At 49.5% G+C, this 48724-nt stretch carries 47 protein-coding genes; 5 read left to right on the plus strand and 42 right to left on the minus strand.

Going from position 1 to position 48724, the window contains the following annotated elements; translation table 11 throughout:
• Window positions 1–650: 650 nt before the first annotated feature.
• The 9 genes from EKM99_RS11550 to EKM99_RS11590 form a co-directional block, all read right to left on the minus strand.
• Window positions 651–959, minus strand: a complete 309-nt coding sequence (locus tag EKM99_RS11550) for a HesB/YadR/YfhF family protein (protein WP_125583578.1) — start codon at window positions 957–959, stop codon at window positions 651–653.
• Between the two features lie 222 nt (window positions 960–1181).
• Entirely contained in the window at window positions 1182–1658 is a 477-nt protein-coding gene (gene greA / locus EKM99_RS11555) for a transcription elongation factor GreA (protein ID WP_125583579.1), read from the minus strand.
• Between the two features lie 101 nt (window positions 1659–1759).
• A complete protein-coding gene (udk, locus tag EKM99_RS11560; protein WP_164511593.1) occupies window positions 1760–2443 on the minus strand; it encodes a uridine kinase in 684 nt (227 codons plus the stop codon).
• A gap of 3 nt (window positions 2444–2446) precedes the next feature.
• Window positions 2447–3580, minus strand: a complete 1134-nt coding sequence (gene mltG, locus EKM99_RS11565; protein WP_125583580.1) for an endolytic transglycosylase MltG — start codon at window positions 3578–3580, stop codon at window positions 2447–2449.
• Between the two features lie 634 nt (window positions 3581–4214).
• Window positions 4215–6623 (minus strand): phenylalanine--tRNA ligase subunit beta, encoded by a 2409-nt coding sequence (gene pheT, locus EKM99_RS11570; RefSeq protein ID WP_125583581.1) that lies wholly within the window; start codon window positions 6621–6623, stop codon window positions 4215–4217.
• 9 nt (window positions 6624–6632) lie between these two features.
• Complete coding sequence (gene pheS, locus EKM99_RS11575) at window positions 6633–7679, minus strand: phenylalanine--tRNA ligase subunit alpha (protein ID WP_125583582.1); 1047 nt, start codon at window positions 7677–7679, stop codon at window positions 6633–6635.
• 341 nt (window positions 7680–8020) lie between these two features.
• Window positions 8021–8389, minus strand: coding sequence for a winged helix-turn-helix transcriptional regulator (locus tag EKM99_RS11580; RefSeq protein WP_125583583.1), 369 nt, complete (start codon window positions 8387–8389; stop codon window positions 8021–8023).
• Window positions 8390–8421: 32 nt separating this feature from the next.
• Window positions 8422–8919 (minus strand): HD domain-containing protein, encoded by a 498-nt coding sequence (locus EKM99_RS11585; RefSeq protein WP_125583584.1) that lies wholly within the window; start codon window positions 8917–8919, stop codon window positions 8422–8424.
• Between the two features lie 123 nt (window positions 8920–9042).
• A complete protein-coding gene (locus EKM99_RS11590; protein WP_125583585.1) occupies window positions 9043–9813 on the minus strand; it encodes a TrmH family RNA methyltransferase in 771 nt (256 codons plus the stop codon).
• Between the two features lie 117 nt (window positions 9814–9930).
• On the opposite strand from EKM99_RS11590, the gene EKM99_RS11595 reads away from it, so the two are divergent.
• Both EKM99_RS11595 and yidC read left to right on the plus strand, forming a co-directional pair.
• A complete protein-coding gene (locus tag EKM99_RS11595) occupies window positions 9931–10203 on the plus strand; it encodes an acylphosphatase (RefSeq protein ID WP_125583586.1) in 273 nt (90 codons plus the stop codon).
• A 102-nt stretch (window positions 10204–10305) separates the two neighbouring features.
• Complete coding sequence (gene yidC, locus EKM99_RS11600) at window positions 10306–11223, plus strand: membrane protein insertase YidC (RefSeq protein ID WP_125583587.1); 918 nt, start codon at window positions 10306–10308, stop codon at window positions 11221–11223.
• Between the two features lie 232 nt (window positions 11224–11455).
• Here yidC and EKM99_RS11605 read toward each other — a convergent pair whose 3' ends face one another.
• From EKM99_RS11605 to EKM99_RS11615, 3 genes are all read right to left on the minus strand, one after another.
• Window positions 11456–11860: a YxeA family protein gene (locus EKM99_RS11605; protein ID WP_125583588.1), complete on the minus strand. Its 405-nt coding sequence runs from the start codon at window positions 11858–11860 to the stop codon at window positions 11456–11458.
• A 222-nt stretch (window positions 11861–12082) separates the two neighbouring features.
• Complete coding sequence (locus tag EKM99_RS11610; RefSeq protein ID WP_404819782.1) at window positions 12083–13726, minus strand: HAMP domain-containing sensor histidine kinase; 1644 nt, start codon at window positions 13724–13726, stop codon at window positions 12083–12085.
• Complete coding sequence (locus EKM99_RS11615) at window positions 13723–14409, minus strand: response regulator transcription factor (protein ID WP_125583589.1); 687 nt, start codon at window positions 14407–14409, stop codon at window positions 13723–13725. Before EKM99_RS11615 ends, EKM99_RS11610 begins: the two co-directional genes overlap by 4 nt.
• A gap of 415 nt (window positions 14410–14824) precedes the next feature.
• Here EKM99_RS11615 and adhP point away from each other — a divergent pair, with 415 nt between their 5' ends.
• Window positions 14825–15841, plus strand: coding sequence for an alcohol dehydrogenase AdhP (gene adhP, locus EKM99_RS11620; RefSeq protein WP_125583590.1), 1017 nt, complete (start codon window positions 14825–14827; stop codon window positions 15839–15841).
• Window positions 15842–15914: 73 nt separating this feature from the next.
• On the opposite strand, the gene EKM99_RS11625 is transcribed toward adhP, so the two are convergent.
• From EKM99_RS11625 to EKM99_RS11770, 30 genes are all read right to left on the minus strand, one after another.
• Window positions 15915–16553, minus strand: coding sequence for a matrixin family metalloprotease (locus EKM99_RS11625; protein WP_125583591.1), 639 nt, complete (start codon window positions 16551–16553; stop codon window positions 15915–15917).
• A 202-nt stretch (window positions 16554–16755) separates the two neighbouring features.
• Complete coding sequence (locus EKM99_RS11630; protein ID WP_125583592.1) at window positions 16756–17421, minus strand: matrixin family metalloprotease; 666 nt, start codon at window positions 17419–17421, stop codon at window positions 16756–16758.
• 243 nt (window positions 17422–17664) lie between these two features.
• A complete protein-coding gene (locus tag EKM99_RS11635) occupies window positions 17665–18429 on the minus strand; it encodes an FAD:protein FMN transferase (RefSeq protein WP_125583593.1) in 765 nt (254 codons plus the stop codon).
• 1274 nt (window positions 18430–19703) lie between these two features.
• Window positions 19704–20519 (minus strand): Cof-type HAD-IIB family hydrolase, encoded by an 816-nt coding sequence (locus EKM99_RS11640; protein WP_125583594.1) that lies wholly within the window; start codon window positions 20517–20519, stop codon window positions 19704–19706.
• Between the two features lie 119 nt (window positions 20520–20638).
• Complete coding sequence (rpmF, locus tag EKM99_RS11645) at window positions 20639–20827, minus strand: 50S ribosomal protein L32 (protein WP_125583595.1); 189 nt, start codon at window positions 20825–20827, stop codon at window positions 20639–20641.
• 66 nt (window positions 20828–20893) lie between these two features.
• Complete coding sequence (locus EKM99_RS11650; protein ID WP_125583596.1) at window positions 20894–21445, minus strand: YceD family protein; 552 nt, start codon at window positions 21443–21445, stop codon at window positions 20894–20896.
• Between the two features lie 73 nt (window positions 21446–21518).
• Window positions 21519–22667, minus strand: a complete 1149-nt coding sequence (locus EKM99_RS11655; RefSeq protein ID WP_125583597.1) for a nucleotidyltransferase — start codon at window positions 22665–22667, stop codon at window positions 21519–21521.
• A gap of 2 nt (window positions 22668–22669) precedes the next feature.
• Complete coding sequence (locus EKM99_RS11660; protein WP_125583598.1) at window positions 22670–23413, minus strand: class I SAM-dependent DNA methyltransferase; 744 nt, start codon at window positions 23411–23413, stop codon at window positions 22670–22672.
• A complete protein-coding gene (gene rsfS / locus EKM99_RS11665) occupies window positions 23410–23766 on the minus strand; it encodes a ribosome silencing factor (RefSeq protein ID WP_125583599.1) in 357 nt (118 codons plus the stop codon). The genes EKM99_RS11660 and rsfS overlap by 4 nt, the downstream gene beginning before the upstream one ends.
• Before the next feature lie 14 nt (window positions 23767–23780).
• Window positions 23781–24389, minus strand: coding sequence for a bis(5'-nucleosyl)-tetraphosphatase (symmetrical) YqeK (gene yqeK, locus EKM99_RS11670; RefSeq protein WP_164511595.1), 609 nt, complete (start codon window positions 24387–24389; stop codon window positions 23781–23783).
• Window positions 24379–25011, minus strand: coding sequence for a nicotinate-nucleotide adenylyltransferase (locus tag EKM99_RS11675; RefSeq protein WP_125583601.1), 633 nt, complete (start codon window positions 25009–25011; stop codon window positions 24379–24381). Before EKM99_RS11675 ends, yqeK begins: the two co-directional genes overlap by 11 nt.
• Before the next feature lie 15 nt (window positions 25012–25026).
• Window positions 25027–25350: a YhbY family RNA-binding protein gene (locus tag EKM99_RS11680; RefSeq protein WP_125583602.1), complete on the minus strand. Its 324-nt coding sequence runs from the start codon at window positions 25348–25350 to the stop codon at window positions 25027–25029.
• A 4-nt stretch (window positions 25351–25354) separates the two neighbouring features.
• Window positions 25355–26497, minus strand: coding sequence for a ribosome biogenesis GTPase YqeH (yqeH, locus tag EKM99_RS11685; protein WP_125583603.1), 1143 nt, complete (start codon window positions 26495–26497; stop codon window positions 25355–25357).
• Entirely contained in the window at window positions 26478–27020 is a 543-nt protein-coding gene (locus tag EKM99_RS11690; protein ID WP_125583604.1) for a YqeG family HAD IIIA-type phosphatase, read from the minus strand. Before EKM99_RS11690 ends, yqeH begins: the two co-directional genes overlap by 20 nt.
• Window positions 27021–27334: 314 nt before the next feature.
• Complete coding sequence (gene rplT, locus EKM99_RS11695) at window positions 27335–27694, minus strand: 50S ribosomal protein L20 (RefSeq protein ID WP_125583605.1); 360 nt, start codon at window positions 27692–27694, stop codon at window positions 27335–27337.
• A 70-nt stretch (window positions 27695–27764) separates the two neighbouring features.
• Window positions 27765–27959: a 50S ribosomal protein L35 gene (gene rpmI, locus EKM99_RS11700; protein WP_045806761.1), complete on the minus strand. Its 195-nt coding sequence runs from the start codon at window positions 27957–27959 to the stop codon at window positions 27765–27767.
• Between the two features lie 46 nt (window positions 27960–28005).
• Window positions 28006–28530 (minus strand): translation initiation factor IF-3, encoded by a 525-nt coding sequence (gene infC / locus EKM99_RS11705; RefSeq protein WP_225419852.1) that lies wholly within the window; start codon window positions 28528–28530, stop codon window positions 28006–28008.
• Between the two features lie 677 nt (window positions 28531–29207).
• A complete protein-coding gene (gene thrS, locus EKM99_RS11710) occupies window positions 29208–31151 on the minus strand; it encodes a threonine--tRNA ligase (protein WP_125583606.1) in 1944 nt (647 codons plus the stop codon).
• Between the two features lie 428 nt (window positions 31152–31579).
• Window positions 31580–32506 carry a primosomal protein DnaI gene (gene dnaI / locus EKM99_RS11715; protein WP_125583607.1) on the minus strand — a complete coding sequence of 309 codons (927 nt, stop codon included), beginning with the start codon at window positions 32504–32506 and terminating at the stop codon, window positions 31580–31582.
• 3 nt (window positions 32507–32509) lie between these two features.
• Window positions 32510–33892: a replication initiation and membrane attachment family protein gene (locus EKM99_RS11720; RefSeq protein WP_125583608.1), complete on the minus strand. Its 1383-nt coding sequence runs from the start codon at window positions 33890–33892 to the stop codon at window positions 32510–32512.
• A gap of 3 nt (window positions 33893–33895) precedes the next feature.
• Window positions 33896–34420 (minus strand): transcriptional regulator NrdR, encoded by a 525-nt coding sequence (nrdR, locus tag EKM99_RS11725; protein WP_125583609.1) that lies wholly within the window; start codon window positions 34418–34420, stop codon window positions 33896–33898.
• The gene (gene coaE / locus EKM99_RS11730; RefSeq protein WP_125583610.1) at window positions 34420–35049 is read right to left on the minus strand and encodes a dephospho-CoA kinase; all 630 of its coding nucleotides are present in this window, start codon (window positions 35047–35049) and stop codon (window positions 34420–34422) included. The genes nrdR and coaE overlap by 1 nt, the downstream gene beginning before the upstream one ends.
• Window positions 35042–35902: a bifunctional DNA-formamidopyrimidine glycosylase/DNA-(apurinic or apyrimidinic site) lyase gene (mutM, locus tag EKM99_RS11735; RefSeq protein WP_125583611.1), complete on the minus strand. Its 861-nt coding sequence runs from the start codon at window positions 35900–35902 to the stop codon at window positions 35042–35044. Before mutM ends, coaE begins: the two co-directional genes overlap by 8 nt.
• Window positions 35903–35923: 21 nt before the next feature.
• Window positions 35924–38584, minus strand: a complete 2661-nt coding sequence (gene polA / locus EKM99_RS11740) for a DNA polymerase I (protein WP_125583612.1) — start codon at window positions 38582–38584, stop codon at window positions 35924–35926.
• 171 nt (window positions 38585–38755) lie between these two features.
• The gene (locus EKM99_RS11745; RefSeq protein WP_125583613.1) at window positions 38756–39460 is read right to left on the minus strand and encodes a Bax inhibitor-1/YccA family protein; all 705 of its coding nucleotides are present in this window, start codon (window positions 39458–39460) and stop codon (window positions 38756–38758) included.
• A 151-nt stretch (window positions 39461–39611) separates the two neighbouring features.
• Window positions 39612–40283: a nicotinamide riboside transporter PnuC gene (gene pnuC, locus EKM99_RS11750; protein WP_225419853.1), complete on the minus strand. Its 672-nt coding sequence runs from the start codon at window positions 40281–40283 to the stop codon at window positions 39612–39614.
• 663 nt (window positions 40284–40946) lie between these two features.
• Entirely contained in the window at window positions 40947–42278 is a 1332-nt protein-coding gene (gene murC, locus EKM99_RS11755; RefSeq protein ID WP_125583615.1) for a UDP-N-acetylmuramate--L-alanine ligase, read from the minus strand.
• 136 nt (window positions 42279–42414) lie between these two features.
• Window positions 42415–45393, minus strand: coding sequence for a DNA translocase FtsK (locus tag EKM99_RS11760; protein ID WP_125583616.1), 2979 nt, complete (start codon window positions 45391–45393; stop codon window positions 42415–42417).
• A 215-nt stretch (window positions 45394–45608) separates the two neighbouring features.
• Window positions 45609–46247 carry a YtpR family tRNA-binding protein gene (ytpR, locus tag EKM99_RS11765; RefSeq protein WP_125583617.1) on the minus strand — a complete coding sequence of 213 codons (639 nt, stop codon included), beginning with the start codon at window positions 46245–46247 and terminating at the stop codon, window positions 45609–45611.
• A 22-nt stretch (window positions 46248–46269) separates the two neighbouring features.
• On the minus strand, window positions 46270–46602 hold the full coding sequence (locus tag EKM99_RS11770) for a thioredoxin family protein (protein ID WP_125583618.1): 333 nt from the start codon (window positions 46600–46602) through the stop codon (window positions 46270–46272).
• 393 nt (window positions 46603–46995) lie between these two features.
• Here EKM99_RS11770 and EKM99_RS11775 point away from each other — a divergent pair, with 393 nt between their 5' ends.
• Together EKM99_RS11775 and EKM99_RS11780 are read left to right on the plus strand one after the other, a co-directional pair.
• On the plus strand, window positions 46996–47319 hold the full coding sequence (locus EKM99_RS11775) for a PepSY domain-containing protein (protein ID WP_125583619.1): 324 nt from the start codon (window positions 46996–46998) through the stop codon (window positions 47317–47319).
• A 192-nt stretch (window positions 47320–47511) separates the two neighbouring features.
• The gene (locus EKM99_RS11780; RefSeq protein ID WP_125583620.1) at window positions 47512–48456 is read left to right on the plus strand and encodes a nucleoside hydrolase; all 945 of its coding nucleotides are present in this window, start codon (window positions 47512–47514) and stop codon (window positions 48454–48456) included.
• Window positions 48457–48724: the final 268 nt, after the last annotated feature.

The following is a 48724-nucleotide window of genomic DNA, read 5'->3' on the forward strand; positions in this document are numbered from 1 at the left end:
CTCAAAAAAAATTGCCTAATCTCAAAGGATTAGACAATTTTATAAATGGAATTACCAACAACAGTTGACATAGAACCACAATTAAGGCACTCACGACCCTACTACTTGGGATTGTGAGTGCCTTTTTGGCAAACAAATTAACAGTTAGTCATAGTCAGTTAGTCATAGCGCGGTGAGCACGGTGATACTACCAGCCTACCGTTCGCCAAATTTAGGCGGAACACTGTGGGTAGGACGGTCAAAACCACGGAACGGTCTTTAATCTCGATTTAAACCGCCAAGTACGTGTTTCAAAGTCGCCATTTTCCAAGAAGTCCCCACCAATGAAAAATCCCACTAGATTGTGTAAGTCAATTATCAGCGGTAACCATTACCGCAACCCGCGTAACGTTTGAAATCCACACTTAGCCGGAGGAAGATGGAGATGTAGGTAGCTGTGACGACGGCGTTGGCTGAGCGATTTACTCGGCCTACACCGTGGGACGCGTTTGGGGACTGATGGTTTTTATCAGGCTTCAAACCGAGCCGGAGGACCGCTTCTCAGGCCGCAGGTGGTCCCCACAGACACCGGAATCTCCATCAGCCGCAGGCGGCAATAAGCCACCATTCAAAAAAAGCGCTCAACCCTGTCAGGTCAAGCGCAAGTGGTGTTATTTGTCTAATTCACCGTTATCATCGTAAATGTAAGTTGGACCATCAGTTGCGGCGTCGTAGTCAATCGTTAAGTCATACCCCACGAAGAACCATTGGTCGCCTTCAGTAATGTAGTACGTCACGTTGTCTTTCTTTTCAGCAACGATCGGATCACGTGGATTGTCGTCTGGCGTCATCCCCAATGAAAAGCCTTCGTGGACGGGTGTCTTGCCATAAACCTTACCAAAGAAACGTACACCGCGACCAGTCATGCCCATCTCGTCGCGAAACCATTTACTTGCTGAATCGGTAACTGTAATTTTCATAATTATAAGACTCCTTTTTGACAGACTGTGAATCCGTTTTCATAACCATTTATACCACGCCAAGCGGGTTCTTGGCAAGTATCGTTTCACTAACTGTATTATACACAATTAAATTGTGAGCTTCAATTCAACTGCTCAAAAGTAAGTAAAAAGGCGCCCTGACCGCAATCAGGATGCCTTCGGTGACGCAAATTAACTTGTCTTATCGACTGGAATTTTTTTCTATTCGACAGCTAAAATTTTAACGCTCATGCTGCCACCTGGTGTGTTAAAGGTGACTTCTTCACCATTCCGGTGACCTAAGAGGCCCTTCGCGATGGCTGAATCGTTGGAAATTTTGCCAGACATTGGGTCGGCTTCTGCAGCACCCACGATGGTGTATTCTTCAGGCTCTTCATCGGGAAGTTCCTTAAAGGTTACCTTTTTCCCTACGGTGATTTCGTCCTTGTCACTACCATCGTTATCGATGATCTGCGCGTATTGGAGCATCCGTTCAACGGTGCTGACCCGCGTTTCGAGCATACTCTGTTCGTCCTTGGCTGACTCATACTCAGAATTTTCTGAAAGGTCCCCGTAGGAACGCGCAATCTTAATCCGGTCAATAACCTTTGGTCGTTGAACCATCTTTAAATCTTCGAGTTCTGCCTCGAGCTTCTCTTTACCTTCTTCAGTCATTGGATACATCTTATCTTGTGCCACACTGGCCACCCCTTTAACATTTTTAGTGTCGTGGATATTCCACAACTTAAATTTTATTTTGACAGAAAAGGCTAGCCGTTTACCAGCTAACCTGTCCTATTCTATATGGTTGTATCTGGATTGTCAAAAACTTGGTCATTACCACTAGCTTCGAGGATTGCCCGAATCTTGGTAACCAACAGGTCGATAGCCACCTGGTTCTCGCCACCTTCAGGCACAATCAGGTCGGCGTAACGCTTGGTTGGTTCAACGAATTGATGGTAAGTTGGCTTAACAGTTGCCAAGTATTGTTGGATAACGGATTCGAGCGAGCGACCACGTTCGTTCATGTCCCGTTGAATCCGCCGAATGATGCGAATGTCATCATCGGTATCAACGAAGACCTTGATGTCCATCAAATTCCGTAAGCGTTCATCGTCAAGGATTAAAATACCTTCCAAGATGATCACGTCGCGTGGTTCTTGGTGAATCGTCTTGTCACTTCGCGTGGATAACGTGTAATCATAGACGGGTTTCTCAATTGGTTCGTAGTTTAACAACTGCTTCAGTTGAGAAATCAAGAGGTCCGTATCGAAAGCTAACGGATGGTCGTAGTTCACGGCTGCCCGCTCTTCCATCGTCATTTCGTCTTGATTGTTGTAGTACGAGTCTTGCTGCAAAATCATGATTGAGTGTCCAATCAATTGATTAAAGATTGCTCGACTAACGGTCGTTTTGCCACTACCGGAACCCCCGGTAACCCCAATGATAATCGGTCGCTTCTTGTTTGCCAACACTGTCGCCATCCTTTATTTATTATCGCTTGCTAATGAACTTGTTTTTGCTTCATGCTGTGCATACGTTTGGGAGAAGTAAACTTTCCCGGTCTTGGTATTTGCGATGAAGTAGTAGTACCCCTTCTTACGGTCAGTTGGGTGTAACACCGCGGTGATCGAAGACGTGCTAGGACTTGCAAATGGACCTGGACCGTAGCCCGTATGAATGTACAGGTTGTACGGTGACTTAACTTTCAAATCCTTATAGGTCAACGTCGACTTGGTCGTCTTCAAGGCATACTGAACGGAAATGTCAGATTGAAGCGCCATACCAGCCTTGATGCGGTTCAAGAAGACCCCGGCAATCTTGTTCCGGTCGGACTGGGTGACCCCTTCACGTTCGACCAACGAAGCCAGTGTCAGCGTTTCTTGCACCGTCAACTTTTGCTTCTTAATGGTTGCATAGCTGCCTTGCAGATTTTGGTCTGTCTTCGCAACCATTTGCGTGATTAATTGCTTTAAAGTCATCTTTTTGCCAGCTTGATACGTTGCCGGCGCTAAGTACCCTTCAAGCCGATAACGCACATTCTTGGCCTTCTTGGCGGAACCCAAGAGTTGTGGGTACTTCGCTGCAAGTTGGTTAAAGAATGTCTGACTCTTGATCAAGGTCATGAATTCCTTCTTGGTAAAGTCAGTTTGAATTGGAATCTCGGCGGCAATTTGATCTACCGTCTCCCCTTCACGAACCAATACCTTTCCAGAAGTACTCTGGATGGGCTCAGCTGAGCCGCCCTTTTGGAGCTGCGTGGCAATTTGTTTCAAGGTCATCGACGGCTTTAACTGGTAATAGCCCGCCTGAAAATTCGTAAATTTGTTCGACTTCACGTAGTAGTTAAAAACCATTCCGCTCTTAACCACTTTTTTATCCTGAAGGATCTCCCCAATCTTATTGGAGGTTGCCCCCATTGGAACATGAACTTGAACCACATTGTCATCGCTAGAATCCAAGGGTTGCAGTGACGTTTGGAAGTAATGATACCCGAAGATACCAATGATAACTGCCAGTAAAGCTAGCAGACTAACCACGCCAATGATAATTCGTCGACCAAAAGACCGTTTCTTCCCCGAATCTTGCCGAGACGGGATAGGATTTGTGCCATTATCCAACTTATTTCCTCCGTTCTATGCCATAGTCTTCTTCATTATACAGAATTTCCAGGTCAGCGGGAACAGGAAAATGAGATTTTGGAAAAATGTAATAAAGAGTGCGGAGCGAGCCGCTTAGACTCTGAGCATTAACGTAGCTAAGAGAATATCCCCGGGCCTGGGATATTTTCTTAGCTGGGTTAAGCGCAGGAGTCTGGCTCGCGGAGCACGTTTCAGAGGCCGCCAGTTTCCGGATAGAACCTTGTAGAACAAGTCAAACGACCTAACACAACCTAAATCAACCGACAAATCCCCAAGCCAAGAACTTTACCTTAACCACGTTAAGCGCAGGAGTCTGGCTCGCGGAGCACGTTTCAGAGGCCGCCAATTTCCGGATAGATCCTTGTAGAACAAATCAAACGACCTAACACAACCTAAATCATCCAACAAATCCCCAAGCCAAGAGCTTTACCTTAACCACGTTAAGCGGAGAAATCTGGCTCACAGAGCACGTTTCAGAAGCCGCCAGTTTCCGGATAGAGCCGTGCAGAACAAGCCAAACGACCTACCACAATGCTTCCCCAAACCAAAAAAACGCGTCCACCTCCAAAACAAGGCCAGACGCGTTCCAAAAAAATATCGTTCAGTCGCACAATTAACGAATTTCAACACCCAGATCATCCTGCAACCGCTTTTCAACCTTTTCAAAGGCTTGCGTTACAGCATCATCGACCAAAGTTTCGTGCTTGTCTTGGTAAGTCAAGGTGTAGGCCAATGACTTCTTGCCCTTGGGCACCTTGACCCCGTCGTAAATATCAAACAGCTTGACGGACTGCAGATGAGCCCCGCCCCGCTTTTCAATCAGTTCAACAATTTGGTCGTTGGTAACATCATTATCTACCAACATCGCAACGTCTCGCGTAATTGCTGGGTAACGGGAAATCACGTCGTACTGATTTTCCTGCTTAGGCATATCGATAATTGCTTGCAGGTTCAGCTCAAAGACGTAAGTTGCGCCAATCTTGAATTGCTTAGCAACCGTTGGGTGGACTTGACCCATGAAGCCAATCCGGTGGCCGTGAACCAGAATGTCCGCGGTCCGACCTGGGTGCATCTCAGGCATATCCGTGTTGGCCACGTAGGTCACGTCGCCATTGACTGCCATGTCTTTCAAGTAAGCCGCAACGATGCCCTTAACTTGGTAGAAATCAACGTCCTTAGCAGGTTGGTCCCAAGCTGCTGGCAACAACGTTCCCGTAATGGCACCGGCAATGTGTTCCTGCTCGCTTGGCCGTTCCGTGCCATCCTCGCGATAGAAGACCCGTCCTTGTTCATACAAGGCCACGTCCTTCACCTTCCGGGCACTGTTATAGGCAATGTCGTCCAGCAATCCGGTAATCACGTTCATGCGTAACACCGCGTGATCCACACTCATTGGCCAAGCTAACTTGGTTGTTTCGCTCGGTTGCATCAAGAACATCTTGGCTTTGTCTTCCGTCGTCAAGGCGTAGGAAATCGCTTGGTTCAAGCCTAAACCTTCCAGCGAATGCCGCGTTGCCCGCATTAATTTTTGTGCCGTGGTCAATTCACCCATGGTCATCCGGCCAGTTGGCAGCGTTGCTGGCAATTCATCGTACCCGTAGATCCGCGCGATTTCTTCGAGCAGATCGGCTGGAATATGAATGTCATTCCGGCGAACAGGAACCGTCACCGTTAACGTGTCACCGGCGGCAGTCACCGTGCAGCCCAACATCTCTAAAATGTGGGTGACCTGGGGCTGGTCCAAAGTGGTACCCAGGACAGCGTTGATATGGGTCATCGTAATGTCGATCACGGCAGGTGCTGGCACGTTGTCAGCGGCCACCACAGTCCCGGCTTGAACGGTCCCACCGGCAAGCTCATCCATCATTTGTGCAGCGGCGTCTAACGCGTCTTGTAAACCAGTCCGGTTCACGCCACGTTCGAAGCGTTGGGAAGCGTCCGTGTGCAGGTTATGCCGTTGAGCCGCCTTACGGATGTGGTCGTGTTCAAAGACAGCCGCTTCAATGGCCACCGTGGTGGTCCCGTCAGCGATTGCTGTATCCAAGCCACCCATCACACCGGCTAAGGCAATTGGCGCCTTTTCGTCGGCAATGACAATATCGTTCGGGTCTAAATCGTGTTCACCCTCATCCAAGGTTGTCAGCTTTTCGCCCTGCTTGGCGTTGCGGACGTAAACGTCTTGACCAGCAAACTTATCGTAGTCAAAGGCATGTAAGGGTTGACCATATTTCAACATGATGTAGTTGGTCACATCCACCACGTTGTTGATTGGCCGGTAACCCGCGTTCCAAAGGCGAATCTGGAGCCACATTGGACTTGGGGCCAATTTAACCTGCTTCACCAAACGCATCTTGTATTGCGGCGCCAAGGCCTCGTCCACGTGAATACTGAGTTGGTCGGCAGTAGGCTCCCCAGCTTCTTTAACGGCTGGTTGGTCAAATTTAACGGGCAAATCATAGATAGCAGACAGGTCATGCAAGGCCCCGTACAGGCTCAACATGTCCCCCCGGTTAGGCGTGACGTCCAAGTCAATCAGACTGTCGTTCATCCCCAGGTAATCGTAAACATCGTCGCCAGGCATAGCGTCAGCGGGCAAGACATAGATACCCTCGACGTAGGTCTTGGGAACAACGGCTTCAGGGAAGCCAATTTCCTGGAGTGAGCAGATCATCCCAGCAGATGGAATGCCGCGCATCTTGGACTTCTTGATCTTCACGTTGTCAGCAATACGAGAACCTGGTAACGCTACGATGACCATTTGGCCTTCCGCGATATTCGGTGCACCACAAACAATTTGCAGGGGCTCGTCTTCACCGACGTCCACCTGGCAGATGTGGAGGTGATCGGAGTCCGGGTGGGCTTCAATGCTCAGCACGTGGCCGACAACGATTTTCTTCAAGCCATCGCTAGGCTTAACCACGCTGTCGACTTCGACGGACGTCCGTTCGATTTTTTCCGCCAAGTCAGCTGGCTTAACGTTTAAGTCTAAATATTCTTTGATCCAATTGTATGAAATCTTCATGGTTGGCGGTTATCCTTTCTTCGTGAATTGGTTGAGGAAGCGCACATCATTTAAATAGAAATTCCGGATGTCATCGACGCCGTACTTCAACATCGCAAACCGGTCAGGGCCTACCCCAAAGGCAAATCCACCGTAAACATCCGCATCCACGCCGGCCATCTTCAAGACGTTCGGGTGAACCATACCGGCACCGAGCACTTCGATCCAACCAGTATTCTTGCAGACCTTGCAACCTTTACCGCCACAGTTAAAGCAGGTAATATCAGCTTCAACGGAGGGTTCCGTGAATGGGAAGTAACTTGGTCGGAGCCGCACGTCAAACTTGTCCCCGAACAATTCATGGGCCAAGACCTGCAGGGTCCCCTTCAAATCAGCCATGGTGATGTGCTTGTCAATGACCAAGCCTTCAACCTGATGGAACTGGTGCGAGTGGGTCGGGTCATCGGTATCGCGTCGGTAAACCACCCCGGGGGAGATCATTTTCAATGGTCCCTTACTAAAGTCATGCGTTTCCAAGGTGCGGGCTTGCATCGGTGAGGTCTGCGTCCGCATCAAAATTTCCTTGGTGATGTAGAATGTGTCTTGCATGTCCCGAGCTGGATGGTTCTTAGGTAGGTTCATCATTTCAAAGTTGTACTTGTCTTCTTCGACTTCCGGGCCACTCAAGACCTGGTAACCCATGCCTAAGAACAAGTCCTCAATTTGATCCACAATCTGTTGGATCACGTGGGGTTCACCCTTGGCAACCGGCGTCCCTGGTAAGGTCACGTCAATCGCTTCGTTGGTCAACTTGGCGTTCAGAACGGCGTTTTCCAATTCTTCTCGGCGTTTAGCCAGAGCAGCTGTCAAATCGTCCCGAATTTCGTTGGCAAATGCTCCAACCTTTGGCCGTTCTTCAGCGTCTAGGTCCCGCATCCCCCGTAAGACTTCGGTGATGGGCCCTTTTTTCCCTAACAACGACACGCGCACTTGGTTTACGTCCTTGAGATCGCCAGACTTTTTAATTTCTGCGAGACCGCGTTCGTGCAGTTCGTTTAGTTTATCCTTTAACGACATACGTCATCCTCCATTTTCTTTTGTGTCAACTTTCTTCGTGAGCAAACAAAAAAGCCCCGCCCCATAACTAGGGACGAAGCTTCGCGGTACCACCCTGATTCAGCCGAAAGTCGAGACTCTCAGCCACACTCAGAAATGATAACGGTCATTCACCGGAAAATCATTCATCGTGTTGCCACGAATCCCGATTACAACTCAAGAACTGAATTCACCCAGTAATTTGAAGTTTGCTTCCAGTCTAGGCAAACTCTTCCTGACAAATTGCACCGGCTACTGCTTTTCTATCATCGTTTTTAATTATTACGCTATCTTAGCCTAGCGGATTTTGTCGCGGCTGTCAACTACTTCTGGTTGATTTCCGTTGGGCAATACCACTTGTCAGACCAGGCGTGGACCGCGGTCATGATATCTTTAAACTCTTGACCCTTATCCGTTAATTCGTATTCAATTAACGCGTTGTCGGGAAACGTCCGGCGCACAATCACACCATTGAGTTCAAGTTCTTTCAGTCGCTCAACCAAGACACGATCACTACAACGGGGAATGCTGCGGGCTAAGTCCCGGAAGCGTTGTGGTCCCTCTTGGAGCAACACGTCAATGATTAAGCCATTCCACTTCTTACCCAAAAAAGAGAAGGTCTGCTCAAACCGGGGACATAACTCAAAGTCTACCGTAGATTTGGCTTGGGCCTTCGGTGACATCATCTGCATACTTATCCTGCCTCCATCCATGTTCACTGGAACTAGGCGTTAGGCGTTACCTTGTTCACTAAGGCTTCAACGCGCTTACGAGCAGGTCCACTAAACTCATGAACGGCTTCGTAATCATCGACCAGGGAAACAATGGCACTCTCCCGGTATCTTGGCATAGCGAGCGTTGCGCCCCACATATGCTTGAGGATGATATCCTTTTCCATCGGGCTGAGGTCCGTCAACTTTTCGGCGTTCCGGAGAGCAACTCGTGGATGAATAAACGCGTGTGAGCCCAAGTTGAACTTCGTCGTGCGCCAATCATAATAAAATAAATCATGTAACAAACCACCCCGTGCGGTGGCCCGGGTATTCAAACCAAGTTTCTTTGCAATCAAATAACTGTTATACGACACTGAAATGCAGTGGGACAAGCGGTCAGAGTGATGATGCTGTGTGTAATTCGCCAGGCGTTGAACCGGCTCCTTTGCCAACAGATCAGAAACTAAAGCAAGGTACTCGGGGTCATCACGCCAAGTCAGTTTGGTCATAGAATGCTTCCTTTTCGTTTTAAATTATGATTTTCAGTCTTCTTAACCCTATATCATACTTGGTTTTGGCCAAATTGCAACCAACTTGCTTACTTTTCGCCTGTGTTAACCGATTCTTTACTTTTACTGAACTAACCGGAACATCACAACTCCAGCCGCAACAGCCACATTGAGGGACTCCGCCTGCCCCTTGATCGGAATGTAGAGGTTACGTGTTGTCAGTTGCTGAAGGTCTGGCGCCATGCCGTTTCCTTCATTGCCCATTACGATTGCCCCCGCCGTTAATTGGGGGACGTCACGGTAACTTTTGGCATCGCGATCCAGATTGGTCCCGTAGACGGGTAAATGCCGCCCGGTAAAGGTGCTGATCCAATCGTGGAGGTCGGCCTCTATCAGTTGGATATGAAATTGGCTGCCCTGCATCGACCGCAAGACCTTGGGAAGAAACCGACTAGCGGTCCCCTTACCAAAGACTACGCCAGTCAGGCCAGCAGCATCCGCCGTTCGCACCATCGTTCCAATATTACCGGGATCCTGAACGTAATCCAAAAATAGCCAAACCCCTTCAGCCGTTGAGGGATCACCCGCCGTATCCTTAGGAAGCGGAACCGTTGCAAAAATACCTTGCGGCGTACCAGTATCGCCAATTGTCTGGGCAATACTGTCCGTCAGTTCATACGTCGCGACATCGCTGGGGAGCTCAGCGGCATGCTCGGCTAATTGGTCGGCCGTCCCCATGATAGCCGTCAACGGATGCTGCGCCTTAATGGCCTCCTGTACTAAATGCCAACTTTCTAATAGGTAAGATTGGGTTGCCTTACGCCCTTTTTTCGTATTCAAAGCCCGCCATTGCTTGACGCGCTTGTTCTGTCCCGAGGTAATTTTTTCGGTCACGTTACTGTCTCCCATCTTAATTCTTTTCCTAATTCTACCATACCCCTGGGCAGGACTGGCGACTCGCGGTATGATTAATTGAAAGTTGGCCACAGAAATCGTAAAAGGAGGAATTCCATGATCACGCAACATATTTTAGTTAGCGGTCAGGTTCAAGGCGTGGGTTTTCGCTGGTCCGCCAGCAAACTTGCTAAACAACTGGGCGTCACGGGGACTGTTCAAAATCTTGAGACGGGTCAAGTGGCCATTGTTGCTAGCGGTGAAGACGCGGTTCTTAAGGACTTTGTCGACCAATTGCGCAATGGCCTTTCCCCCTGGATTCAGGTTACTGACATCACGATTAAAAATCTCCCAGGGCAAGAATTCCAAGAGTTTCGGATTATTATTTGAAAAAAGCCTGTAAATCAAGTAAGATGTTTGATGTTAACGGCATTTTGCCGCTGGGGGCGTCCACGCTCTACACGTAAATCTAAAAGGGGTTCAAAAACTAAAATGAAAATCTCCAAGAAAGTATCTGTTACCACCGCACTAGCTGCGTTGGCGCTGGTTCTTAGCGGGTGTGTGCAGACAAAGAACGGGAAACCATACGGTCTCGTTTACGATTACCTGGCTGTGCCGGGACAACACGTGATGGACTGGCTTGCCAACTTCTTCGGCGGTAGCTACGGCTGGGCCATTATTATCTTAACGGTGATTGTCCGAATGGTTCTGCTACCAATCATGGTCCGTCAAATGCGGAGCGCCACGGTTCAACAAGAAAAGATTTCCATGATTCGGCCACAAATGACGGCTTTGCAAAAGCAACAAAAAGCCGCCAAGACGCCGGATGAACAACAGGCTGCTAGTCAGGCCATGATGGCCCTCTACAAGAACAACGGCATTAGCATGACTGGTGGGATCGGTTGTTTACCGTTACTGATCCAAATGCCAATCTTCGCTGCCCTCTATGCAGCCATTCGTTACTCACCTGAATTGTCCAAGGCCGTCTTCATGAACATCCCCTTGGGGAAAGCCAGTTGGATTCTAGCACTACTCTCCTTCCTGTCTTACCTCTTACAAGGTTACCTCTCCTTACTGGGGATGCCTGAAGAACAAAAGAAGCAAATGCGGTTCACGCTGTTCCTCTCACCCGTGATGATCTTATTCTTCACGATGAGTTCTCCAGCTGGATTAGGTCTTTACTTCTTCGTCGGTGGATTGTTCGCCTGCCTGCAAACGTTGATCATCAACTTCTACCGTCCACGGATTCGTAAAGAAATCCAGGAAAAAATGAAGGACCAACCGGCACCAGTCGTTGCGCCCGTGGTTACTAAACCGGTAACTTCCGCTGCCAAAGAAGCCGTGACCAAGCAAGCAACCCAGAAGAACCGGAATCGGAACGCTGGGAAGCAGCAACACCATCAAAAATAAGGCTTAACGTCCAAACACCCACCGAGCAACCTTGCCCGGTGGGTGTTTTTTTGATCAAATTAGTTGCAACCAACAATTTGCCACGCATCAGCAATCATACCATCTCACTTCTGACATTTGCGACCCATCGACGTAACTCACTGATTGTTTCTCAGAACAGACTTAACGCATGAAATGACGACTTGTGACTGGCAAAAAGCCCGCCTTCAGCACTTATTCAGGTTTTACGCTACTAAGACATCAGCAAATTCTGGCGAACGCCACTGGGCACGTCAGCGCGAGCAACTTTGCCCCAAGACTCAACGTTTTGGCCCTTCGTACTGATCTTGAGGTACTTGTTAGGCTTCAATTTCCACTGCGCATCAAAGGTCAATGTTCGTGCCTGCCCTTGCGCGTTGTACGTTAACAATTGATAAACGTATTCGTCCTCACCGCCGCCACCGATGTAGTGACGAACCGGCTTGGCGTTTGTTGAAGCATAAACAGTTTCGGTCTTCACGAGCGGGTTAACATTATCTGCGGCCATGGCGATTTCCGAGTGCTTATTCTTAGTCAACCCGGGCAAGATTGCTGCTCCAATCCCCAGCACCAGAATGATTCCCCCGATAAAAACGCTAAACTTGGCAATAAATTTCATTTTAACAGCTCCCCTTCATTGGTTAATTACTCATGTAACTAACTAGTTATCACAGCATACCCGATAAGCAGACGCGTTGTCAATATATTTTTGAAATGGCGCGTCACTTCAGCGGAAACAAAACCGATAATTGCAGCTAACAAAAAGGGACCAAATCAGCATTTATGCCAACTTGGTCCCTTGCTTATATTTGCCCAATAAGTGATCCCATAACGGCTGAACTTAACCCTTAGGCGTCTGCTCATCATCGGATTGGGACGCTGGTTGCGGGGTATCAGCCAACAATTCCGATTGAATCCCCGGAATATCGTTCGCTGCTTGCGCCTGTTCCTTCTTGTCCGTCAGAATTTGGGCATCCTCATCGGAAAGGATCGGCAGCGTAATCCGGAAAACCGATCCCTGACCCAAAGCACTCTCAATGGTAATTTTGCCATGGTAGGCTTCAATCAGCCGTTTGGCAATGGCCAGACCTAGCCCATTGCCACCCTTGGTCCGGGAACGGGCCTTATCTACCCGATAGAAGCGGTTAAAGACCCGGTCACGGTTCTCCTGTGAGATTCCCTCACCGAAGTCTTGAATGGCCACCTCGAGGCTCCTAGCGTCACTCTCGTAACTCATGTGGACCTCTTTGCGCGTTTGTGAGTACTTCACGGCATTGTCCATCAAAATAATCAGGATCTGTTCCAAATGATTACGGTAAATCTGTGCCTGTACTGGCCGGTGCACATCATCATCCAGAATAAAGACGTAATCCGGATGAATCATCTTAAAGTTGTCAAAGACTTGTTCCACAACTTCACTGACATCCGACACTTCATTGGGGTAATTGACCTCAATCTGTTCGGCACGTTGGAGGTCCAGCATTTCTTGCACCAAACTCTTCATCCGCTTGGTTTCCTGTAGGGAGGCCTTAATCGATTCATTCAAGACTTCGGGATCATCCTTGCCCCAGCGATCCAGCATCTCCATGTGGCCTTGAATAATGGCCACTGGCGTCCGCAGTTCATGGGAGACATCCTCCACGAATTGCTGCTGCTGATCCATGTATCGCTGCGTGGTATCCAGCATGTCGTTGAACAGTTTGCCGAGATCACTCAGCTCATCCTGGTGATGAAGTTCCGGCACTCGGCGATCCGTCTGGGGGTCTTCACGCATCGCGTGGATGGTTTCCCGAATGTCCTCGACAGGTCGTAGCAGAAAAGTTGCCAGGCTGTAACTAAGAACGGCTGCAGCTAACACTGCCATCATCCCTAAAACGACCTCAACCTGCAAGAGTTTCACCTGAGTTGCCCGGTAGTCCCGCAGATTATCCGTGACCTGAACGTAGCCCAACAGCTGATTGCCCTGTTTGGCGCGAATCGGCGTGGACCCCACTAGGTTCTTGCGCCCGTTAATCGTCCGGGTCGCGATCCGTTGCTTGCTGGCCTTCTCAAAGCTCACCGTACTCTCGCGGGTTGCGAACAATGGCTGGCCGTTCTGATCGTAAACGGTGACCGTCTGACTGTCCCGTGCAAGGCTGGTAATCACCGCATTGTTATAGGGGCCAGAGGGCTTCTTGGCATCTGACAACACCGAACGTGGTCGCAAGAGCTGATTCACCTGAGCGCCCGTTAACGGTTGCTTCTGATTGTTCAGCTTCTCCACCACCACGTTCATGGCATCCGAGACGTGGGTCTTCTCTTGGCGCATCAGCACCGTCATGAAACTGTTGAAAATCAAGAAGACGATGACCGCAAAGATGACCAACACCCCGAAGGCTGTCGACAGGGCCCATTCCCACTTCAAAGAAAACCGAAACCCCGGTCGTTTTTTCTTCGGCGGTTCGGTCACTGTTTCAGTTGGTTCTTCTATATCTGGCGATTTCACGAACGCATCACGTACCCTGTCCCCCGAACCGTTTGAATGTAACTCTTTTGGCCGGCGACATCAATTTTATTTCGTAAGTAACGGACATAAACGTCAACCACATTGGTTTCGACTTCGGATTCATAGCCCCAAACCTTGGTTAAGAGTACATCCCGTGCCAGGACAACGTTGATGTTTTCCATCAAGGCTAGCAGTAACTCATATTCCCGCTTGGTCAGGTTGATCACTTCGTCGCCCCGACGAACAATCCGGTTTTCCTTCTCAATCGTCAAATCTTTAAATTTAACGGTTGTCTGCTTGGTATTCTTCTGTTCGCCTTCCAGGTGAATCCGGCGTAGCAGCGCCCGAACCCGTGCCAATAATTCCTCAATCGCAAATGGCTTAACAATGTAGTCATCGGCGCCGTGATCCAACCCAGAAACTCGATCAATCACGGAATCACGGGCGGTCATCATAATGATGGGGGTGCTCTTCACTTCTCGTACCCGTCGCGCAACCTCAATCCCGTTTAATTCTGGCAACATCAAATCTAACAAAATAACGTCAAAGTCCTGGGACAAAGCAGCTTCCAAACCCGTTCGACCATTGAATTGCACGCTGGTTTCGTAACCTTCATGCTTTAACTCCAGTTCAACAAAGCGGGCAAGGTTTTTTTCATCTTCAATAATTAAAATTCGACTCATTACGTTTTAACTCCTCTGGCTATTCACGGCAACCGCGCCAAGATTAATACCACACCGGTAGCGGTCGTCCGATATTCATTTCAACATTTAATTTTATCATATTTTCTCATAATTGTATGCAAAAGCACCACGCTTCTCACATTTACTTAAGATTTAAACAGCTAAGTCGGGCAAAAGTCCTTCACTTGCAAAGAACAACCGGTTGCATTCGATAGTTAAGTTTGCTATTGAAAACGGTTAAGTTGTTTGCTTCACATTGTTCAACACTGTATTCTTCTAGTGAAACGTTGATTTACAGTCAATGATTGTGGGCCTTGATTAAATCTTAAGAACTTTTGTGTAAAATTTCACTTGCAACTCAGCACTTTTGCAGTATACTAGCACTTGTAGATAAAAAGAAAGAGGAGTTGTTTTCATGAAAGCAGCAGTTATTCGCGATTCAGTAGACGGTTACGTTGATATTAAAGATGTTACACTTCGTCCCATCACCCATGGGGAAGCCTTAGTTAAGATGGAATATTGTGGTCTCTGTCACACCGACTTACACGTGGCTGCCGGTGACTTCGGTAAGAAGCCCGGCCGGATCATTGGCCATGAAGGTGTTGGTAAAGTGATTCAAGTTGCCGACGACGTTGATAACTTGAAGATTGGCGACCGCGTCTCAATCGCTTGGTTCTTCAAGGGCTGTGGCCACTGTGAATACTGCCTGTCCGGTCGTGAAACCCTTTGCCGGAACGTTCAAAACTCTGGTTTCACCGTTGATGGTGCCATGGCTGAAGAATGTATCGTTGATGCCAACTACGCCGTTAAAGTCCCAGAAGGCTTGGACCCAATCGAAGCAACTTCTCTGACTTGTGCTGGTGTTACCATGTACAAAGCCTTGAAGGTCGGCGAAACTAAGCCTGGCCAATGGGTTGAAGTTGTCGGTGCTGGTGGTTTAGGTAACTTGGCAATCCAATATGCGCACAACGTCTTTGGTGCCCACGTTATCGCCGTTGATGGTAACCCTGACAAGTTGGCTGCTGCTAAGAAAGACGGCGCTGAAATTCTCATCAACCGTCATGATGGTGACGTTGCTGAACAGATTCAGGCCAAGGTTGGTGGTGTTGATAACGCCCAAGTAACTGCTGTTACCAAGGATGCCTTCACCCAATCCGTTAATGCCTTGAAGCCAGATGGCAAATTGGTTGCCGTTGCCCTTCCTCAAGGGGACATGGAATTGAACATCGCTAAGACTGTCTTGGATGGTATTTCCGTTCGTGGTTCTTTAGTTGGAACTCGTCAAGACTTAGCTGAAACCTTCCAGTTCGGTGCAGAAGGTAAGGTTCACCCTATCGTTAAGACCCGTCGTTTGGACGAAGTTAACGATATCATCGACGAAATGAAGAACAACTCAATCGTCGGCCGGATGGTCGTTGATTTCACAAAATAAAGGTTAAATCTAACGTATTACAAAGTGCCGTGATGTCGATCACGGCACTTTTTGTATCTCACAAGTTATTAGGTTATCCATACAGCAAGCGTAGTGCGCGCAAATCCGCCGCCGACAGCGTCTCTTGCAACTGATCTACCGGATACATTACCGACCGTTGACTCTCACTGTGGGCCAGCCCCAATGCGTGACCAATTTCGTGAATGGCCACGGATAAGCGAATCTGTAATTCGGGATGAGCCAAGTTTAACCCACTTCTGGCAAGGTTCACAGTCTGTGCTTGCCAGCCTCCACGATGTCGAATGGTTGGCCCACCCTCACCAAGCTCCGTAAAGTCTTGGCGTCCAGGGGTTGTTTCCCGGTCGTAGGTAAAGAAGGTCAACCCATTTTGTTGCTGCTGTGGTGTTCCTGGAATCAGTTTGACAAGTCCAGTTTGGTTAAACACAGCGACTGCTTCCGCAAATAGTGGTCGAATATTTTCTGGAACGTCGGATTCAAAATGATAATAGTAAGTGGATGACAATGGGTGAGCAGCTACCACCATAGTTAACGGTGTCTGCGCGTAGGTTGAACTAGGCAATGGTCCTTCCAATTGATTGACGAACCGATCAAGTCGACTGACAGCCGGTACCTCTTTTGCCAACGCTCCCAGCCACAAAAAGCACACCAAACTAACGGACATCATCAGCCACACCAAACGCTGCTTAAGCATTGCTTTCTTCCTCTCCTGACACTCATGCCTGCTAGTCTAGTCAGATTCTGAGCGAAAAACGAGAAAAGTGCTGTCCGCGACGCAAAAATTGAACAGATGTCTTTATAAATTAGTAAATTACGAAAAAAAGACGTATGGTTCAGCCTTGGGGGACTGAATCATAACGTCTTTGCGCTGAGAACATGCTCAGCAGTGTTTTCATTTAATCTGTTTGGTACATGGATCGTAACGCCTTGAGGTCGCCTGCTGAAAGTTGTGTCTTCCCCTGATCAAGGGGATACATCACTGAACGGCGACTCTGACTGTGATCAAGCCCAATAGCATGACCGATTTCGTGCAAGGCCACCGACAATTTGATACTTTCAGGATACTTACGATTGAGCCCGGCCCGGGCATGGTTAGCAATATAGCCTTGAATCCCAGTGACTTCAATAATCTCTGGTCCGCCCTTACCTAGCTCTAAGTAATCTGCCTGTTGTTCCGGCATCCGTTTACTATATGAGAAGAAGGTAATGGCATTTTGATGCTCGTCAGCGTCCCCGGCCACTAAGTCCACAATGCCCGTTTCATTATACACAGCAATTGCTTGCTCGAACGTCGCGGCCATTTTATCCGGAATTTCGTGATCGAACCGGTAGTAATACGTTCTTTTCAACGTGTGGGGCTTAACGATTGGTTCAATTGGTGTCGCATCTGCTGCTTCCTGACTACCCACTAAAGGGAACTGAAGATTAAAGTGCTTGGCTGCCTGAGCAACCGTTGTCTGTGACGTCGCAATAATTTGAGGGAGGATTTTCTGCACACCTGGGAGAAAAAACAAGCCCCCCAGAATGAGGATTGTCAGCAGAAGACCCCAACGTTTCCGCATATTCTCGCTCCTATACAAACTGACTGTTGCTAGTGTACAGGTAAATTTCACAAGGCACCACTCTCGTGCACCCAAATTTTGACAATCCAAGACTTTCTTAATAAGTTGTCGCCAGTTGATGAGTTTTCTAATCTACTTTTCATCAGTTAAACCTTGATATTAGATAATTTATAATAGGCTCCATTAAAATTTTCTCATTTTATACCAAAAAAGGGGCATCCAGTTAGACGCCTCCACTACTTGCTAAATTTCAACTAAATTATCGCCACTGGTGACCAACAGACCCTTCACAGGGAGCCGCTGAGCCCGCACAAAATCCTCAAAGTGGTCCTGCCCCATCGCAATCGCTGTCGTAGCCAGCATGTCTGCAGTCGTCAAATCTGCGGTCAACACCGTCGCCTGTTGCAAAGATCGGTGTGCTTCTTGACATGCAATGGGCACGCTCACACGACTTCCTTTGGCCATTGAAGTTGCCATGGCACCATTACGAATGCCATACTGGTGAATCACATGATTGAGATTTGTCGGCGCCTCAACACCCACTTGCCACACGAAATCACAGTGATGTACCACGCCCAGTTGCACATCACCACCGCCATTAATTGCTGCAGCGATGATGGCACCTTTATCCATGAGTGGTTTGAGAAATGTCATGAAAGCCTGGTGAATCGCCCATCCCTTGACAAATCCAGTCGGATCAAAGCTACCATCAAAGAACGGATCAAACGCGTTGTCAGTTTCTTGTTGGGCAGTAACTGCCAATTGGTAGACTTCCCGAAATTCCGGACTAAAGTCGGTCGCCACTAATTCTCCCCGCCGAAACTGACTGACCCATGAATCCGGCCGCTCTTTAGAGAAACCACTGGCAATGTGGACAAAGTAACGTGTTAAATTTTGAACCAAATTGGTCGCGACGGTGGCTGGCAAGTGGCCAAACCGACTGGTAATGAGCCGGACATCAATTGGCGTTTCCAAGGCAATAATTTGAAATTTCAGCATGTTTTGCATCAGCGACTCCCCCTGTTCGCATATAGCTCGGTAACTGGCACCCGTGAGTCCGAGGCCACAGCGTCATGCCCGTGTAACTCGCCAACCAACGAAATACCGTCTACCGCTAACCCCAAAGCGATAACTACCATCAGTGCTACTCGTAAAATCCGTCTCATGCCCATCGCCTCACTCTTCACTTGCAGTATAGGCCGTTGGTTCCCTGCCAAGTACTTTGTAGAATTAGTAGGTAAAGTGAAACACCTAAAGACAGGTTCACTTAACTAGTATTTGTCGATACTAAATTAGTGAAAATTTGCCACCTGCGGCTGCCAGAGATTCCGGCTGCTATGAGGACCGCCTGCGGTCTGAGGGACGGTCCTCCGGCTCGATTTGAAGCCTGTCCAGAACCGACAGTCTCCAAATGCGTCCCACGCTGTAAGCTGGTTCCCAGCTAACACCGTCGACACAGCTACCTCCACCTCTGGCCTCCTCCGGTTAAGAATGAGTTTTACCAGTCATGTTGGTGGAATTCGTCGTTGTACCAATTTTCAGCGACTAGTTGCTGCTCTAATGAGTCGCTCCACGCTAAGCTTGCTAAACGGTAAGGTGGTTGTTTAAGCAACATTGTCGGCTACGATGTGAGTTCCACTGCTCTGTAGCAACTCCCCCTTTTGAACACAAAAAGTACCCATCCGCCTTGGATTGGTACCGATAATTTTTAATTTTCGAAAAACAATTTGAAGCTGCTAATTAAGCGCAAATCTTTGCGTACAAGGATAGAACGCTAAACTATAAGCAACGTTGTCTATACATGTTGGCTTACCCGTCGCAAAATTTAGGCTGGAATGCTGTGATCAGGTTTAAGGGTGTGACAGATCACGGTTACCACCGTTAAACAGAATCTACCACCTGATGCACGTTTCGACAATGTAGAATCGGAATTAGACCAGGTAGAAAATCCCGCTGCTATATAGACGGTGACCAATTATTCCGGACAAAAGTTGCCAGTCAAGCGATGGTCACATCAATATCATATGACAGTACCAATCCTAACCGGAGAATGACAGAGATGGAGGCAGCTGTGTCGACGGTGTAAGCTGAGATTTCTCAGCTTACACCGTGGGACGCGCTTGGAGACTGGCGAATTTTGACAGGCTTCAAACCGAACCGGAGGACCGTTCCTCAGGCCGCAGGCGGTCCCACAGCAGCCGGAATCTCTGGCAGCCGCAGGTGGTAAATTCCACCAATATTGTTAGTTGACCCTTCTCCTGAGTATCTTTGCGCTGACGACTTTAGTCTGTGAGCAGTTCCCGCTGAATCGTGCGGAGGACGCCATCCGCTTCATTCGTCCAAGCCGTCACCTGGTTGGCCATCGCTTGAATTTCCGGTGTTGCGTTGCGCATGGCAAAGCTCTGCCCGGCGAATTGCAGAAGTGGCACATCATTTGCCCCATCCCCGAAGGCCATGACTTCAGCCGTTGTTACCCCCTGACGTGCCATGAGCCACTGCACAGCCGGCAGCTTGCCCACGTTAGCCGCCACAATATCAATCACGCCATAGCCGCTGTCATGGGCGTGTAAGCGACCTTCAAAGTAGGTGTTCAAGCGTGTCACCAATTCTTGGGCCTGATCGGGTTGGGTGGTCACACTAATTTTCTTAATCTGATCAGCCACAGTGGCCAGACTGGTCACTTGCTGGAGATTGTCGTAATAGGCCTCCGCTGCATCAATCAGCTGTTGCGGTGCCCCCAGCTCCGTATAAGACGCCATCTTCCCGGTCAAAATGATGTAGGTGTCCTGCAGGAAATCTTGATGACGGTCAACCGCCACAAACTGGGTCACGTCAGCGGCACTCAGACTGCCATCAAAGATTTGTTGATCAGCCTGATAAATAGACGCCCCATTTTCCGCAACCATCACTAAGTTAGGTGCAAGCGTTGTTGCAAATAAGTCCCGGAGATGCGCGTACTCGTTGCCAGACGCCAACACCAAGGATATTTGTCGCGTCTCGAGCTGGGCCAAAACAGCGCGGAACAGGTCACGATTATACCTTTGATCATTGTGCAGTAAGGTCCCATTCAGATCCGTCGCAATTATTTTAATCGTCAAAAATTTCACTCCTCCAGTTTTGTCTTCGTGAAGTCATTATACGCGAATCGGTTCGTAAAACACAAAAAAACTCCCAGAAGCCGCGGACTTCGAAGGAGTTTCTTGAAACTAATTTAGAATTAGTTGTTTGCGTTGTTTACCGTAACGACCTGACGGCCATCGTAGAAACCGCAACTTGGGCAAACCATGTGTGACTTACGTAATTCACCACAGTTAGGGCAAGCAGTTAAATTAGGCGTGGTTAACTTAATGTGACCACGACGCATAGCTTTTTTCGTCTTAGACGTTTTCCGTGCTGGTACAGCCAAAGAAAACACCTCCTTTAAATAAATTATATCCACTAGTGAAAAAATTTTTAAGGCTTACAAAGGCGATTATTGATCATCCTGATCAGGGAAGAAATCTTTTAACTTTGCAAGACGTGGATCAACTGATTGATTTTCCTTCTCCACCTTTTCCAGGTCGGCCTCCGAAACGACTTCCCAGTCATCTCCGGTTGGCATCTTCGACCCTTCTTGTTCGGCTTCAGAAAGAATGTGCATCGGAATCTCTAAAATAATGTTATCCCCAATGGCCTTATCAAAATCAATAACGTCATCCTTGACGACCATCACCACGTCGGTCTTTTCAAACCGTTGGGTGGCAGCCGGATCGGATACATAAAATTCCGTCGTTTGGAAATCTACAGGCAAGTCCACCGGTGTTAACGATCGACTGGACGGCACCGTTAAGTCCGCCGTTACCTGTGCATTAACGATGACGTCCCCACCAACGACGGAAACAATTCCCTTCGCGTGAACGGGGCTTAAATCTAACACATCATCGCCATAGCGTTCCATCAAGTCCGCTTTCAAATCTAATGTTTCATCAAACGAAAGCGGGTCATTTCGGTGATTCTTGCGGAGCTCGGTCAACGACCATTTCATCGCAATCCCTCCAATGCAACGTGATAAATTATACCTGTCAAAAAATAAGATGTCAAGGTAATTTCCTTGATAGTCATTCAGAATCGTGTTTTTTTACCGGAATCCGGCCGTAATCCTGGTCAATCCCGGTAATCAACGTGCGCACAGCGCCTAATCGGTTATCCAATTCGCCGGGTCCCTTCTGCCAGTCGCGGTCAGCACGACTGATCAGTGGCAGGGTCACCTGCTTCTTAATTTGGTGCAAATAGGCCTGGCCCCGCGCTGAATAGCCCAAAACACGTAAATACTCTGGTTGTGCCTGCATTTCAGTAGGCTTGGCCTGTAGCAGAATATACGCAGACTGGCGTTGTAACCGGGTATACGTATACCGCTTGGTCTTAACCGCAGTCATGAACGCTTCAAAGTCAGCGCTGGTCAGTGCCGCCCGTTTCAACCGGTACTCCACGCCCTCAGTAATTTGATAACATTGTCGTAAATCGTTGACGTTTTCACTCACCAGTTGGTAGCGCAGCGCCGGCCAAAAATCGTTCCAGCTGGTCAGCTGTGCCCCTTTAAGCTGGGTGAGGGTCGTTAACGGGACAACCGGTTCCACTGCCGTCCAGTCGCCTGTGAGGGCCGCTGAACGGATGGCTGTGCCACTAGCGTACTGAGTAGCCATCGCAATGGCTTGCTCGTCGTGCTGGCTGCCCCGTCGTTTCAAAGGAACCAACTGTAGCGGGTGTCCTTGCCGTTCGTTTGCCAACGCGTAAAAGAACCCTAAAATATCGTTGGCGGCATCCAAGGTAATCCCCGTCTGTTCGCGCAGATATCCCTGGAACAAGGACGCATAGGTCTGATCAAACCGCTTGAACGTGGCCGGATTGGTCGGTAAATGGGCCATGAGGCGACTGTAATCCATGTCCGGATGCTCAGTGCCAAAGGCCAGCCAATGGCACTGTAAGGCCGCCAGTAGGCGCACCCCACCAGCCGCGAACAGATGCGCCGGTTGGAGCGCGACTGCACCTGGCAATTCAACCACTAGATCCACACCGCCAGCCAGTGCCGCTTGTGTTCGCTGCCACTTATCCATCAGCGTCGGCTCGCCACGTTGGGCCCAGTTACCACTCATCGCCGCCACGACCACCTCGGCACCCGTTTGCGCGCGTGCCTGGGCAACCTGATGGGCATGGCCATTATGAAATGGATTATACTCAGCCACGATTCCCACTGCCTGTAACGCCATGACTATGCCTCCCGTGTCACCTCAAAGAACCAGCGCGTGGTATCTGGGGCAACCTCGCTATTTCCAAAGTCGGCACTCACACGTTTAACCGTCAACCCGGCAGCCTGTAAAGCTTGCCGATAATCGGTTAAGACGTAAGTCCGTTCGTGATGCAGTTCAGTGACCTTGCGATATTCACCCGTCTTTTCATTCAGCGTGAAGAACGCCAGATCATGTTCGGCAGCGTGCTCTTCATCTTCAATCCCATAACTGGTCCAAACAAAGGCCCGCGTGTCGTCGACGTAATTATACATGTAACCCGGGTAAACGTCATCCGTTTGGTGCGGTGTAATCACATCAAACAGGAACTGACCCCCAACGGCCAAATGGTCGTGGACCTGGGTAAACGCCTGGGTAACGGCAGTTAGGTCCGTTAAATAGCAGAACGAGTCCGCAAAACAGGTCACCGTTTGGTATTCGCCGATTTCACTGAGATCCAGCATGTTCCCCGCCATCAGTGGTAGCGCAACGTCGGCCTCAGCGGCATGCTTAGCGGCTAACGCCAACATGTCTTCACTGAGATCCAACCCACTGACCTGGTAGCCCTTTTGTGCCAATAGGACGCCTAGACGCCCACTACCACAGGCCAAGTCCATTAACTCGCCACTAGTTGGCGCAACACGTTCGGCGACAAAATCCAGCCACTGATCGTACATGGCTGGATCAAATAGTTCGTCGTAAAGCTCCGCAAAGGATTGATAGATCATGCTTCAACCCATTGGCCCAAATCAACTTCTGGTGCATCTGACCAAAGCTTTTCCAGGTTATAATGGCTCCGTTGTTCCTTCTGGAAGACGTGAATCACAACGTCGCCCAAATCAATCAAGATCCAGTCAGCACTGTTCTTACCTTCAACGTCCTTGATGGCCACTTTGTTGGCAGCCATTTGATCAACAATTTCGTCCGCAATCGCTTGGACTTGTCGGCTAGAGTTTGCTTCCATAATCAGGAAGTAATCGGCCAACAAGCTAACCTTGGTCATGTCTAAGGCAGTCATTTCTTCTGCCCGTTTGTTTTCGGCGGCCTTAACCGCAATTTCTAAAATAGCTTTGCTTTCCAATACTTTTTCTCCTCTCAAACGTTCGGATAACGAGGCACCCACGCATTGTAGGTGTCAATCGACTTCGGGTAGACCGGCTTACCATTATCTACCAAATACTGCAGGGTGTGCTTCGCCTGAAAGGCCACACTCTTAGCCAAATCCGTTTCCGCTAATTGCCGTGCCACATCAACACCGGGGAAATCGCGTTCCGGCTCGATGTAATCGGCCATGTAAACAATCTGTTCCAATGGCGACATGTAGACGGCACCAGTGGTGTGATGGCGAACGGCGTTTAAAATGTCTTCGTCATAAATCCCTAATTCATGTTTAATGAGCTCAGCACCGACGACCCCATGCCAAATAGCGTTGCCGTAATCCAGCAAAATGGGATCGAGCTGATACTGCTTAATCGCCGCAATAAAATCCTCATCGGGGCGCTGTTTAGCGTAGTCGTGAACCAAGCCAGCAATGCTAGCCTTTTCCAGATTCACACCATTGATCTTTGCCAACTTAATGGCGGTCTGTTCCACGCGCTGGACGTGTTTGAACCGTTTGGGCTTCAATTGCTTATTAATTTTAGCCAGCAGTTCATCCCGCGTGCCAGCGAATAGGTGTTGCGTGTAGGTTAGTTCAGTCACGATATAATAAATGCTCCTTTATATAGAGATCGACCATGGTTGGGACCAGGTAGCGCACGGATTGCCCGCGGCGAACCTGTTCCCGAATCATCGTTGAACTAATACCAATCTGCGGAACGTCGACCCACAGAACGGGGTACGGCGATTCGCGGTTAAATCCTTGACGACAGACGCCCACAAACTGAACCAATTTAGTCAACTCATCAATGCGGTACCACTTCGGCAAATAGGCAACCATGTCGCCCCCGATAATAAAGTAGTACTGATTCTCCGGGTGCGCTTGCGTTAACTGCAGCATCGTGTCGTACGAATAGCTCCGACCACCCCGTTCAACCTCGGCTAACTCTAAATCAAACCGGGGATTGTCCTTGATGGCGGCCTTAACCATGGCAATACGGTCCTTCGCCGGAATGGTTAATTTGCGATCCACGTGGGGCGGCTCGGCATCTGGCATGAACAGGACCTTATCCAGGCCCAATTGGGTGGCAACCTGGTCTGCAATCACCAGATGTCCCAAGTGAGGTGGATTAAACGTCCCCCCCAGAATGCCAATGCGGCGCTTCTTAGCCGTTGCAGCCAGCTGGGTCACAACCTGCGTACTCGTGCGTTCTAGGATTTTTACCACGACTGCCAGACCTCCCTACATGCTTTCCACGATTGGTGAAATCTTTTGGTTTTCAGCATTGGTGGCAATCCGGTAAAGAACCAGGACGCGACCAATGGTTTGGACAACCTGAATATCAGTATTGTCTTCAATAAAAGCCTTGGTTTCGTCTACGGAAACCTCCGCACTTTGTTGTAAATTAATCTTAATCAGTTCGCGGTTCTCTAAGGCACCGGTCAATTGTTCCAACCAGGCCTGCGTTAAACCGTTCTTACCCACAGAAAAGAGTGGGTGCATGGCGTGGGCGTGAGCCCGTAAATAGCGTTTTTGTTTCCCTCGTAGCAAATTGTCGTCCTCCATATTTTTAAATCATTGCGCGGCGAATCAAGACGCCAACGCCAGCGGGTGCCCAACCAGTCACATTAATGCCTTCAGGCACCGTAATCCAACCCAGGCCTTCAAACACCAGATCACTCTTCACCGTGGTCTTAAATTCATGAGCGACCAATGGTGGGAAGTCATCCTTGTTGTCTGCGTGGGGTGGCGTTAACAGCTCACCTAATTGACGGGCGTAGAAGTCATCCGCATTTTCTAGCTTGGTCCGGTGAATGTACAGGTTGTTCTCAAAGTAGGCGGTAAAGCCGTTCTTCGGGCCCTTATTGTAATCGAACCGAGCGATTCCACCTAAGAATAAGGTTTGTTGATCGTTTAATTGATAATTTTTAGGTTTAATTGGTTTTTGTGGCGTGACAATCTTAAGGTCCTTGCCATCCAAGTAATGCGCCATCTGTTGGTTCTGAATGATCCCAGGGGTATCAACCAAGACGTGGTCGTCATCCAGTGGGATTTCAATCTTATCCAACGTGGTCCCGGGGAAACGCGACGTGGTAATCAAATCCTGAACCCCGGTATTTTGTCGAATCACCTGGTTGATCAACGTCGACTTCCCGACATTGGTCACCCCAACCACGTAAACGTCGCGGTCGGCACGGTACTTATCGATCAATTGCAGGAGGCCATCAACGGACTGATTGGTTTTCGCACTCAACAACGTCACATCAATTGGCCGTAAACCTTCTTCATTTGCTCGTTGACGGAGCCAGTCACGAAGCTTACTGCGTTTCAGTGACCGTGGCAAAAGGTCTTCCTTGTTCCCGACCAGCAAGACGGGATTGCTCCCAACGAACCGGTGAAGACCAGGAATCACACTACCGTTAAAGTCAAAAATGTCGACAACGTAGACAATTAAGGCGTTAGCATCCTGAATTTGTGTTAACAGGTTTAGGAAATCGTCATCGGTCAATCCGACGGGAACGATTTCGTTGTAATGCCGTAATCGGAAACACCGTTGGCAATACACCTCTTCTTTTTCAATGCCTTTATCCAATGCAGACTGAGGCGTGTACCCCGGTGCCGTCTTGTCGGTTGTCTGAACCACGGCCCCACAGCCAATGCAGTGCAACGGTTCACCATCGATCAATACCGGTTCAATGTGCTTTTCGTTCATTAAGATCCTCCTGCCAAGTTAATTCGGGATAGTTGTGGTGCAAGCGCCACATGACTACCTTTTCCAATAAGCGGTTACCCTTCGTGATCCAGGCATCCGACTTTAAAATGGGTTTGACCAATACGCTCCGAACACCGCTATGATGCGCGGCCCAAACGTCGGTCAATAACTGATCACCCACCATCACAACCTCATCCCGGCGTAAATGCCAGCGATGAAGTGCGCGATTCAATCCCCACGAGAGCGGTTTTAATGCCCGGTGAATGTAGGGTAAGTTAAACGGTGCAACGGCGCGGTCCACCCGCGCACGACTGTTGTTAGAAACCACGATGACTTGAATTCCGGCGAGTTCTAGCAAATTAAGCCAGTGATGTAACTCCGGTGTGCCATCAGGATTATTCCACGCAATCAACGTGTTGTCCAGGTCGGTCAAGACTGCCCGAACCCCGTTTGCCCTTAATTCCGTCGGCGTCAAATCATAAATGTTTGTGACCATCCACGTGGGTTTGAATCCAGAAACCATGCGGGTGACTGCCCCCCTTCATTCGTTTGCCAGTAATGACATGTCTAGCTTTTCATTATACGCAATTTTCACCAATTTTACCACCATCAACGACTGGTCGACCAGCAAAAAATACCGACCGTCTGTGCTTACTCACCAGAAAATAGCAAGGACGTCCGCCATTGTCCTGGCAGGATATTTTGGTAAAATTCCTTGTTGGCTCGGTTGTGACACGCAGCGTGGCAACTAGCAGCCGTCAACGTCCCCGGCTGTGAGTCGCCTTGGTAATAAAAAGGACCTCGCCTTGAACAGCGAAGTCCTTTGAAATGACTGAATTAAGCAGCCAAAGCTTCCTTAGCTGAGTCAGCTAAAGCCTTGAATGCAGCAGCGTCGTTCACTGCTAAGTCGGCTAACATCTTCCGGTTAACATCGATGTTGGCTAACTTCAAACCATGCATCAACTTGCTGTAGCTCAGACCATTCATCCGGGCTGCGGCGTTGATCCGGGCAATCCAAAGCTTCCGGAAGTTACGCTTAGTGGCTTTACGGTCACGGAAGGCGTATTGACGACCCTTCATGACTTGGTCCTTAGCAACCTTGAATAAACGGTGCTTTGAACCACGGTAACCCTTAGCTAACTTTAAAACCTTTTTGCGACGTGCGCGTGTAACAGTACCGCCTTTAACTCGTGGCATAATCTTTTCCTCCTAAATCAATTCAAACATTATGTCGACATTTCGTCGACCCGAAAAATTTGTGACCAGCTTACTTTTGTAACAGAGAACGGTAAGTCTTGATGGTCGTTTCGTTCATCATCCGGGTACCACGAAGGTTCCGGCGTTGCTTCTTGGTCTTACCGTGGAAACGGTGAGACGTGTATGCATTGGCACTCTTGATACCGCCCTTGGCAGTTACTTTGAAACGCTTAGCTGCGGCGCGGTTAGTCTTCATCTTTGGCATAATACGAAATATCCTCCTTAAATCGGTAGCTGGGCTACCCAATCAATTACTTATTCTCTGCGATGGGTGAAAGCATTAAGAACATGCTCCGACCATCCATCTTTGGCCGTTGTTCAACCGTAGCGACATCGGAAGTTTCCTTTGCCATCCGGTTGAGCACCTCGCGGCCAATGTCTTTATGCGTAATAGCCCGGCCCTTAAATCGAATCGATACCCGAACTTTTTCACCCTTAGCCAAGAACTTTTTAGCGTTCTTCAGCTTGGTGTTAAAGTCGTTGGTATCAATCGTAGGGCTAAGCCGTACTTCTTTGACACTGACCACTTTTTGCTTCTTACGAGCTTCGCGTTGCTTCTTTTGCAACTCAAAGCGGTATTTCCCGTAGTCCATGATCCGGGCTACTGGTGGCTTAGCTTTCGGTGCAACCAAAACTAAATCGAGGTTAGCGTCTTCAGCAATCTGCAAAGCTTCTTGCTTAGACTTAATACCCAATTGTTCACCGTCGCCGGCAATCAATCGAACTTCGCGTGCGCGAATACCCTCGTTGACAATCGTGTCGTTTGCTATGGTAATCCACCTCCAAAATAATCTCGAGAACTGCAGAAATCTCACTCACAAAAAATGCGGGAACCTTTGATCACAATCAAACGGCTCCCGCATGAAATCCAATCAAAAGATTGAACTAACGTGCATATCCAGCCCAGCAACGTCGGTCACGGGGCGAGAAGCGAAAGCCTCTGCTTGATTTCTCAACTTAACCATCATACCAGCTACCCGGTTTCATGTCAACGGTGTTTGCTGAAAAATATTTGCCGGTTGCCGTCGTTTCGCCTGCGGCTGCCAGGCATTCCGTCTACTGTGGGGACCGCCTCCAGCCTGAGGGGCGGTCTTCCGGCTCGCCTTGAAGCCTCTAAGAACGAGTCTTCAAGGTCGTCCCGTGGTCTAAACCGGGAAAGTTCACCCGATTAAGGCCACTGTCACAGTTGGCTCCATGTCTGTCATCCTCCGGCTACACTAACCACCACCCGACAAAATTTGTCATCTCGTCGCTGTCACCCGTGCCCTCACCATTACAGTAGAAGATACTAGGAAAAAAAGATAGGTTATCCTTTCACCAATTGGTAAAATGACCAACATCCACCAGTCTCCCTAGCCCACAAAACGAGGCCACTATGTTCAGCGACCTCGTTCCTTCTATTCACTGGTTACTGGCCAGAATTGGCTTTTGACGATTATTGTTGCGGCGTCAACTACTTTTCTTCGCGACTGTATGAAGCGATGTCGCTCAGAATTTCCTTGACGAAAGCGTCACTACTCATGGATTCACTGTCATCTTCCCCGTACTTCCGGACAGAGACAGTGCCCTTGGCCATTTCGTCTTCACCGACAACCAACGTGTATGGAATCTTGTGCGTTTGGGCATCCCGAATCAAGTAACCCATCTTTTCACCACGTTTGTCGACGTTGACCCGCACATCAGCGGCCTTTAATTCAGCAGCTAACTTGTCGGCGTACGCACCATGCTTCTCTTCGGAAACTGGGATGATGGTAACTTGCTTAGGCGCCAACCAAGTTGGGAAGGCACCCTTGTAGATTTCAGTCAGGTAAGCGGTGAAACGTTCCATCGTTGAAACCAAGCCACGGTGAATCATAACTGGACGATGTTCTTCACCATCGGCACCGACGTAGTGTAAGTCGAAACGTTCTGGCAACATGAAGTCCAATTGGATGGTGGATAACGTTTCTTCGTTCCCAAGGGCCGTCTTAGTTTGGACGTCCAACTTAGGACCGTAGAAGGCAGCTTCCCCTTCGGCTTCAACGTAAGGCAAGCCGAGGTCATCCATGGCACCCTTCAACATCTTCTGAGCGTTGTTCCACATAGCGTCGTCGTCGAAGTACTTTTCCGTGTTCTTAGGGTCACGGTAGCTCAGACGGAACGTGTAGTCCTTGATATCAAAGTCATTGTAAACCTTAACCATCAAGTCCAAAATGCTCTTGAATTCATCTTGAATTTGTTCTGGAGCAACGAACGTGTGACCATCGTTCAAGGTCATTTCACGAACCCGTTGCAGGCCACTCAAGGCACCGGATTTTTCGTAACGGTGCATCATCCCTAATTCAGCGATCCGTAATGGCAGTTCGCGGTAAGAACGGATGTGGTGGTTGTAAATTTGAATATGGCTTGGGCAGTTCATTGGCCGCAATTCAAGTTGTTCGCCATCTCCCATGTCCATTGGTGGGAACATGTCGTCACGGTAGTGGTCCCAGTGACCGGATTGCTTATACAGGTCTAGGTTAGCAAGGACTGGTGTGTAAACGTGTTGGTAACCGTTAGCGACTTCTTTGTCGATGATGTAACGTTCGATCGTACGACGAATCGTGGCACCATTTGGCATCCAGTATGGTAAACCGGCACCGACCTTAGGATCAACGAAGAACAAATCAAGTTGGTTCCCGATAACCCGGTGATCCCGTTCACGTGCTTCTTGGCGACGGGCCAAGTCGGCATCCAAGTCAGCTTGCTTGTAGAAGGCCGTCCCGTAAATCCGTTGGAGCATTGGGTTAGAGGACTTGCCTTGCCAGTAAGCACCGGCAACGGACAAGAACTTGAACTTCTTCACGTCACCCGTGTTGGCTAATTGCGCGCCATCGCTGAGAACTTGGTAGTCACCAATCTTCAGGAAGGAAACGGCGTCACCGTCGATGGCATTGATTAATTCAGTGCTGAATGGATCATCTTTGGCAGTGGCCAAAGCATCGGCCTTGCTCAAAGAAATCCGTTCGATGGCTAATTTGTCGCTAACTAATTTTTCGACGATCACGGCTAGCGCATCCAATTCGTCAACGCTCACTTGTTGGTCGTCCTTGTCAGTGTCCACGAAGAACCCGTCTTCGTCGGCGCTAACTTCACCCAAGCGAATGGCTGGGAATTGTTTCTTCAAGGCAATCCGCAGTAATGCAGCGGTCGTGTTCCGCAGAACGCTCAAACCATCGTCGCTGTCCTTGGTAACGATTTCGATAGCACCGTCGCCAGCCAGTGGGGTTAAGTAGTCGACCAATTTGCCGTCTAACTTACCAGCAACGGCCTTCTTAGCCAAGCTAATGGAAATGGATTTTGCAACGTCAGCGGGCGTCGTGCCTTCTGGGAAGTCCTTAGACTTGCCATCGGGGAATTTGATTGAAATATCTGCCATAATGATGATCTCCCTTATAAAATTTGGGTAAAATTACACAAAAAGTCCCCAGCACCTGCAATAGGCACTAGGGACGTCAAATAACGTGGTTCCACCCGATATTTTTCACGAGACTACTCCCGTGAACTCTAGTCGTCGCTAACGGGACGGACCGGCCGAAAATTTCCTTTCGACAGCTGATAGAAAGCGGTAATGTTGGCGGTCGCTAAGTCGGCTTCCAAGCAAGGCCAACTCTTCCTGTGAACGATCCCGTCAACACCATGTCTTTCATCATAGCTCTTTTGGTTTCAAAGACTATTAAACACTTGAAAGCGATCGTTGTCAAGGATTCACGTAAAATTCATTATCCCGTCATCCCGTCGATTGACCAAACAAAAAGGCAAAGCCAGTAACGCTTCACCTCAAAATTATTTATAAACTGACGAACCTTACTGCGGGCGTCGGTTCACGCCGACCATTGTAATCTCGCGTGCCAGGAAACGAATCCGTTGCATCAGCCGTTGGGCCTTCAACGGTTCGTCATCCCCGCGCGTGGAGATACGGAGATGTTCCTTTTCCAACTGTTCCATGGAAAAATTGGAACTAAAGAACGTCGGTAGCTCCTCTTGCATCCGGAATTCCAAAATGACGCCGAGCACATCATCGCGAACCCACGCGGACATGGCATCCGCTCCAATGTCATCGATCATCAAGACCGGCGACTTCTTCAGCGCATCTAATTTCTCCGCCACCCCATTTTGGGCGATTGCATTTTTCATTTCCACCGCAAAGCTGGGGAAGTGAACTAACGTGGTGGAAAAGCCATCGGTCGCCAGTTGATTAGCAATGGCAGCTAGCAAATAGGTCTTGCCCACGCCGAAACTCCCTTGCAGATACAAGGCTTGGTGCCGACGCTTGGGACTGGCTTCGTAGGCGTCCACAAAGTCCAGTGCCGCCATCAAGGCCTCGGCCCGATCAGAATCCTGGTCGAAGCTCTTAAAGTCGGCTTCCCGAATACTCTTAGGCATGGCGATTGACTTAACCCGCTGCCGGAGCTGTTGTTGTGCCTGCTTTTCCTGGGTTTCCTTGGTCGGCACGTAGGCCACGTCAATCAGGTGGTTAGACACAATTAATTGGGGTTCATAGCCCGTCGCAAAGGTCGTGCCCCCCTTGGCCAACTTTTCCCGTTCGCTCACAAACTCATACAGCTTAGCGGCCGAACGCGTCATGACGTCTTCAGCCAACTCGTCCTTATGGGCCTGATAAAAGTCCGTCACGGTAGCGTCATCGTAGACTTTAGCCATCAATTGTCGGTAGTTATCGTTCAAATGGCGTTGATTCATCAGTTGTTGCATGGTTTTGCTTAAATCTTCCATCAGTTATTCCTCCTTCCCCTCTGCGGTGCGTTCCTGGAGCTTAGCAATCCGCTCTTGGAGCTGTTTTTGTTGATCAGTTGTTAATTTTGCCTGGGTGGTCGTTGCCTGTGCTGCGGCCGGTTTCTTTGCCCAATCGGGTAAGGTTTCCTTGACCGTCGGCTGGCGGCTTCGCGACCGTCGTGGCTGTTTCTGGGCCTGTTGCCGCTCACGAACTGCCTGAATGGCCAACTCGGGCGACGTTACCTTCTTGACGCTCCAGTCGTTGGCAATCGTGTCCATTAACGCCTTATTTAGCGTGGGCCGTTCCTCATCTACCAACAGATGATAAATGAGCACGTTGACCACCGCATCCGGAAACAACTGGCGACTGACGAGATCACGCACGATCCGTTGTTCCCCGTCGGTGACGTAGCCGCCCCGTTTTTGCTTAATCCCCTGTAAGAAGAGGGCTGGCGCTGTAGCCCGGGCAACTTTAATCAGCGCCTGTTCCGCGGAACTCGCAGCTGGTCCGGTCGACGCTTGGGCCAGCTTAGCCACCGACGGACTGGCTTCACTCACCGTTGGTCGGACCCGTGATTGTTGGCCGAAGCTTTGCGCGATAAGTCGTTTGAACTGTTCAGCATCGAACTGATTGGTGGCTAAATCGGTTGCCTCACCCACGTAACGGGCCATCGTGACCTCATCCATACCGTACGTTGCGTGCTCCGTCAAGAGCAATTGACGGTGGCTCCGTAATGCGCGGGTGTCAATGAAGGAGTGCTCCAAGATATCGCCTAGCAATTTGAAATCAAAATCGTCCTGACTGGCCTCATGCAGGGCGGGTGCCCCGGCATCAGCGGGCAACCTGTCCCGCGTTGCCGTGATGGCAGCGGGTAACTGGTTGAGCTCCTGCCCGTCCACGTGAAAAACATCCAAAAAGTTTTTGGTAATATCCTGTTCATCCGCAGAATCCGCTGCCGGTTGCGTGTTGTGGGTGACTAGTGAGCGGTAAAACTCTTCACCGACCACGCCCAGTAACTGCACACTCAGCAAATCATCTCTGAAGAAGTCCGCTGGTAATAACGGTGTTCGCAACTCATATACAAAGCTAGTCAGATCATCAGCCGTCTTTACCTTGGTCGTCAAGAGTCCCGCGGCCTCTAACCGCAAACGCGCCTCGTAAAAATGGGCCAAGTCCATCCCCAGCAAGCCTAGCAACGTGGCGTGACGCTTATACGTGTCCCGTTCGGGGAGCCAAAAAAGGGCCGAGTAAAGCCCTGCGGCACCCGGTCCAATGATTGGCTGATAAAGCTGGGTCAACGTCTGCCAACTCTGATCCGTCAAACGGTCCGCTAACCGCACCAAAAAGCCTGTTCGTGGGTTTAATTGGTGCCAGGAATCCTCCATGCTTTACTTCGCCTCACTTTGTCCCTTTTCATCAGAATTCGACAACTTGTCAGAATCCTTCTTCGCTTTTTCTTTATCCTTGTCGAACATGTCTTTCAGCTCATTGAAGAAGACGCCGGTATCCTTGAACTGCCGGTAAACACTGGCAAATCGAATATAAGCAATCTCATCAACGTCGACCAGTCGGTCCATCACGTACTCCCCGATTAACTGACTGGAAATTTCATTGACGCCCAAGGCGCGAATCTTATTTTCAACTTCATCGACGATGGTTGTCATGACATCCATCCCCACCGGCCGTTTCTCAGCCGAGCGGATGATGCCCCGCAAAATCTTTTCCCGGTTGAACTCTTCCCGGGTTCCGTTTTTCTTAATTACCAACAACGGCGTCACTTCAACGCGCTCAAACGTCGTGAACCGAAAACCGCAGTTCTCGCACTCACGACGCCGGCGAATCACGCGGCCGTCGTCGGTGGGCCGACTGTCGACGACCCGCGATCCATTATGATGACAGTGTGGACACTGCATTATTGGTCACCTCGTTTTAAATGGTTACTGTTGCCAAATTTATTGGCGTCAAGCCATTTTACCACTTGTTGCCGCGTTTGGGCAATCGTTCCCCCGTTGTCAATGACCACAGTTGCCTGGGCCACCTTCTGAGAAATTGGCCACTGCCGGTCCATTCTGGCCTGCGCATCGGCTGCTGAAAGCCCGTCACGCATCATTAGCCGTTTCTTTTGCGTCTTTACATCGGTCGCGACCACCATCACGTGATCCACCAGGTGAATCAGGTACCCGACTTCAAAAAAGGTGGGCGCGTCAATCATGATTAACGGCACTTTTCGATGGCGATAGGCGGCCAGCTGATGCCGAATCTCGGTCTGAATCAAGGGCGTCGTGATGCTCTCCAGGCGCTCAAGCTCCTCGGGATGGGTAAACACCAGCTGACCCAACTTCTTACGGGCCAATCCAGCCGACGTCACGAAGTCTCTGCCAAAAGTCGCTGCAATCTGTTTTAAACCGGTCGATCCGGGTTTCACAACCTGGCGGGCAATCACGTCAGCGTCAATCACGGGAACGTCTGCGGCTCGCAACCACGCGCTAACGGTTGATTTGCCCGTCGCAATCCCGCCAGTTAATCCCCAAACCTCAGTCATCCGTCAAAGCCTCCAGTGCTTCTAGCGGAACCGGTTGGCAACGGGGACAATAGTGCGTACCACGTTGGGCTACCTTGATTTTAACGATTTCCGTTCCGCAGCGCTCGCAAGGTTCGCCCTCCTTGCCATAGACGTGCAAGTGGTTTTGAAATTGTCCCGCCTCGCCAAAGGCCGTTGAGAAGGAGTGCACCGTGGTGCCGTGACCCTTGATGGCCATCGCCATTTCCGCGATAATATTTTCCCGCAAGGTGGCCAGTTGTGCATCGCTCAATTCGTCTGCGGGTGTTAAAGGGTTGATCTTTGACAACCACAAGACCTCGTCGACGTAGATGTTCCCGAGTCCTGCAATGCGGGACTGATCCAGCAAAAAGGGTTTGACCTCTTTGTGAGACTTCCTGAAGACCTGTTGCATATAGTCCAGGGTTAAACTCTCTTCAGTGGGTTCTGGTCCCATCTTCCCTAGTGACGGCAAGGCTTCCGCTTCGGTTCCCGTCGGCACCAACCGCATGCGGCCAAACTTACGGGTATCGTTGTACCGCAGTTCGCGGCCATCAGTCAAATGAAAGATGACGTGCGTGTGCTTCGTCACGGGACTACCTTCGGGTTGGACGTCGTATTTACCTTCCATTCGCAGGTGGGACACCATGGTCAGCTCTCCACTGAACCGAAATAGCAGATACTTGCCGCGTCGATCAATCTTTTCGATTTTTCTGCCGATGAGTTCCGCCGTAAAGACCTCAGCATCCGGTGTCACCATCTTGCGGTAGAACACATCCACGTGATCAATGGTGGCGCCCTTGACCAGACGCGTTAGGCCGCGCCGTACCGTTTCAACTTCTGGTAATTCTGGCATAACCGTCTTCTCCTTTTGCCGCTACTTGGCGTCGTACCAAGTTGGTCCGTAATGGCTTTCAACCTTCAATGGAATTTCCAAATCAACGGCAGAGTCCATCACGCTTGGCACTAACTTCGCCAGCGTCTCGATTTCTTCGGCCGGTGCTTCAAAGATCAATTCATCATGCACTTGTAAGAGCATCGTTGCGTGCAGGTCCTTGACCGCGTCTTCCATTCGAATCATGGCAATCTTAATAATATCCGCAGCACTCCCCTGAATCGGCGTGTTCATCGCCGTTCGTTCAGCGAATGAGCGCTGGTTGAAGTTACGAGAGTTAATGTCTGGTAAATACCGGCGCCGGTGGGCAATCGTTTCAACGTACCCCTGTTCCCGCGCCTGCTGGACCATGCGATCCATATAGGCCTTGACGCCGGGATACTCTTCAAAGTAAGTATCAATAAAGTTCTTCGCTTGCTTCCGGGTAATCCCAATGTTTTGCGACAACCCAAAATCGCTGATTCCGTAAACAATCCCAAAGTTAACTGCCTTAGCCTGACGTCGGATGTTCGGCGTGACCTCTTCATCTGGCCCCATCCGAAAGATACGACGCGCGGTTGCCGCATGAATATCTTCACCCTCACGGAAGGCTTCCTGCATGTTGGCATCGTGACTCATGTGGGCGAGCACCCGCAATTCAATTTGTGAGTAGTCGGATGAGAAAATCTGCCAACCCGGGTGGCGGGGAACAAAAGCCTTACGAATGGCCCGGCCTTCTTCGTTACGCACCGGAATATTTTGCAGATTCGGATCAACAGAAGATAGCCGTCCGGTCTGCGTCAACGTTTGCAGGTAGCGGGTGTGCACCTTGTGATCGTCTGGATGAATGACCTTGAGCAGCCCTTCAACGTAGGTCGATTGGATTTTCGCAATCTTCCGGTACCGTAAAATATTTTCCGCAATTGGCGCTTCAGCAGCCAGCTGTTCCAGCACGCCAACCGCCGTCGAATAGCCCGTCTTCGTTTTCTTAATGACGGGTAAGCCCATCTTTTCAAAGAGAATGTGTCCGAGTTGCTTCGGTGAGCCGATGTTAAATTCTTCACCGGCTTCGTTGTAGATGGTCTGTTCAATTTCAGCTAATTGTTCCGTGAACTTACTGCCCATGGCTTCCAGTTCACTGGCCTCAACCGTGATACCGGCAATTTCCATCCGCGCCAAAACAAAGGCCATTGGCAACTCAATTTCACGATAGAGCTGCGTTTGTTCATTGTCTTCTAAGCCCTTAAACAGCTCTGGCCGCAAGTTTTCAATTGCCCGGGCCTTGCGCGCAAGGTGGGAGAAGAAGTCAACGTCGTCGGCGGGGATGGCCTCCTTAGCCCCCTTGCCATAGACATCTTCGTCAGTAGCCACCTGGTGATAGCCGTGTTCCATCGCCACGCGTCCCAGGTCATTACTGTTGTCGTACGTGTTCAACAAGTATGAGGCAATCAACAAGTCACAGTCGACCCCCGCTAGCGTGATGTTTAAGCGATTCAAGGCCACGTAGGTCCGCTTAGCGTCGAACACCTGCTTAGCCACGTCAGCGGACTCCAGCAGGCCCTTCAAGGGCGCCTGCTGCAAGAGGCTGACATCGCGGCTCACGTACCAGTGATCTTCGTGGCCAATCACAAAGCCAGCCATTTCGGCCAAGTGATAGTTGTCCCCTAGCATTTCAAGGTAGAATTCACAACCAGCCGTAAAGGTTGGCAGGCTCGCCAGGTTATCCGCCTTCAACACCGTAAACTCAACATCCTTCAGACCAGGTGTTGCCGTTGGGGTTTCGCCATCAATCTGCATTTTGCTTAGAAATTGGTTGAAATTCATGCGTTGGTAAAATTCGACCAGTTTTTCTTGGTCATCGCCCTCATAGATTAAGTCGGCAACCTGCTTGGTCACCGGTGCATCCCGTAAAATTGTCGCCAATTTTTTAGACAGTAAGGCTTCTTCATGGTCGGCGACTAAGTGTTCCTTGAGTTTCTTAGCCGTAATCTCATCAATGTGGTCGTACAAATTTTCAATGCTACCGTACTTGCCAATCAGATCGACCGCCCGCTTGGGACCAACGCCGGTAACGCCCGGATAATTGTCAGAGTTATCGCCCTGTAGGCCTTTGATATCAATGATCTGTTCGGGCGTAACCCCCATCTTTTCCTTCACGTAGGCTGGCGTGTAGTGCTCGATGTCACTAACACCCTTTTTAGAAATGGAAACCGTGGTGTGGTCGTCAGCGAGTTGGGTCAAGTCCCGGTCACCGGTAACAATGGTGGTCGTGAAACCGCTATCCTCGGCCTGCTTGGCCAACGTCCCAATGATATCGTCGGCTTCGTAGTCGGGCAGTTCGTAACTTTGAATCCCCCGAGCACTTAACAGCTCTTTCACATAAGGGAATTGTTCGGAAAGTTCAGGAGCGGTCTTGGCCCGACCGCCCTTGTAATCGTCATACATTTTCGTCCGAAACGTGGTTTTGCCGGCATCAAACGCCACTAACGCGTGGGTTGGTTTGACGGTGTCCAGCATGGTTTCCAACATCGTATTGAACCCGTAAATGGCGTTGGTATGTAGCCCTTCGCTGTTGGTAAACTTGCCTAAAGCCGTGTACAGCGCGAAGAAAGCCTTAAACGTGACACTGTTACCATCAATTAATAATAAACGTTTTTCCGCCATGTTACGCTCCTTTCGAGCAACGGTCAGCCGCGCTCGAGTATTCTGAGTCTATTTTACCAAACATTGGGGGAAACCCGAAACGAAAACTAGTAAAAGATGGCGGGATCGCTGAAACGTTTGAGAAAAGAAAAAAGCACCAACCCAAGGGCCAGTGCTTCATCGCGATATCGCTTAGCGGTTGTTGCCACCAAAGATACCGAAAATTTGTAAGAGTTGTAAGAATAAGTTAACGAAGTCCAAGTACAGTTGCAAGGCCCCGTTGACGGCCAAACCAGTCGTGGAAACCTGGTCACCGTATTGGAGGTACATCTTCTGCATCCGTTGGGTATCCCATGCGGTTAAAATCGCAAAGATGATAACGGCAACGAACGAGAAGATTAAGCTAACCAACGTCAGCCGCAGGAACATGTTCACCACCATGGCGACGATCAACCCGATCAACGCCCCAGTTGCCTGAGTCCCAATCTTGGTTAAGTCCCGCTTGGTAAACGTCCCAATAGCTGCCATCGTCACGAAGATAGCAGCGCTGGAAACGAAGGCAGCGGCCATCGTATTGACCGAGTAAACCATGGCATACATGGAGATGACCCCACCGGTTACCACGGCATACACAAACAATCCAATTAACGCGACGGTTGGTCGTTTCATCGACTGACCACTAATGACGAAAGGTAAAATAAACCAAACGATCAATGGTACCCAAAGCCCAGCACCATGCAAGCCTTGTGCCTGCGTGGCCATTGGAATCATCAAGTACGCTGTTACAGCTGAGACCAACACGGCCGCAGCCATCCAGCCAAACATTTTAGTCATGAAGCTATTGAGGCCGACCTCTGTGTTCACTGTCGTCCGGGGTTGCTGATCATAGTTGTTCATTGAAACGCTCCTTCTTTTTCAAATCAATTCCCGGCTTAGTCACCACAATTGGCAACCTGGTTCCGGGGTTATTAGAATACATTTTACCAAATCTAATAGTAAACACAAGTAATGTGTTCAGAACTTCAAAAAGAAATCACGTGACCTACAGTTAACGTGTCGACGATTGACCGGCACCACCCTCATTGTCGGCTTCGCCACTAGCCCACACCTTGTTGGCGTAGACGGCATTGAAGAGTAAGGCAATTTGCAGCGCAACCTGTGATAAGTTGGCTCCCAAGGTCCCAACATTGGTCGCACCCGTCAGCATCTGGAAGGTTAGAATCCCCCAATAGGCGACGTTGACGATGTTGACCACGATCCAGAGTGACCAGTTTTCCTTGAATTTTAATATGTAAAGCAACTGTGCAATCAGGCTCACCACGAAGTTTACCGAATCAAAATACGGTAACTGCCCGTGTAACAGCGACAAGACTAGCCAACCGACAGCCCAAGCCACGAACGCCGCGGCGAAAATTCCATTACGCGTACTCTTCTTGAATGAACGCGTCGCTTCGTCGTGCCCCCACATGTACCAGCCGATGGGTTGCGAGATGACGTAGATGATATCCATGGCAAATGACCCATAAGCGTGGCTGATCCAGGCAACGTACGTCATCGCCACACACTGAATGAAGCCAAAGATAAACGAAATCTTACGACCCTTCATCCCGTAGACCAAACACAAGACACCGCCAACCCCAGAAACCATTCCGATAAGGCTGTCTGGCACGATAACGTAGACGACCACCTGTAATAATAGCAAAATTGACACGTAAATCATTTCAAACTTTTTCCAATTGGTGAATAACTGGTTGTACCACCAATTATGTTGCGTTCCTGTCTGCACGTCAGTTCTCTCCCCATAAAGACAAATTGGACTCCCCAGAGCCCTTAATTTACTAGAATACAGGTTCTTAGCCAAAGTGCAACTCATATCTAACTAATGCGTTAAGGTGGTTCATCAGTTGTCCCATCTGGATTTTCAGAACTTGATTCATTTCATTAGCCAGCCATTTATAGGGATATTAGAATGCATTGCCTTCCACGCTACAGAGCAGGCCTGGGTCACTCGTCAGCAATATTTGCTGAATTGGGCTCACTCACGCCAACAAAAATAGCGACCAATCATTCTGGACAACGTTGCTATCCCAGCGATGGTCGCGGCATTGTCATGTTGAAGAACAATCATAACCGGAGGCGGCCAGAGATGCAGGCAGCTGTGTCGACGACGTTAGCTGAGCGCTTTTCTCAGGTTACGTCGTGGGACGTGTTTGGAGCCTGTCGCTTTTGGACAGGTTTCAAACACATCCCACAGGCCGCAGGCGGTCCCCATAGCAGCCGGAATATCTGGCAGCCGCAAGTGGCAAAATTTAATCTTGGTGCGCTAGTTACGCCAAGAAAAAAGCACCCGTCAGCGTTAAATCGCCAACCGGTGCCCATTAATTTAGTTATTTTTCAGAGATAAATGACTCAATAATTCTTCGTAGGACCGTTCGTACTTCTGAACATCCCCGGCACCCATGAAGACCACAACGGCGTCATGGAAGTCTAATAATGGTGACATATTGTCGACCGTTAAGATTTCGCCGCCCTTAACAATTTTGGCAGCTAAGTCCTTACTCGATACGGCACCAGCGGTTTCCCGAGCGGAACTGAAGATGTTGGTCAAGAAGACCTTGTCCGCTAGGTTCAAGCTCTTGGCGAAATCGTCCATCAAGGCAATCGTCCGACTGAACGTATGGGGCTGGAAAACAGCAATAATTTCCTTGTCAGGATACTTTTGCCGAGCAGCATCCAACGTTGCTTTGATTTCTGATGGATGGTGCGCGTAGTCATCGATGATTGTCATGTCAGCTAACTTACGTTCAGTGAACCGACGTTTTACACCCTTGAAATCAGCCAATTCATGCTTAATTTCATCCATGTTGACCTTTTCAAAGTAGGAAACGGCAATCACGGCGAGGCTGTTCAAGACGTTATGTTCGCCATACAAATGAATTTCAAAGTTGCCCAAGAATTCATCCTTGTGGTAAACGTCAAAGTTAGAACCCGTCGTAGAGCGCTTGATGTTCCTTGCTTGGAAGTCATCGCGTTCGCTAGTCCCGTAGTAGTAAACCGGCACGTCCGTCTTTAACTTCCGTAACTCAGGATCGTCACCCCAAGCAAAGATACCCTTTTTCACTTGGTTAGCCCAAGTTTCAAAGGCACTGTAAACGTCTTCGATTCCCGTGTAATAATCAGGGTGGTCGAAGTCAATGTTCGTCATGATGGCGTAGTCTGGCTTGGTTGCCAGGAAGTGACGGCGGTATTCGTCAGCTTCATAGACGAAGAAACGCGCGTTAGGCGTCCCTTTCCCAGTCCCATCACCGATTAAGTATGAGGTTGGTGCCACGCCACTCAGAACGTGTGACAGCAGGCCCGTCGTGCTGGTCTTACCATGGGCACCGGCAACACCAATGCTGGTATAGCCTTCGATTAAGTGACCTAAGAATTCGTGGTACCGGAAGACAGGCAAGCCCATTTCCCGCGCCTTTTTGATTTCAGGATGTTCATCCGTGAAAGAATTCCCCGCAATAATGGTTAATCCTTCATGAATGTTGGCTTCGTCGAATGCCATGACGTCGATACCAGCCTGTTCCAGCCCCCGTTGTGTGAACGTGTACTGGGTAATATCTGAACCTTGAACCTTAAAGCCCTTATCGTGCAAAATCAGAGCGAGGGCACTCATCCCTGATCCTTTAATCCCAACAAAGTGGTAAACCGTTGCGTTATCCATTAAATGATCCTCTTTTCTACTCTTTCGGTAAGACCACGACACCCCTTATCGGCCGAGTGACTCTTCCTTCATTTTAGCATATCCCCCCACCCTATTAAAAGAAGTGGCCGGAGAAAGATGGTGAGGCCTGTTCAAGCTAAGATGAAAATGGTGCACCCTGGTCGTGTGGTTCCGGTAAGTCCTTACCCAAGTCTTCTGGTGTTAAGTATACTTCTCGCGGCTTTGAGCCATGTTGTGGTGAGACATAGTGATTCTGTTCCAGGTCGTCAATTAAATTGGCCGCCCGGTTATATCCAATGGAGAAAACCCGTTGGAGCTTCGACGTCGATACCGATTTTTCCTGGGCAATGTACTCCAGGACTTTCGGCAACAACTCATCTTGGTTCTCCTCGGCCGTCTCCCGTTGCAGTAAGCCCTTAGGTTCAAAGGCGTAATGGGGTTGTCCTTGGGTCCGTACAAAGTCCGTGACACCGTCGACTTCGGATTCCACGAACGCACCCTGTAACCGCATCGGTTGACTGGCGCCATTGCCCAGGTACAGCATATCGCCGCGACCTAAGAGGTTTTCTGCCCCTGCCGTGTCCAGAATGGTCCGTGAATCGATCTGACTAGAAACCATGAAGGCAATTCGGGTCGGGATGTTGTTCTTAATGGTCCCCGTGACGATGTCCACACTAGGTCGTTGGGTCGCTACCAGCAAATGAATACCGGCTGCCCGCGCCTTTTGCGTAATCCGCACAATGTAATCCTGGACTTCACTCGCCGCCATCATCATCAAATCAGCCAGTTCATCAATGATAATCACGATGTATGGCATCTTCAAACTAGGCTCGTCGTTGGCATCGGCGCGGTCGTTGAACTGCTCAATGTTCCGGACACCCGCCGCAGCCAATTTCTCGTACCGCTCGTCCATTTCCGTGACCACCCATTTGAGCGCAGCAGCCGCGGCCTTCGGATCAGAAATAACCGGTGACAGCAGGTGCGGTAACGCATCGTACGGCGCCATTTCAACGGCTTTCGGGTCAATCAAGAGTAACTTGACCTGTTGTGGCGTTGCCTTGTAGAGAATGGACAGAAGGAGTGAATTAATGAACACACTCTTCCCCGACCCAGTTGCCCCGGCAATCAACCCGTGCGGCATCTTCCGAAGGTCCGTTACTTGCGGTTTGCCAAAGAGGTCGACACCCAGGGCCACCGTCAATGGTGACTCACTATTCTTAAAAGCAGCTGAATTTAAAATTTCAGACAGCATAACCGGTCGTGACTTCAAGTTTGGAATTTCAATCCCAACCGTGCTCTTACCGGGAATTGGCGCCTCAATCCGAATATCCTTCGCCGCCAACGCCAGTTTCAAGTCGTCATTTAAATTCGTGATTTTGTTAACTTTGACCCCTAAGGCCAAACTAATCTGGAACTGCGTCACAGTCGGCCCAACCGTCCAATCGGACACGTGCGCGTCGACGTGAAAGGCACTCAGTGTGGCGTCCAGGACTTCAGCCTGATGTTCAATCCACTCATCTAACGCTTCCTCGTCGGGTACTACCGGGCTAGGTAGGAGTGCGAGGTCTGGGAAATGGTACCCGCGAGCGGGTTCTTCGGGCGCCGCATCTGGCGCGGCCGTTGCCACAGTTGCCGTCGTTGGTCGATCGAAGAGGGCCAAGTTTCGTTGGTCGTTCCCCTCTTCTTGCATGATGTCACCCAGTGAGTGACCCAAGCCGCGGGCAGGTTTTTCCTTCGCCGGCTTGCTTGGTGTCTGGGCGACCGGCACGACAGGTTTGGCTGTCGCAGCACTGTCAGGTTCCACAACGTCAGCTGCCGAATCCGTATCATCAAACGTGGCTGACGGCTCTGGCGACATTGCCCGGTGTAAAAGTTCCGTGACTTCGGCTGGTTGACCAGCTTCTGTCTCGGCGTCCGCTACAGCCGTGGGTGTTTCAGTTAAATTGCTGGTTGCTGCCTCACTATCAGCGGCCTCATCCTGAGCGATGGGCACTGTTGATGTCGATTCGTTGCTAACACTATCAGCTTCTGAGGTATTTGATTCTACATCTGCTGAATCTGTATCTTCTGAATCTTTAGTTCCTGGTTTTGTCGTTTCTGATTCTATATCCTCTGTGTCAGAAGTTTCTGACTCTATGGTTTCCAATTCAGAAACTTCTGGTTCCGCCACACTTGCTTCCGTGTCAGCCGTTTCGCCACCTAAAAAGGCGGTAGCAGTTGTCGCTTGCGTTGCCTCCGGTTGATTATCGACTGGCAAATAAGCCTCGCTGGTAGCAGTGGGTTCGGTATTTTCAGGGTAGAAGATCTCAGTGGGCGCAGTCAGTTCTGCAGATGACATTGCGGTTTCCTGCTCTGTCTCCAATTCTTCTGTCTCGTCACGGACACTATCCGTTGATTCAGAATCGATTGGGTCGACGTGGGTAGTCGCCGCCCTTGAATCCGCCCCCATTTCTGGCGTCGTAGGTTCAAAAGCTTCTGTTTCACGAGCAACAGTCTCTGGTGCCGCCGTATCAGCATTACCGGAAGCTGACTCTTCAACGTCGCTTGTACCCGAACCCGTTGCCACGTCAAAATGAACGTCCTGCGGTTGCGGTGTAAACACGACCGTTGGCGCAATCGGCGTGTCATCCACCGTCACTGCTTTTGGCGCTGGTTCCGCAACCGTCTCTTCCTCAGCCCGCCCAAACAAAAAGAAATCGTCCTTCGTTTTATTTGGAAAACTGGCCAACAGACGTTGGTACCGCCGCCGGACAACTGATGGCTGCCACTTACGCGTGCGCTGCTTGGGCAGCGGTGTGATTGCAAATGGTCGATAATTGGCACTAGCCGCTGCGGCCGCTTGTTCAGGAGTCTTGGCCACGTTCGTCGCTGGTGCCACTGACTGTGGGTGTGCTGACTTGACCGGTTTTGTTTGGTGCAAGACCTCTTGCGCAGCACTTTGCGCCGCATCTGCTCGCTGCTGTTCACGCTGTTCTCGTAAACGTAAGCGGTCATTGCGTTCTTTTCGGAGTCTAACCTGCCGTTGAGCACGTTCATCCGTGGTGTCTTCTAATTCTTCAGGGGTCGGTTCTACCGGAAACTTGCGATAAAATGCCGGTCCATCATAGTGCTCCATGTGTTTCTTCCTCCTTGACGAGCAAGCCCGTCGAAATTAATGACTCCTGGGAGGAGACGCCGCCAACCTGACGGCCACTTAACTCATTCCCTGAATATCTCTTAATTGTTTACTTGCACATTTAGTGACAATCAAATTCTGAATTGTCAGTCTCTCCTATTGTACACAAAAAAGCAGGTCACCGACAAGGGTTCACCTGCTTTGTAATAATCTTCTTAATTTTTGAAGATAGTTTGACCGCGTTCAAAGTCAAAGTCTTCGCCAACCACGTAATCGTCTGGCAAAATCAGTGCGCCAGGCTTCTGGGGGGCGTTTGCTAATTTAAGCTCGCGACCGGAACAAATCATCCCGTTGCTTTCAACGCCCCGCAATTCGCCGGGCCAGATGATCAAACCGTTAGGCATCATCGCCCCAACTTTAGCAACGACAACCTTGATGTCGGCCTGCATGTTGGGCGAGCCACTCACGATTTGCAGTGAGTCATCGTTGTCCACCACCGTGTCGGTCACCAACAAGTGATCGGAGTCAGGATGCGGAGTGGCCGTTTTCACGTAGCCCACCACAAACCGTGAACGGGTCTCAGCGACCAGTTCACCGGCGAAACCAGCATCTTCCAATGCGGCGTTCAAAGTGGCCACGTCAGCTTCAGACAAGTAAACCTGTCCGTTGCCGCTGATTTCTGGTAAGATACTAGAAATCTGAAGAAAATTATAACCCAACGTTTTTTCCGTTGCGGCGTCATAAATCCGGGCGATGTTGTCTCGCACCGTATGTGCTTGGTTTTCAACGTCCTGCGCAACAACGACGATTAGTGTGTCCCCTAATTCTTGGGGATTGTAACTAGCAATTAACATGTTTGAATCCTTTCCAACGGGTTTAGTTGGCGTTGGTCGTCAAAGAATTAATAAATTCTTCTACCTCTGCTTTAGTCTTACGATCTTTGTTTACCAGCCGGCCGATTTCCGTGCCGTCCGCGTAAGCGATGAAACTAGGAATGCCAAAAACGTTCAGTTCAATTGCCAAATCGATGTTTTCATCGCGATCGACCGCAATAAATTTGTAGTCAGCATATTCTGCTTCAATTTCTGGCATTGCTGGTTTGATAAACGCGCAATCTGGGCACCAGGTCGCCGAGAAGAATAACATTGTCTTGCCGTCTTTCACAACGTCCTTTAAGTCAGCAGCAGACATCTTGGGTAATTGTTCCATGGATAAGCACTCCTTTTAAGTTAGTTTTGAAAGTTAACAAGAACCATTATAGCATGACTGGCAAAATATACACGGGTTTTGTTTGGAGTCCTGCTATTTGTTGGGGTTCTGCGGACTAGCTGCCACCGTGACTGAACGCCTCCAAGTGCTCGACAGGCTGCCAGTCCCACGCTTAAGGGGGATGGACGTCCTTCAAAGTAGCGCGATTGTGTACCACCAAGCTGACCGCAAGTGCAATCATCACCGACTCATTGATGGAATATCTCATCCATAGCACAAACTTTTTTACCCAATTTCTGCCTTTTTACGGGAACTTCCTGACAATCATTGCTATACTAGGGGCAGAAGTGATGGGAAGCTTGCCCATATTTATTTAACCTAGGAGGCGGTAGTATGACTGCTAAAAACGGACAACTGTATCAACTGAGTCTCACCGGGGTTCTCGGCGGCTTAATGGGCGTTTTCGTCACGCGCTTTTTCGGCGCTAACCGGTTAAATCCGGATGATATTCTGGAACAGGTCAAACGCCAATTCCGGCAAGAATCACCCATTGAAGGCGCCTGGATTGAAAAGCACGCGGTGCCGTTTCAAAAATTCGCGGTGAAGTCCCGTGTCTACTACGGCGGCATTACCCGCTATGAGGACGACCAGCTGGTGCAATACCAGTTCGTGGCCGATGCTGAAACCGGCAGTGTCTTGGACATCCACCGGCTGTAAAATTCAAATCTGATTAAACGTTGACGTTAGCTGTTCCTGGCTGGCGTTTTTTTGTGTCTACGTAAATCGGTTTAAGTTCGTGTTTAACGTTTTATTACAGAATAAATATTTTTAATCTTCGATATTCCCTATCAAAACACAAACTTTCATGCTATACTTTTGAGAATTCGATAACTATGAGGGGTGTTTTCGTTGCAAAACGTGTATTTCAATCATGATGGAAATGTTGACGACCTAGTTTCCTTGTTACTACTGCTCCAAATGCCGGAAGTTAACCTAACTGGTGTGGGCGTCGTGGGTGCGGACTCGTACGTTGAACCCGCCGTCTCCGCCTCACGCAAGATTATTGATCTTTTTGGTAATCCGGATCATCCCCTGACGGTTGCGACCTCTAATTCACGACCAGTCCACCAATTTCCGCAAAACTGGCGACTGTCGGCATATGCCTTCGACAACTTCCCTGTGCTCAATGAACGGGGAACTGTGACGACACCAGCCGCTAAATTGCCGGCACATTTAGACATGATTGAAAAGCTTCAACAGACCCCGGGTAAAACAACCTTAGTTATGACCGGTCCCTTAACCGACCTGGCCCGTGCGCTCGCGCTGGACCCGACCATCTCCGATAAAATTGACAAGCTTTACTGGATGGGTGGCACCATGAATAATCAAGGAAACGTCGGCGAACCCGACCAGGATGGCACGATGGAATGGAACGCCTTCTGGGATCCCGAGGCCGTCAAAACTGTCTGGGATAGCAATCTCGACATTGAAATGATTGGCTTGGAGAGCACGGATCAAATCCCGTTAACAGCAGAACGCCGTCAGCACTGGGCCAGTCTCCGCCGCTTCCCTGCCATGGAACTGATTGGTTATGGCTACGCACTCGTCATGGCTTTTGAAGCGGACTCTACTTATTACCTGTGGGACGTCTTAACTACGATGACCAGCCGGTATCCGGAAATCGTCACCACCAAGCAGGTGCAAAGTGATGTCCTCACCACTGGCCATGGCGCCGGTCGCACGTTTATCACACCAGCAGGCCGCCCAATCACGCTGGTCACACAAGTTGACAAAGCCCAGTTCTACGCCCACTTTGACACGCTGGCTAAAGCTGCTACTCGGAATTTCGACTAATTATTCGCATGAGCAATCTACAATCAGACTTACTTGCCAGTTCCAAGAATAATTAGTGACTATCATGATCAGTGATCAAATTTGATGAGATTATGACCAGTCCAACCAGTAACCAAGCGTATTCAATCCAGAATCCTGCGGTTATCACCACTAATACTCATCAGCTTAACCGCCACCTGCCCAACTTTTTTGGTTCTATGTCAACTGTTGTTGGTAATTCCATTTATAAAATTGTCTAATCCTTTGAGATTAGGCAATTTTTTTTGAG

It is taken from the genome of Levilactobacillus cerevisiae (assembly GCF_003946245.1).
Taxonomy (GTDB): Bacteria; Bacillota; Bacilli; order Lactobacillales; family Lactobacillaceae; genus Levilactobacillus; species Levilactobacillus cerevisiae.

Excerpts from the sequence above, each read along its gene's own strand:
- EKM99_RS11550 (WP_125583578.1), bottom strand. The coding sequence starts at position 959 with ATGAAAATTACAGTTACCGATTCAGCAAGTAAATGGTTTCGCGACGAG.
- EKM99_RS11745 (WP_125583613.1), bottom strand. The coding sequence starts at position 39,460 with ATGAACAACTATGATCAGCAACCCCGGACGACAGTGAACACAGAGGTC.
- EKM99_RS11605 (WP_125583588.1), bottom strand. The coding sequence starts at position 11,860 with ATGAAATTTATTGCCAAGTTTAGCGTTTTTATCGGGGGAATCATTCTG.
- rpmI (WP_045806761.1), bottom strand. The coding sequence starts at position 27,959 with ATGCCAAAGATGAAGACTAACCGCGCCGCAGCTAAGCGTTTCAAAGTA.
- EKM99_RS11625 (WP_125583591.1), bottom strand. The coding sequence starts at position 16,553 with ATGCTTAAGCAGCGTTTGGTGTGGCTGATGATGTCCGTTAGTTTGGTG.
- pnuC (WP_225419853.1), bottom strand. The coding sequence starts at position 40,283 with ATGATTTACGTGTCAATTTTGCTATTATTACAGGTGGTCGTCTACGTT.
- EKM99_RS11630 (WP_125583592.1), bottom strand. The coding sequence starts at position 17,421 with ATGCGGAAACGTTGGGGTCTTCTGCTGACAATCCTCATTCTGGGGGGC.
- thrS (WP_125583606.1), bottom strand. The coding sequence starts at position 31,151 with ATGGCAGATATTTCAATCAAATTCCCCGATGGCAAGTCTAAGGACTTC.
- coaE (WP_125583610.1), bottom strand. The coding sequence starts at position 35,049 with ATGACTGAGGTTTGGGGATTAACTGGCGGGATTGCGACGGGCAAATCA.
- EKM99_RS11650 (WP_125583596.1), bottom strand. The coding sequence starts at position 21,445 with ATGAAATGGTCGTTGACCGAGCTCCGCAAGAATCACCGAAATGACCCG.
- EKM99_RS11595 (WP_125583586.1), top strand. The coding sequence starts at position 9,931 with ATGATCACGCAACATATTTTAGTTAGCGGTCAGGTTCAAGGCGTGGGT.
- EKM99_RS11585 (WP_125583584.1), bottom strand. The coding sequence starts at position 8,919 with ATGACCAAACTGACTTGGCGTGATGACCCCGAGTACCTTGCTTTAGTT.
- EKM99_RS11655 (WP_125583597.1), bottom strand. The coding sequence starts at position 22,667 with ATGGCGTTACAGGCAGTGGGAATCGTGGCTGAGTATAATCCATTTCAT.
- yidC (WP_125583587.1), top strand. The coding sequence starts at position 10,306 with ATGAAAATCTCCAAGAAAGTATCTGTTACCACCGCACTAGCTGCGTTG.
- EKM99_RS11615 (WP_125583589.1), bottom strand. The coding sequence starts at position 14,409 with ATGAGTCGAATTTTAATTATTGAAGATGAAAAAAACCTTGCCCGCTTT.
- EKM99_RS11720 (WP_125583608.1), bottom strand. The coding sequence starts at position 33,892 with ATGGAGGATTCCTGGCACCAATTAAACCCACGAACAGGCTTTTTGGTG.
- murC (WP_125583615.1), bottom strand. The coding sequence starts at position 42,278 with ATGGATAACGCAACGGTTTACCACTTTGTTGGGATTAAAGGATCAGGG.
- EKM99_RS11775 (WP_125583619.1), top strand. The coding sequence starts at position 46,996 with ATGACTGCTAAAAACGGACAACTGTATCAACTGAGTCTCACCGGGGTT.
- EKM99_RS11760 (WP_125583616.1), bottom strand. The coding sequence starts at position 45,393 with ATGGAGCACTATGATGGACCGGCATTTTATCGCAAGTTTCCGGTAGAA.
- yqeH (WP_125583603.1), bottom strand. The coding sequence starts at position 26,497 with ATGAACGAAAAGCACATTGAACCGGTATTGATCGATGGTGAACCGTTG.
- pheS (WP_125583582.1), bottom strand. The coding sequence starts at position 7,679 with ATGTCGTTAAAGGATAAACTAAACGAACTGCACGAACGCGGTCTCGCA.
- udk (WP_164511593.1), bottom strand. The coding sequence starts at position 2,443 with ATGGCGACAGTGTTGGCAAACAAGAAGCGACCGATTATCATTGGGGTT.
- EKM99_RS11660 (WP_125583598.1), bottom strand. The coding sequence starts at position 23,413 with ATGATCTATCAATCCTTTGCGGAGCTTTACGACGAACTATTTGATCCA.
- rplT (WP_125583605.1), bottom strand. The coding sequence starts at position 27,694 with ATGCCACGAGTTAAAGGCGGTACTGTTACACGCGCACGTCGCAAAAAG.
- mutM (WP_125583611.1), bottom strand. The coding sequence starts at position 35,902 with ATGCCAGAATTACCAGAAGTTGAAACGGTACGGCGCGGCCTAACGCGT.
- EKM99_RS11635 (WP_125583593.1), bottom strand. The coding sequence starts at position 18,429 with ATGCAAAACATGCTGAAATTTCAAATTATTGCCTTGGAAACGCCAATT.
- polA (WP_125583612.1), bottom strand. The coding sequence starts at position 38,584 with ATGGCGGAAAAACGTTTATTATTAATTGATGGTAACAGTGTCACGTTT.
- adhP (WP_125583590.1), top strand. The coding sequence starts at position 14,825 with ATGAAAGCAGCAGTTATTCGCGATTCAGTAGACGGTTACGTTGATATT.
- EKM99_RS11770 (WP_125583618.1), bottom strand. The coding sequence starts at position 46,602 with ATGGAACAATTACCCAAGATGTCTGCTGCTGACTTAAAGGACGTTGTG.
- dnaI (WP_125583607.1), bottom strand. The coding sequence starts at position 32,506 with ATGGAAGATTTAAGCAAAACCATGCAACAACTGATGAATCAACGCCAT.
- pheT (WP_125583581.1), bottom strand. The coding sequence starts at position 6,623 with ATGAAGATTTCATACAATTGGATCAAAGAATATTTAGACTTAAACGTT.
- EKM99_RS11580 (WP_125583583.1), bottom strand. The coding sequence starts at position 8,389 with ATGCAGATGATGTCACCGAAGGCCCAAGCCAAATCTACGGTAGACTTT.
- ytpR (WP_125583617.1), bottom strand. The coding sequence starts at position 46,247 with ATGTTAATTGCTAGTTACAATCCCCAAGAATTAGGGGACACACTAATC.
- EKM99_RS11690 (WP_125583604.1), bottom strand. The coding sequence starts at position 27,020 with ATGGTTTCTGGATTCAAACCCACGTGGATGGTCACAAACATTTATGAT.
- nrdR (WP_125583609.1), bottom strand. The coding sequence starts at position 34,420 with ATGCAGTGTCCACACTGTCATCATAATGGATCGCGGGTCGTCGACAGT.
- EKM99_RS11680 (WP_125583602.1), bottom strand. The coding sequence starts at position 25,350 with ATGGAGGACGACAATTTGCTACGAGGGAAACAAAAACGCTATTTACGG.